This is a genomic window from Flavobacterium sp. Arc2, assembly GCF_041431385.1.
Taxonomy (GTDB): Bacteria; Bacteroidota; Bacteroidia; order Flavobacteriales; family Flavobacteriaceae; genus Flavobacterium.
Map to the genome: position 1 here is coordinate 1 of NZ_JASMRH010000035.1, position 42,117 is coordinate 42,117.

Genomic DNA, 42,117 nt, shown 5'->3' on the forward strand with positions numbered 1-42,117 from the left:
TAGGAATCTTGCATTGAGACATATTTTATAAACACAAATATCGAAATTTAATATTTCCCCACAACATTTAGACTTGATCCGATAATTCACTATCACTCATAAAAAAACTCCATTATTTCTAATGGAGTTTTTTTATACTTTCTTTTCAGGAACCAAAGCCTTGACTCTCTAATGCCCTCCAGCTATTTTGGTGTCAAAATTAATTCCTTGACTTTTAAGAATACCACTAACTTTCCAAGCATAAAAAACCAAATAGCTAAAACATAAAACGCCTACAATATAACTGTTTTGGATACCGATAACTTCTGAAATGGATCCTTGCAACCAACTTACAATTCCACCACCCATAATCATCATGATTAAGAAACTACTCCCTTGACTCGTGTGCTTTCCTAACCCGCTTACCGCCAATGTAAAGATACAAGGCCAAAGCGTACTACAGAATAAACCAACACTAGTGAAAGCATATACACTAACCATTCCGCTTGTACCCATTCCTATTAAAAGCGCCACTATTCCTAAGGACGAAAAAATAAGCAGCATTCTGGCAGGATTTCCCTTACTAGCAATGTCAGCGGCAATTAACACCAAAATAACTAATCCATAAATATAGAACGGAGTCAAATCATGTTTAGCAATAGCATTTACAGCTAAGAACACACCAAAAGCCAAATAAGGAGCCAAGAAACGCAGTACTCTTCGCAGACTCATATCATTAGTAAACGCTTCAACAGCTCCAGTCCAGCGACCAATCATCAAACTCGCCCAATACAAAGAAATATAAGGAGCTACATCTTGAGTCAAAAACCCTAAATGTTTTTCCATATAGGCCGGTAAATTACTGGCAGTAGATACCTCAACACCAACATATACAAAAATGGCTACCATCCCTAAAACCAATTGAGGGTATTGCAAGGCTGATTTTTTTGAAACAGCCGCTTCATCTATCACTTCTAATATTGCTCTTGGTTTTTCTGGAAGTGACGAAAATTTCAATAAGATTGCTACAATTAGAAAAGCCAATCCCAATACTAAATAGGGGATTTTCACACTTTCAATACTCATCTCAGTGCTGCCCGCTACATTTGTTCCAAAAATAGCAAAACTCACAATCAGAGGACCAATGGTAGTTCCAAGATTATTAATCCCTCCTGCCATTGTTAAACGTTGCGATCCCGTGGCTAATGGACCTAAAGCGATTGCCAGTGGATTTGCAACAGTTTGTTGTAAAGAGAAACCCAAGGCAACAATGAACAAGCCAGATAACATTAATGGAAAAGAACCCATGTTAGCCGCAGGATAAAACAGCAATGTTCCCAGTGCAGAAATAGCCAATCCTAAGGACAATCCATTTTTATACCCAATCTTATTGACGATATCTTGTTTTATTAAAAGAGAAATTCCCATATAGATTAGAGAGCCTACTGTATAAGCAATGTAAAATGCCAAAGAAACCAACTGGCTCTCCCCTTGTGACAAATCAAATGCTTTTTTAAATACGGGTATTAAAATATCATTACTGGCAGCTACAAATCCCCAAAAGAAGAATACTATGGCTAAAGGGATAAATTGTCCCCATTTTGTTTGTGAATTTTCCGAATTCATAATTAATAGTTGGTTTAAGTTTTAGTGTGTTATTTTAATAATTCAAAACTATCTCTCAAACGGATATCTTCAGAAGAGGCACCAATCATCAAATCAAAATCACCAGGTTCAGTTCCCCATTCTAATTCATTATTATAGAATGACAACTTTTCTTTGCCAATCCTAAACTTCAATTCTTTTGTTTCTCCTGCATTCAATTTTATTTTCTGAAAATCTTTTAGCTCAATTATCGGTCTCACCACTGAACCCACTTTGTCTCTTAGGTACAACTGAACCACTTCTTCTCCAGCAACTTTTCCTGAGTTTTTTAAGTTTAAAGTAACTTCAATTGTTTCACTGTCTTTTATTTTATTTTTCGAAAGTTTTAAATTAGAATATTCGAAAGTTGTATAACTCAATCCGTAACCAAAAGGAAACTTAGAACTATTTTTTAAATCAATGTACGCAGATACATAATTAGTCGCCGTTTCAATTGGCGCAGGTCTTCCTGTATTAAAATGATTATAGTAAATAGGAATTTGACCCTCTTCTCTTGGAAAACTCATAGGCAACTTCCCCGAAGGATTGTAATCTCCAAATAGCACATCAGCAATAGCGTTACCTGCTTCAGTACCTAACCACCACGTATAAACTACAGCCGGAACATTATCAGCAGTCCAGTTAAAAATAAGTGGTCTCCCTGCATTAATTAACACCACTACTGGCTTACCTGTTGCTTGAACAGCTTTAACAAGTTCTTCTTGCACTCCTGGCAAGTGGATATTGCTGCGACTTTTAGCCTCTCCACTCAAATTCCAGCTTTCGCCAATACTTAGTACAACCACATCTGCTTGTTTTGCTACAGCAACTGCCTCAGCAAAACCATCCTTATTATCTCCTTCTATTTCACAACCTTTAGCGTAGAGTAATTTGGTGTTTTTACTTACTTTATTTTTCATGCCTTCCCATTGAGAAACTACCTCTTTGTCATAATCTAAACTGGGTAATTCGACTGCCCAAAAGCCCATGTTTTGCTTATGTTCTTTTACCAATGGTCCAATAAAAGCAATTGTTTTAGTTGTTTTAGATAAGGGTAAAATACTATTTTCGTTTTTTAATAAAACGATACTTTTTGCCGCAATATCCCTTGCCGCTTTTCTATGCTCTGGGTTATTTAGCTCTTTTTCTTCACGAGCTACATTTGAAAATTTATAAGGATCCTCAAACAATCCTAATTCGAATTTTTTACGCAAAATTCTTTTTACGGCGTCATCAATCAGCGCAATTGGCACCTTATTTTCCTTCACTAATTCGGCTAAATGATAACGATAGGCATTCCCTTCCATATCCATATCGCTTCCGGCAAGTATAGCAGCTAAGGCGGCTTCTTTCTTATTTTTCACATAACCATGGCTTTCCATTTCACTTATAGAACCCCAATCAGAAACTACAAAACCTTGAAAATTCCATTTCCCTTTTAAAATATCTCTTTGCAAGTATTTATTCCCCGTTGCCGGAATCCCATTTAAATCATTAAATGAATTCATAAATGTAGCCGCTCCAGCATCTAAGGCCGCTTTAAAAGGAGGTAAATAGGTTTCCCAAAGCATTCTCGGACTCATATCAACTGAATTATAATCTCGCCCGCCAACAGCAGCGCCATAAGCAGCAAAATGTTTAACACAAGCCATAACCGAATTGACGTCTCCTAATTTCCCTTGAATACCTTTTACTCGAACAGCGGCAATTTGAGAACCTAAATAAGTATCCTCACCAGCCCCCTCCATTACACGACCCCAACGAGGATCACGACCAATATCGACCATAGGTGCAAAAGTCCAATGAATTCCGCTAGCAGCCGCTTCAGTTGCAGCAATCCTAGCAGAAAGTTCCATAGCATCTAAATCCCAACTTGCCGCTTCACCCAAAGGAATAGGGAAAGTAGTTTTAAAGCCATGAATCACATCTTGACCAAACAGCAAAGGAATTTTTAACCTAGACTGCATTGCTAATTCCTGATATTGTCTCGTGTATTTTGTCCCAATGACATTCAACATCGAACCTACGTGACCGTCCTTAATGTCTTTCTCTTTATTTGCATTTATAGTAATAGGACCTGTAGCTTGATTGTCTCCAGTATATTGATTGAGCTGTCCTATTTTTTCCTCAATTGTCATTTGCTTTAGTAAAGCATTTACCTTTTGATCAATTGTTTTTTGCTGAGCAATACCTAATGCCGTTACTGCTAAAAACAATAGTGTTGTTATTTTTTTCATTTCTTCAATTATTAATATTGTCTTACACCCTTTATCCTTTTTGAGCTCTCCGCTTTTAACTTTCTGCAAAAAAATTAAAAGAAAGTCGGCACAAATTTAGTTCTGGTAACTAATTTTTTTCTTCTCAATTTGACATCCCCACGCTTCAGGACTTGGCTAAAAATTACTTTTTAAAAGCGAATGCCTGACCAATTGATTAATTAGCTTACTTTGTTTTTATAAATTCTAAATAATTAAAATTAAAATCTCCCTTTATAAAGTGTACTCTCACTTTATTAATCCCTTGCTTCAAAGTAACGCTCTTTAGTACAACTGTATCCCATTTAGCTACTGCTCCAGATCCAGGAATTGAGATCGTTTGTGACAATTTGTTTCCTTTTTCATCTTCTAAGAACAATTTACCACCCGCTTTTTTACTGGAGAATCGAATCGCAATGTCAAAAGTTTGAGCTTTGTCCAGATCAATTGTGTATTGTAACCATTCTCCATCTTCAATAAAAGTCACATCAAAACCATTAGTGATTTCATCGTTACAAACTTCAATGTCGACGCCATCATTTCTCATAACACCCCCCTTATTCCATTTGGTAAATTTAGTTCCGTCATAATTGATCACATCAGTATCAAAATAGGCATACCCATTTTGACCTAAATCATAATCGGTGGCAAATATTTTTCCAGGTACAATGTGCGTCGAATATTTCTTAGTATCTGTAGTGTGTACTTGTCTGAACATCGCATCAATAACATCATACTTAATCACAGTGTTTTCTAACTTATAATTATTCGCTAATTCCATTAAGGTCGCTTTGGCGGAAGCCACAGTAGGTTTCTCCCCACCCTTTTCCCAATATTCCAAAAGCGCATCATAAGTCGCTGGCTTATTTACTGAGGTAACTCCTGCAGTATTTTCTACTTTTTTCATTGGCCAAAAGGCCCAACCTATATTGTTTGATTCTAATAAAGAAATAGCTTCCTGGAACCAAACATTAGAGTTCTCTCCTCCTTCTCCCATCCAAATTGGGACATTAAATTGTGCTCTATAGTTCAACATCGTTTGAATCGAACCTACATCATTTTTATTCCAATACTTATGGAAACTCAATGCCATATTATCATCCCACAACGGAAAAATTCCATTGTAATTATTTCCCCAGCAATTCCCTTCAATAATAACTAAATGGTTCGTATCGATAGCCCTGATTGCTTTTGTAATTCTTAATTGCAAGGCTCTCAAAGGGGCATTTAGCTTTTCATCACAGCCGTTTTGATTCGTTCCAGAAAAATTCCAATTGGGTTCATTAATAATATCATATCCTCCTATCCACGGATTGTCTTTGTAACGAGCTGCTAATTTTTCCCACAACGCAACCATTTTATCCTGATTAATTGTACTTTCCCAAAGCGATGGTTTAGATGGATCGTAATCTGATATATTAGCATCTTTTCCTTGACCTCCAGGAGTCGCATGTAAATCTAGAATCAAGTATATTTTGTTTGCAGCACACCAGCTTAGCAATTCGTCAGTTCTTTTAAAACCTTCTTCCAGCCAGGTTTGTTTTCCCAAAACAGTCTCTTGCTCAATAGGCAAAGTGTAAAGATTATAATGCATGGGCAATCGAATAGAATTAAATCCCCAGGCAGCAAGTGAATCTATATCTCGCTTTGTCAATCCATTTTCTTTGTAAGCATTGTAGAATTCAGTTGTATTTTCAGTTCCAATTAAATCAGTAATTTTTTGCTTAATTTCACGCTGTGGACCTGCAAAAGCCGATGTCTTTAACATATATCCTTCCTGCACCATCAAACCGCCAATACCTAAACCTCTAAGCACAATATTTTGCCCCTTACCATCTTCTATATTTTGTCCGTTTCGATGCAAAAATCCTTGAGAAAAGACAGAGATCGAAAGAAATACAAAAAGTATTACTAGTATTTTTTTCATGTAATAATTATTTCATGGTTATAACTGTTGAGCATAGTTAACTCTCGATACATCTTCACTAATGAAAAATTGTATCGAGAAATAATCCAGACTCAAGAAAATTAATTTAGAAAACTAATGTTTGAATTGCATGAGGAAGAATAGTAACCTCAGTTGCTTTTGTACCAATGCACAAATTATATGTTAAGTTTTTATCCGTTTTATTCATAACAATCGTTACTACTTTACCGTCTTGGTTTAAGAAAGCAGTTGTTTGTAATGCACTTCTACTAGAAACACTACTAATTCTTTTGGCGTCTTTCCCAATGAATTTAGAAAAATGACCAATCATATAATAAGAAGGTGTGTAGATCAATTTACCCGTTTTTGTGTCTCCGTGTATAGGCGAAAAGCAAAAATTACCCACATGATTTGGACCTCCATTTTCATCCAATAGTACATTCCAATCTGTCCATCCTACGGTACCGTTATTAAAATCATGAATCATAGATTCTCCATAACGTTCTCCATTTGCCCAAAGTTGTAAATTTTTGCTATCAAAACTTTCAACACAACCTTCAGTAAAAAGTAAATTTTTATCTGGGTACATCTCGTGGACTTTTCCAACGGTTTCAAACATCGATTCTCCACCACTCCATTTTTCATACCAATGAAATCCAACACCCCATACATATTTTGCAGCTTCGGGGTCATCAAGCACAGCACTTGCTCTTTGGGATAATAAATCTCTGTTGTGATCCCAAACAGTCAATTTTACATCTCCAAGTCCTGCTTTTTGCAATGTTGGCCCTAAAAAGTTCTTAACAAAATCACGTTCTTCCTCACCGGTATAAATACAAGACTCCCAAGTTTGTTTAGCCATAGGTTCGTTTTGAACCGTTAGCCCCCATACTGGAATTCCTTCTTTTGCATAACTATCGATAAACTTCACGTAATAATTTGCCCATGATTGATAAAATTCCGGCAATAACTTACCTCCTTGTAGCATATCCTTCGTGTCTTTCATGAAAGCGGGTGGACTCCATGGACTTGCGTAAACAGTTGCTTTCCCTCCTGCGGTTGCAATTGCTTTTTTAATTAATGGAATTCTAAATTCTTTATCGTGCGCAACGCTAAAGCTTTTTAGAGCAGCATCTCCCTCATCTACATAAGTATAACTCTCTGAACTAAAATCACAACTGTGTATATTAGTTCTAATAATAGAATACCCTATTCCTTTTTCCTTATCATAATAAGCTTGTAAAAATTCTGCCTGACTTTCCTTAGATAATTTTGCAAAAACCTCAGCACTTGCATCAGTGATTGCTCCTCCAATACCTAAATAGGTTTGAAAGGTCTTGCTTGGATTTACAAAAACGCAAAGTTGTGTTTCAAGCGGTTGTTTTAAATCTTTGAATTTTAAGTTTATATCTGTTTTTGTTAGTCTCAAGTCTGTGCTATCTGCAGAAGTATAAACTGTAACGGTTCTATTATTTATAGAAAAAGGTATCGTCTTAACTTGCTTCTTTTGTTGCGAAAAAGCAAAAAGTGTAACCGTTAAAAGTGCCGCTGTTGTAATTTTTTTCATCATCTTTTTTATGTTATTTTACCAAATGTAAGTTGCTACTGCTCCTGCGTCCAGAGATGTAGTAATCCACTTTCCATTATACTTAATATTAAAAATCTCATTTGTAGTTCCATCATTTTCTAGTACTAGAACTTTCTTACCTGCAGTAGTTTTAAACGCCACATTATTTAAATTACCTACAGTATTACTAGCTATTCTTATTGATCCATCAGGAACAAACTTTGAAGCGTGCGCTATAATATAGTAGGCCACATTTCTAGAAAAACTCTCACTACTATTTATTGTTAAAGCTCCTTTACAAGAATCACAACCTCCTTGAGTATGTGGACCAAAAGAACTATTATTTGCTAAATTCCACTCTAAGGCTGTTTTACTCCAGTTCCGCATTGATCCAATAATAACATTCTTAACATGCCACTTTAAATCTCCATCAAAGCTCCCTGATGAGGAAGTATACTGCTCCGTGAAATAAACATTCTTATTTGGAAAAGCATTATGAACAGTCGACAGCGCGCTAATATCCCCAGCATATAAATGAAATGCTGAACCATCAACATACGAGTTTGCACCACTATCATTCAAAATAGCAATAGGATATTCAGGCTTATCACAGTTATGGTCATATACTACGATTTTTACTTTACTGTTTACCGCTTTAAAAGCAGGCCCTAAATGATTTTTAATGAAATCAGCTTGTTGTGCCGCTAACATCAATAAGCTAGGATTATTTCCAGGATGTAACGGTTCGTTTTGAGGAGTAATAGCGTCAATAGTTATTCCCTCTTCTTTCATTTTCTCAATATATTTTACAAAATACTTTGCATATACACTATAATACTGTGGCTGCAAACTACCGCCTATAAAACTACCATTATCCTTCATCCAAACTGGCGGAGACCATGGCACTGCCATAATTTTAATAGCAGGATTGATTGCAATGATTTCTTTAAGCATAGGGATTAAATCCGTCTTATCAGGAGCTAAACTAAAATTAGTCAGATTTAGATCTGTTTGTCCAACGGGCATATCGTCATAAGTAAATGCCGTTGCATTTAAGTCAGATGCTCCTATACTTAATCTTAAATAGCTAATTGAAATAGAAGTGCTACTTGTACCAAATAATTCCTCTAATAACTCTTTTCTTTTGCTCGCATTTAATTGATTAATTGCCTGAGCACTTCCTCCTGTCAAGGTATATCCAAATCCATCTACTGTTTGGAAAGTTTGCGCTTCATCAACTGTTATATTAGGATAGGTGTTATAAGTCGTATTGAAAGCTAAAACTCCTGTTTGTTTTTGGAGCATACTGCTTTGATTCCCTTTGGTCAACCAAAAATCAACCTCGTTAGTAACCGTTACAGGCGTGGGATTAGTTGGTGTAGGACTAACGGTATCACTAGACGGTGAGCATTTTGAAATCATCACCGAAACGATTAATAAAAAGAAAGCTTTCATAGTATTTTTTATAGTTTTCATGTTTTTATTTAAAAGTCTATTTCTACATAAACAGGCAGATGGTCTGATGGATATTTTAAATCTTTTGAATCACTTAAAACCGCGTACTTTTTTACTTTAAAAATACTGTTCTTAGAAAGAAAAATATAATCAATCCTTTTGTTGACTGCTTCGTTGTGCTTAAAATTATTGAATGTTCCTAAAGGTCCAAAAGGCTTTTCTTTAGTTATTTCTCTGGAGTCATCCATTGTATTTTTTAATCCTATAATTCTATTTTCGGTAGGTTCAGAATTCAAATCTCCCATGAAAATTACTGGATACTTTTTAGTATTGAGTTGAGCAATTCGAGTCATGATAAGACTTAGCCCTTTGTTCCTAGCTACTTCCCCAATGTGGTCTAAATGTGTATTGAAAACCCAAAACAATTGTTTTGTTTTTACATCTTTAAATAAAGCGTAGGTACAAACTCTATTATAAGCTGCATCCCAACCCTTTGAAACTTTTTCTGGAGTATCAGAAAGCCAGAAAGTGCTACTCTTTTTAATCTCTAATCTATTTTTATTATAAAAAATGTTTGAAGACTCTCCTAGCCCATTTTCTTCCCTACCTAACCCAATGTGATTGTAGGAAGGCAGTGCATTAGAAATATCCAAAACTTGATTAGGCAATGCTTCTTGAATTCCAAAAATGTCAGGAACATAAAATTGTATTTGAGATGTAAAAAAAGCTGCCCTCAGATTCCAATTATTCTCTCCATCGGTAGCTACATTCAAACGGATATTGTACGTCATTACTTTTAATGATTGCGCATTAGAAACAACACTCACTAACATGAAAATTATTGGAATAATTACTTTTTTGATACAATTCATTTTCTATACTATTAATTAATTCTTCATTAGAGTTCCTTTCCAAATTTGAATAGAAACTCTTGATGAAGAATCTACTAACCAAAAACAATAAACTAATTATAAACTCTTATGTAATCAATTTCAAATGTAGAAGATGTGAAATTTGGATCAACATCCCCTCCCCAAACGCCTCCCATGGCTAAATTTACTATTAGATAGAAGTTCTTATTGAATGGGAATTTATCCGAATTCTGAAAAGTATAATACAAGACATCATCAACATAAAACTTAATATCAGTAGCAGTCCAATTTGCTTTATAAATATGAAATTCTGTATTACTATTAGGGACTTTTATAATTCCTGTATCAGGTGTATTTCCTGATCTTCCTGGCGAATGCAACGAAGAGTGATTTTGATTTAAATTTTTTCCCACAGATTCTAAAATATCTATCTCTCCACAAGCTGGCCATCCTACACTACCAATATTACCGCCTAACATCCAGACAGCTGGCCATGTCCCAACTCCAGTAGGCACTTTTGCTCTTACCACAATTGTACCATAAGTAAATTCAAATTTTCCATTGCTTTCTATTCTTCCAGAAGTAAACTTCCCTTTACCATAATCTTCTCTAAATGCTGTGATTTTCAAAACGCCACCTTCAACTTTTATATTCTTTGCACGGCTGGTATAAGATTGAAGTTCGTCATTAACATAACCTGGATCCCAGGTTTGAAAATTCCATTTAGTGCCATCAGGAGCTCCATCCACATTAAATTCATCTGACCAAACCAATGATGTGCCTACTAAAACTTTTATTGTAATTGAAGTAGAAACAAATTTTCCAGAATTGTATGCAGACACATATATCACATAGGTATTTGTACCAGCTGTTGAATAAGTATAAGCAAGGTTCCCATCTGTTAGTTCTTTAGTCACTCCATTACCTAGTAAAATTTTATACGATGTCGCATTGGTTGCCGTAATTGTAAAATTTACAGTTCCACTGCCATCACCGTTAGGATTTTGAGCATCAGCACCTACAACCGTTGCAGAAACTGACAGGTTCGATGGTGTTACGACTATCACTTCAGGATCTGTGTTACTACTACTGCACGAAAAAAGACTGATTAGGCTTAAAAACAATATAAATTTTCTCATTGTGATATAATTTTAATTTATTAAAACCACGAATTAAAACTCTTTATAGGTACCTATATTACTACCTCTAATTCAAATAGTTTTTACTCCTTTTTTTATAAAAAGAGACTATTTCAACACGAAATAGCCTCTTTTTTAAAGTTCTATTAAACCCCTCTCAACTCTACTTTTGCAATCGTAATTCCACTGCTAGTAAAGACATTTCCGCCACTTCTAATTACTAGATATATCTTTCCTGTTTGACTAAATTTAACTACGTTTGAAATAGACCCAGAGTCATTTTTCACACAACCTACCACGGATAATTTTCCGGAAAAAGCAGCTTTAGCACATCCGTCCCAAGTACTTAACCCCATAACTTTATTGTCTTTATATTCAACCCCTAGCACAGGTACTGTCGTTCCTGCATATACTTCAAACCAAGTTTCATCAGAACCATTTTGTGAAGAAACTAGCATATCAATTTTATACTCTTTATCTTTCACTACGTCTATAGCTTGATAAATCGCCTCTTGACTCCAGCCGCCATTAGAATTTATAGTAGCACTACCAGTCTTAAAAGTCCATTTTGCCGCACCTGACGGGCTTAAATTCATGACAGTCCATTTAGCATGGTCAGTTGCATCTGCAAAAGTACCGCCTTGTACTAAATTCCCTTTTAAAGGGTCGGAAGTAGCAACCACAATTTCTTGCGTAGTTGTGTTTTCTGCACCACCTCTTCCTATTGCAACGTGCTTTATTTGGTAAGTTCCTGCATCTGGTAATGAAATTTCTTCATCCATTTTCCCTATATACAAGCCGTCACCTATATCCCATTTTGAGGAAATTACACTTTGCGTTTGAGCACTTAATTGATAAGTATTTGTTTTTCCTGCAACTGGAGTAATTGTAAATGTTGCATCTACATTAGTATCCGTTAATCCGTTTCCTTCTCCTATAGTGTCGGGCTGGCAACTAGTCAGCGACCCTAATGTTGCCATAGCAAACATTAGGTAAATACTTCTTTTTAAAACGATATTTAATTTCATAATTATATGTTTTAGCGCTTAGTTATAATTAGGGTTTTGTACAATTTTTGTGTTTTCCAATTCTTTCAAAGGAATAGGCCAGATTTCATTTTTACCAACTGTAAAACCTTTACTCGCCAATGCTGAAGCTGCTTTTCCTGTACGTACTAAGTCAAACCAACGGTGTCCTTCTCCAGCTAATTCCATTCTTCTCTCTAGTAATATTGCATCGATAGAAACTGGTACTGAACCTAGACCTACTCTTGCTCTTACAGCATCTAATAATGCTTGTGCTCTTGCACCAGTAGCGCCAAGTGCCTCTGCTTCCATTAAATAAGTATCCGCTAGTCGAATCGCATATACATCTTGTTTATAATTCAAAACAGTTGCACCTCCTCCTGTAGACACATCCGTTGTTAATGGCATAAATTTTTTCAAAAAGTAGCCTGTATCTCTATATCCAGGAGAATAATCTGCTTGTCCTGCAGCTTTTAATGCTTTCATATCTACAATCGTAGCATCAAAACGTGGATCAGATTTTAAAACATCGTACAAACTTTGAGTCACTGTATTAAAACTCCAGCCCGAAGCATAATCTGGAGCAGTAGAACCAGTTGGTCTAGAAAAATTTCTTGGTCCAACCATAACATTAACACTATTTCCCTCATCTGAACCTGAACCCCAATTACCCCAATCTGCATTGCTTTTGTCAGTACTCGTAATTTCTATAATTGACTCCGTATTAAACTTATTGCTGATAGTCCATAAGTCTGAAAATTTACTTAGTAATTTATAACCATAAATGCTTGTCCCTCCGGGAGTTCCATTAACTAAAGCCAATGCCGCAGCGGCTTGAGTCTTTTTCCCTTCATATAAATACACTTTCCCTAACAATGCCTGCACTGATCCTTGTGAAAAGCGACCACCTTCATTAGCTATATCAGTGATTGAAGTAGGTAGATTAGGTAATGCTTCCGTTAAATCTTTCTCTATTTGAGCATAAACAACATCTGAAGTTGATTGCGTAATGTTATAAATCTCACTAGTTGAAATTGGCTCAGTGATCAATGGAATATTTTTGAATGTTCTAACTAGCTCAAAGTAATAATAAGCACGTAATGCTTTAGTCTCCGCAGTAAATCTTGCTTTAGCAGCATCTGCCATCGGAACAGTAGGTAGTTTTTGAAGTAAAATATTTGCTCTAAAAATCCCTTGGTAAAAATCATTCCAATAACTAGAAGGTATGGTCACTGCACTTATTGAATAATCTGAAAAAGATTGCATTCCTGTGCCATCTGTAGCTCCACCACCACCAGCATAAAAATCGTCTGACCCAGCATTTAGCATACAAATCATATTTTCAAATCCTCTGGATTGCTTCCCTAAAACGTCATAAACTGCAACAAGCCCTGAATAAGCTTCTGCTTCGTTAGTATAATAGTTACCTTCTAATGCCGTCCCTTTTGGTTCCACATTTAAAAATTCCTCACTGCATGATGTCGCTGAAAAAATCACAACAGAAGCAATAAGTGAAAATTTTATATTTTTAAGTTTCATAATAATATCTTTTATTAAAATTGTAAATTAACACCTAGCATGAATGTTCTCGCTTGTGGATAAAATCCTCTATCAATTCCCATTACTCCTCCACCAATTTCAGGATCATATCCAGAATATTTAGTGAAAGTGAATAAGTTCTCAGCTGTTAAATAAATTCTTGTTTTTTGTAAACCAGCTTTATTAATGACATCACTTGGCAATGTGTAACCAAACTGAACCGTTTTAAATCTTAAATAATCACCGTCTTCTAAATAAAAATCAGATGGGTTATTAAAGTTTTTGTTCGTGTCATCTGTAGTCAACCTTGGAAAAGTATTTGAAGTTCCTTCTCCTGTCCAACGACCTAATGCAGTAGTTTGAAAATTAGCATTTCCAATGTCTAACCTACGTAAACCTTGAAAGATCTTATTACCACTAGCACCTTGTGCAAAAACTAATAGATCGAAATTTTTATAATCTAAATTGATAGTAAAACCAAAAGTATATTTAGGTATTGGACTTCCTAAAAACTCTCTATCATCTGATGTGATTTGCCCATCTCCATTTACATCTTTCCAACGGAAATCTCCTGGAACTGCATTAGGTTGAATCAATCCTCCACTAGCATTTGTGTATGCGTTTACTTCAGTTTGATTTTGGAATATACCTGCTGTTTTAAATCCGTAAAAGGCATTGTATGGTTGTCCTACTTGCACTCTTGTAATAGGATAAGTACTAGACTGAATGGTTTGGCCTCCTGATAAGAAATCAACCCCGTTACCTAAATTCGTAACTTTATTATCTAAATAAGATACATTAGCGTTAATAGACATATTTACCTGACCCACCGTTTTGCGGTACCCCAATTCAAAATCGATACCTTTATTCTGCATATCAGCAACGTTACCGACAGGATTCCCCGTTGAACCCACATATCCGGGTATGATAACATCTTGCAAAATACCTGTTGTTTTTTTATCGTATAAATCTACCGCAAGGTTAAAGTCATTAAAAATTGTGGCATCAAAACCTATATTAGTCTGACTAGTCTCTTCCCATTTTAAATCTGGATTTGAAGGAGCATTAGGACTATTACCTATAGTTACAGAACCTGAATTCCCAATAGTGTAGTTTCTTCCTCCGCCAATTGTAGCTAAATATCTAAAATCTCCAATAGCATCATTACCTGTTACTCCGTAACCTCCTCTAAATTTCAGCTGACTGATTACGTTGTTTTCTTTCCAAAAATCTTCTTTTGAAGCTACCCAACCTAAAGAGAACGATGGAAAAGTTCCGTACTTATTGTTTGATCCAAATCTTGAAGAACCGTCTCTACGGATAATACCTGTCACTAAGTATTTTTCCTTATAATCATAATTTAATCTTGAAAATAAAGAGGTTACAATATGTTCTGATCCCGTGTACGCAAAAGCGGTAACTTGATCAGTAGCTACACTATAATTAAATGAAGCGTCTTTATAATTAGTTACAGGAATGTCATAATAGGTCACTCCACTACCGCTTGTAATATTATCAACATAAGTACCTTGACCTATTAAAACACTAAAATTATGACTATTAATAAGTCTAGAATAGGACGCAATATTTTCAATATTCCAACCAAATCCAGTATTAGTACTTCTATATATATTATTTCTAGCAACAATACTTGAAGCATTTAAGTATGATTCAGGAGTAAAACTTTCGCTACCCCAATACGCTAATTTCCCACCAAGAGTCGTACGTATTTTTAAACCACTTATAGGTTCCACTTCTAAATAAGCATTTCCCACAAAATTATCAGACCAACCGTAATTGCCTAATTTCGTTTGAATATATGCCAATGGATTAGACATTTCTTGACCTACATTAGATGAAATACCGTAAGGATTCCCATTAGCATCTCTAATAGCACCGCTATTTGTATAAGGAGATTGATTAGCAAGAATAGGATCTGTTTCAACGATTGGTGTTAGAGGATCTAAATTAATTGCAGAACTTAAGACTCCGCCGAACTCACTATTGGTATTTCCAACTCCAACACTTTTCTCTCTAGAATAACCTAATGTTTGACCAAAAGTAATTTTCTTAGTTATTTTATGTGTAGAATTTAACCTAATGTTTTTTCTAATATAATTAGAAATATCAGTAGCAACAATTCCTTCTTGATCCAAAAGACCAAATGAAAGATAGAACGTTGAAACCTCATTTCCACCGCTTAAGCTTAATTCATGACCAACACGTTTAGCACTATTGTTAAAAATAGCCGATTGCCAATCTGTACCAGTACCATATGAAGCTGGGTCTGCAAACTTAATTGCACCACCACCCGCTACAGAAGCTTCGTTCATTAACGTTGCATATTGCGTTGCATTTAACAAATCTAATTTCCTGGCTGGAGCAGATATACCGGTGTAACCGTTATAATTCACACTAACCTTTCCAGATTTACCTTTTTTAGTAGTTACTAAAATCACACCTGTTGCAGCCCTCGCACCATAAATTGCTTGAGAAGCGGCATCTTTTAAAACTTCTATAGAAGCAATATCCGATTGATTTAAATAACCTATTCCTCCAGAATCTACCACAACTCCGTCAACAACCCAAAGTGGCTCGTTATTCCCGAAAGTAGTAATCCCCCTAACACGTATTGTTGCAGAGGAACCAGGTTGTCCAGAGTTTGCTGCAATAGTTAAACCTGAAACTCTACCTTGCAAGGATTGTTCAACTCTTGTAATAGGCAAATCTTCTAGGTCTGACGCCTTGATACTAGAAATAGCTCCAGTAACAACACTTTTCTTTTGAGTACCATACCCTACAACAACCACTTCGTTTAAATCTTGTGATTGTGAAACCAGTTTAATAGTAATGGAAGATCGACCTTTAATAGGTTCTGCAATCGTAGCATATCCAATATAGCTAATCATTAAGATTCCATTAGTAGGAGCTTTAAATTGGAACTTTCCATCAAAATCCGAAGAGGTAGATTGAGTACTCCCCTTCAGCAAAATTGATGCTCCTGGAATTGGCATTCCTGTTTCATCATTGACTATTCCGTTCACTACAATATCTTGCGCTTGTGCATAAACTGAGAATAGTATTGATGAAAAACAAAAAATAAGTAATTTCGTTAATTTCATTTTTCTATAATTTTTGGTTAATTATTTAGTTATTTACTGCAATAATACCTGTTTTTTTTTGGTATTATCATTTATAGTTCATTACAAAAACACATCAACGCTCAAAATTTAGCTTTACAAAAACACATCAAAAATATCATAAAAACCTACAAGACAGTTGTTTAAATAAAATAATAACATATTACAAAATATAATAAACTAAAATAAACACTACATTAAATGAAAATCGATTATTTTAGCATTTATTCGATATTTAAGAGATAAAAAATGATTTGTGAAAATTGGTTTTAACTTATAAAACTACCCAGTATCTATTATGTTATTATGAAATACAAAATATTAAAACTACTACTTCTAGGAATTCTATTGACTTCAACAAGACTGACAAGTCAAGTAAAAAACATTGGACTTCCTGACATTCGCAACTACAAGAGATCCGATTATAAAGGAGGAACGCAAAATTGGGCTATTGACCAAGATAAAAATGGCAACTTATATTTCGCAAACAATAACGGCCTACTTCAATTTGATGGTTCATCTTGGAAAAAATATTCATTACCAAATTCCTTTGCAGTCAGATCGATAAAAATTGATGATTCCGGTAAAATATTTGTTGGTGGCTATAGTGAATTTGGTTATTTTGACTCCAATAAAAAAGGAGCGCTTGAATATTTTTCCTTATCAAAAATGATTACTAAGGACGCTAAAAAACTAATAGACTTCATCTGGAAAATACATATCCGTGGCAAAGAAGTAATTTTCCAATCCTTTGAAAAAATTTACATCTACAAAGACAACAAACTCAAAATACGCAATGCACCTAATCGATTTCAATTTTCCTTTTTAATAAACAATAAGCTTTATCTACAAGACATTTCGCTAGGACTACTAGAGTATAAAAACGATTCATTCATCCCTTTAAAAGGTTCAAAAATAATTAACAATAACGAGGCATGGGGTATGTTTCCGATGCCCGATAATAAAATACTGGTCGCCACATTAAGCAAAGGACTTTTTATTTACGATGGAAAAGGAATGCTACCTTGGGATACAGAAGCCAATGAGTTTATTAAAAAAAATAACTCGCTAGGGGGAGTCAAGATAACGAATCGTTTTATCGCTATAAATTCAGTATTAGACGGAATAATAATTTGCGACCTTAATGGTAAAATTATTCAACACATCAACCATAAAAAAGGATTACAAAACAATACCGTACTTACTTCCTTTATTGACAACAAAAACAACCTTTGGCTGGGCCTTGATAACGGGATTGCATTTATTAATGAAAGCTCTCCTTTTTCCTACTTTGGCTTTAGTTATGATTTAAGCACTGTTTACGCTTCCGTTATTTTTAATGACAAATTGTACGTAGCAACTAATCAAGGAGTCTTTTACCACACTTGGAATAAGACAATCAAGGAAGATGCTTTTTCACTCGTAAAAGGCACAACAGGTCAAGCATGGAATTTACAAATAATCGATAATCAGTTATTCTGCGCTCACAATAGAGGAGCATTACTTATTGAAGGACCAAATACCGTTAAAATACTTGACAATAGAGGTTACTTTGGCTTTAAAAAAATGCCTAATCATCCTAATAACATGATAGCCGCTACCTATAATGGTTTTACTGTATTTGAAAAAACAAAAAACGGTTGGGAATTCAAAAATAAGATAGCTGGTTTTGATAAACCAGCAAACACCTTCGAAATAGACAAAGATAATCTTTGGTTAAAAAAAGATGACCTTTTATATCAGATGCAACTATCAGAAGACTTAAGTAAAATAAAAAAAACAAAATCATTCCAAGAATTAGCAAAAGGCTTTAAAGGAATAGGAAGCATACAACAATTTAACAATCACATTTATTTTCAAAACAAAAATCATTTTTACAAATATTCTAAAGAACAGGATGTATTCTATGAAGACAAAGCTATTACTGCTTTATTTAAAGAAATCCCATTAATTAGATCTCTTACCGAAGACCGCTTAGGCAATTTGTGGTATACATCCAACGAATCGCTAGGAGTATTACTAAAAAACAAAAACAACACCTACAAAAACTCCATAGCACCCTTTTCAAATTTAACCGGTAACTTAGTCGATAACTATGTATCAATCAACACCGTCGATTCTACAAATATATTTATAGGACTAACGGATGGATTAGCTCATTACAACGCTAATCTATCAAAGAGTTTCATAACGAAGCCCAAGGCATTTATCCAGAGCTTTACCTCTCCTACCGACACGCTATTATTAGGTAATGGGAAAAAAGAACTAGACGACTATACAATCCCGTACAAATCAAACTCAGTGCGCTTTACCTTCTCCTCACCTACCTATGAAAATGTTGAAAACGTCGAATTTTCATATCTATTATCTGGTTTTACAGACAAATGGAGTCCTTGGTCACCATTTTCATTTAAAGAATACACTAACTTAAGAGAAGGCAATTACAAGATGATGGTAAGGGCACGCAATAGCTACGGAATAGAATCAGACAACACTATATTCAATTTCACTATTACTCCACCATGGTATAGACATTTTTTAGCTTACTTATTTTACATAGCTGCAATAGCAACCACAATCATTTATATTAGAAAGAGAGTAAAAGATAAAATCAGAAAGAATAAATATTACGAAACAATAGAACAAAGAAGAATATATTTAGAAAAAGAATCCAAAATTAGACTAGAGCAGTACGAACTTGAAAAAGAAATTGAAAAGCTAAAAAACGATAAACTGCAAATAAAAATATTAACAAAAGACAAAGAACTCGTAAACAACTCACTACAAGTTGTCAAGAAAAACAAAATCTTAAATGGTATTATACATAAACTAAAAGACATTAATATAGACTCATTTGACGATTCAACGAAGTTCCAGCTTAACAAATTAAACAAGAGCATTACTAAGGAAGTAAATGCAGATAAAAGTTGGAAAGATTTAGAAAAACACATTAAAAATGTGCATTTTGATTTCTTAAAAAGATTAAAAGAAAAATACCCCACAATCTCTCCTAGAGAGCTTGATCTTTCTACTTATCTATTATTGAATATGTCCACAAAGGAGATAGCAGAGATAATGAACATTTCAAACGGAGGCGTAGAGCTTGCTCGCTATCGATTAAGAAAAAAACTGGAACTCAACAAGAAAGAAAATCTCATTGGTTTCCTAATGAGTATTTAAAACAAAACAGCCATCTCAAAATGAGATGGCTGTTTTGTTTTGCTAAAACTTATAAATAGATTATGACAAATAATCCAATGTTCGCTCCAATGCCATGCCACGCGAACCCTTTACCAAAATCGTGCTGTTTTCTATATTCATATCCTTTAAACTGGCGGAAAAAGAATCAAATGATTCATAAAATTGAAATTGAGGATTACCAACCTTACATAAGTAAAATGCAGCACCAATAAAGAAACATTGGACTGCTTCCTCGTTCAAAAGCGAACCAACCAGTTCCTGATGTTCTTTTTTACTTTCAGCTCCTAATTCAAACATATCTCCTAAAATCATTATTTTATTTGTACTGTCCAATTGAAGGAAATTCTCAATTGCTACCGCCATACTACTTGGATTTGCGTTGTAAGCATCCAGAATAATCTTATTCGTTCCAATTGTTAACAATTGCGATCGATTATTTTCAGGAATATAACCCTCCAAAGCCTCTTTAGCACAGAGATTATCTACTTTAAAGAACTTTCCTATAGCAAGTGCTGCATTTAAATTATTAGCGTTATAAAGTCCAATTAAATGAGATGAAATTACAATATTTGAATACCCTATTTCAACAAACGGATTTGCTTTAACAGATGTAATACACACATCAGCATTTTCTTTATTTACACCAAAGGAAAAAGACTTTATTTTTTTTGTTTTTTCAACTTGAATAGGATCTTCAAGGTTAACAAAAGCTAACTTATCATTTTGAGATAGATATTGATACATCTCACTTTTACCTTCAATAACACCACCAATGCCTCCAAAACCTTCCAAATGTGCTTTACCAAAATTAGTTATATAACCATAATCGGGGTTTGCTATATTACAAAGAAATTCAATTTCCTTTTTATGATTGGCTCCCATTTCCACAATACCTATTTCGGTATCTGAATTAAACGACAATAATGTCAATGGAACTCCGATATGATTGTTAAGATTACCAACGGTTGCTTTAGTTTTGTATTTTTTAGAAAGAACCACCTGAATCAACTCTTTAGTAGTTGTTTTACCGTTACTTCCAGTAAGGGCGATAATAGGCAAATTGAGATATTTTCTATGCAATTTTGCCAATTCCTGCAAAGTAGACAAACTGTCGTCTACCAAGATCGTTCTTTTATCAAGATAATAATTTTCATTGTCTATGATTACATAAGACGCTCCCTTTTCTAAAGCTTCTATTGCAAATGTATTTGCATCAAAGCGGTCCCCTTTAATGGCAACAAATAATGAATTTGACTCTATCTTACGAGTGTCAATTGAAACTGATTTACATTCCAAAAATAAACTATGAATTCTAGCTATATCCATTTAAAAACGATTAAAAAAAAAGCCCTAATGAAAGGACTTTAATTACTATTTTATATAAAATTTAATTTCTTGCTGTTTTTCTTTTATCCGATTTTGGACCAACTCTAGACATTGCACATCTAAATCCAATATAGTCAGTAGCCATATCTTGAGGGAAGTATCTTCTCTGAGCAGGATCTAACCAGTAAGCTCTATCTCTCCAAGAACCGCCTTTGTAAACTCTCACATCGTCATTAATCAATGTTGTTCTCTTGTTTGATCTATCGTATTTCCTAACCATCAATCCTAAACTGTCTGTTGTTACGTTATGCTTAGGCGAGTTATACATGGCTTTATCACCTTTATCTGTATCAGACTCAGAACGTCCAAAATCATAATTTTTAGAAGACTGCTTATCACCATCTCTATAATTAATATTATTACTCTTATCAAAATTTTGTCTCAAGTACGTTTCATTTTCATCAACAGGAACTTGTGCGATTTCTCCAGGGAAACTTCTTACAATAATTTTCCCATTACTTAAAGTATCTTTTTTCATTGTCTCTAAAGTGACAATTTCTACTTTACCATCTGCACCAATTTTATTTTTAGTATAACGGTTTCCTCTAAAATAATTGAAATCATTTGCTTCGTTATCTATAATAGGTCTGTAAACATCAGCAACCCATTCGGCCACATTTCCAGCCATATCGTACAATCCAAAATCATTTGCCGGATATTTTTTAACCGCATTAGTGATATCAGCTCCGTCATCAGACCAACCTGCAATCCCACCGTAATCTCCATTACCTTGCTTAAAGTTAGCCAATTGATCTCCTTTGTTTTGTCTTTTTCCAGAACGGGTATAACTACCTGACCAAGGATATTTTTTCTGTCCTTTGTAAATATTATACTCTCTCTGTCCAACATCGGCTGCAGCTGCATATTCCCACTCTGCTTCAGTAGGCAGTCTGTATTCTGGTAAAATAATACCAGATGAACGTTGTGCATATACATTTTTCGGTTCAACAACGTTTCCGTTTTTTCCAACTTTAGAGCCTTTCTTAGCTCCTTTTGCTAACACAATTTCTTCATTTCCTCCATAAGTCATTGTAGGCGCTGCTAAATAAGTGTCTGTACTAAATGTACTCTCAGCTGTAACATCTTGTGTTTTAGCATTCTTTTTCAAGTAACCATTTTTTTCCAAAAGGGCCTCATTAACACGATCTGTTCTCCATTTGCTAAATTCTACAGCTTGAATCCAGTTTACACCAACTACAGGGTACTCTGCATAAGAAGGATGTCTCAAATAGTTATTAGTCATCGTTTCATTATAACCCAACCTATTTCTCCAAACTAAAGTATCAGGTGAAGCACCTTCATATATATGTCTATAATTATCATCACTAGGTGGGAATACACTTTTCAACCAATCTAAATATTCCAAATACATAAAGTTCGTAACTTCAGTTTCATCCATATAAAAAGACTGAACATGTTGTTGTGTTGGAGTATTATTCCAATCATGCATAACATCATCTTGTACTTTACCCATCGTAAAAGTTCCTCCCTCTACAAAAACTAATCCAGGTCCGGCAACTTGTTTTGTATTACCCGAAGCTTTTTTACCATCGACATTCCAGCCAGTAGCTCTTGAAGCATTTTTTGAACTTGATTTTTTACTGCAACTGGCAAAACCAATAATCATTGTTATCGATAACATCAATCGCAAGGCTGTAATTTTATTTACTTTCATACTCTTTTAAAGGTAATAATTTAAGTGTTGCAATATAATAATTAACAATTAACCCGCAACACCGTTTTAAAAAATTTTATTCTGTTGATTTATATTAAACGCATCATAGAAATCAAACGCAAATTTATACTATTTATTATTTGTTTTTATACTAAAAGATATATTTTTACTTTATCTAACAATTAACTATTCATGCAATTTAAGCAAAAAATGCAAAAACTACTACTTTATAGTTTATTACTACTTTCTTATATATCATTTGCGCAGAATACAGCTGACGTAACGATTGCTTGGACAGAAAAAACCGAAGTTTCTTTTGGGAATTATAAAATCAATATTCCTCAATTCACAGGAAACAGTTACCAATATAAAGCATCTGAAAAAAAACTTTTATTCAGCTTAGAATTAGTAAACCCTGTCCTTTTTGAAGCCAGCAATGTCCAAATCACCAATGTTGTTTACGAAACGATAACGACCGCTCAACTTGGGGACTTAGCCCTTGAAAACATACCACAGCAAATAGTGACTTCTCTAAGAAACACGCAGTCAAGAGGCATTACACAATCCTTTCTACTCTTGTCCCCCATAGTAAAAGACGAATACGGCTATAAAAGAATCAACTCTTTTTCTTATAGCATCACTAGTTCAACCGCAAAGATCGCACAATCAAACAAATCAACAAATACAATCTCTAACTCTGTTTTAGCCACTGGAGACTGGTACCGTTTTTATATTGAAAAATCAGGTGTTTATAAAATTCCTAAAAACTTCTTGCAAGACATAGGCATTAACGTAAATAGCATCAATCCAAAAAAACTGAAAATTTTCGGGAATGGAGGAAAAATGCTACCGCTGTCTAATAATATCTACTACCCATCAGATTTAACCGAAAATGCAATCCAAATTATTGGAGAAAACGATGGGACTTTTGATAACGAAGATTACATATTATTCTATGCTGAAGGTCTTGACACCTATAATGAAGAAAGTCAAACATACAACAATCTATATGATAGCAAATCTTATTATTACATTACCACTTCAGGAGATGAGGGAAAAAGAATTAAGGAGGCAAATCAACCCACCGGCAGCACTACGCTAAGCCTTACTACTTTTGACGATCATCAATTCCACGAATTAGATTTAATAAATATTGCAAAGCTTGGCAGACAATGGTTTGGCGAATCTTTTGACATTAACCAAGAACAGGAATTTGAATTTAATTTTCCAAACATAGATCTCACAACAGCAGTAAAAATCAAAGCTACGGTAGCTTCTGCAGCATATACCCCTACTTCTTTTAAGATCACCTCGAGCGGACAAAACATAGGTGCAATATCATTTTCAGCAATCAATACCAATTCAGAAACGGAATTTATTGTTGGCTCTTTACCGAGTGACGCCTCCCTTAACGCGTCCGAAAGTTTAAAAATAAAACTTACCTATAATAACAATGGCGTTCCAGGCTCAAAAGGTTTTTTAGATAACATCCAGCTAATAGCAAAAAGAAAACTTCAAGGATACGGAAAACAATTTAACTTTCAATATGATGCTTCAGTTGCTAGTTTTGGAGTGGTGAATTACACCCTATCTAATGCAGCAGCAATAAGCCAGGTCTGGGACGTTACGGACCTATTTAATGTCAGTAAATTCGAAACCACTAATCAACCCCTTTTTTCTTTCAAAGCAAATCTAGGAGAGCTTAGGGAATATGTAGCTATTGATCCTTCTGACTATTTTACCCCTTTAAAAGACAGCAAACCTAAAGTATCCAATCAAAACATAAAAGGCTCCATTTTTAAAAATAACCAAGGTCAATTTGAAGATATTGATTACGTAATTATTACTCCAAATTCCTTAATAACCCAAGCCGAAAAGTTAGCCAGCTTCCATAGATCCTATTCAAAACTGAATGTAAAAGTGATCACAACAGAATCTATATACCCAGAATTCTCTTCGGGAAAGCAAGACATAGCAGCAATTAGAAATTGTATAAAATATATTTATGAAAATGCTTCCACCACGGCTAAAAGAATAAAATACGTGAACCTTTTTGGTGATGCTTCCTATGACTATAAAAACCGAACTATCAATAACACGAATATCGTACCTATATATCATGCCCTTAATAGTCGTACAACAGGCGAAGCTTCTTTTGCATCTGATGATTTTTATGGACTGATGGATAGCAGCGAGGGCAATATTATTTCTTATTTTGGAGGGATTGATATTGCAGTTGGAAGAATGATTGTAAATGACCCACAACAAGCAGAAGAAATGGTAAATAAGGTAATTGAATACCATGATATAAAATCATACGGAAGCTGGAGAAATAATTTCGTGATGATTAGCGATGATTCAGATCAAACCTCCGATGCAAATTTACAAAGCAGACAAAACAAATTAGCTGATATAATCACAACTCAAAAGCCATTTTTTAATATTAATAAAATTATTTTGGACTCCTATGTTCAAGAAGCATCTGCAGGAGGTTTCCGATATCCAAAAGCAAGAACAGACTTATTTAATGCATTCGAAAAAGGTGCTTTAGTCTTTAATTATTTAGGACACGGAGGTGAGGACGGATTATCAGCAGAACGAATTTGGGAAAAATCAGATGGCCAAAATTTAAGCAATCAATACAAGTACCCTTTATTCATAACAATCACCTGTGAGTTCTCCCGTTTTGACAATCCTTCCAGACCTACAGCTGGCGAATATACGTATTGGAACCCAAAAGGCGGAGCCATTGCGATGATTACTACAATTCGTTCCATTGGGCAATTTAGCGCAGAAAATTTTAATGATGTCCTATCTGAAAAACTATTCTCCTTTGACTCAAGCCAATACACCTCTATTGCCGAAGCTTTGCGATTATCAAAAAACAGTAACCCAAACAGCGCTACAAATGTGGTGTTCTTTTTAGGCGATCCCGCACTATTTCTAGCAATACCTAAGCCCAAAATAAAACTCACAAAAGTAAACGACATTCCAATATCACAAACAACGGACGACTTCAAATCATTGGCTCGTATGAAAGTGAGTGGTGAAATCACTGATGAAAATGATACGCGATTAACAAATTACAATGGCGAAGTTTCCACTACGATATTCGACAAAACCATCCCAAGGACAACTTTAAATAACGACAACAATAGCCCAGCAATAAACTTTAACACTCTTGGCGAAACCATATTCAGAGGAAATGCTTCTATTACCAATGGTTTGTTTGAATTTAACTTGGTAGTCCCAAGAGACATTCGAATTCCACTAGCAAACGGGAAAATAAGTTTTTATGCTAAAAAGAACCAAACACTAGAAAACGAAACCGGTTTTGACACTAGTATTCTGATAGGCGGAATTAATGAAAATGCCACCGCAGACAATATTAGCCCAAAAGTGAAGTTATATATGAATGACGAGACGTTTGTTTCAGGCGGTATAACAAATACATCCCCATTTCTACTAGCTTTCCTTGAAGATGAAAACGGAATAAATACGGCTAGTGGAATAGGACATGATATTGTGGCAATTTTAGACGGAGACGTAACTAATCCCTATCTATTAAATGATTACTATCAAACAAATCTGGATGATTACACTAAAGGAAGTCTACGATTTCCTCTACGTAATATAGCGGTAGGTTTACATACTATTACATTTAAGGCGTGGGACGTATACAACAATCCCACAACTACTGAAATCCAGTTTGTAGTAATAGGTGATGAATCTATCACTTTGACCCATGTATTAAATTATCCTAATCCATTTGTCAACTATACAGAGTTTTGGTTCACCCACAATAGGCCTTACGAACCTTTAATGGTACAAATACAAGTTATGACAATAACTGGCAAAGTGGTCTGGACCAAAAACCAAATTATTTCAACAGAAGGATTTTTATCAAAAGAGATTACTTGGGACGGAAAAGATGATTTTGGTAATCGAATAGGAAAAGGAGTATACATCTATAAACTAACTGTCAAGTCAACTTTAACGAATAAAAGAGCAGAAAAATTTGAAAAACTTGTCTTACTTTAATTAAATACTATATTTGTTCAATGAATTTTTACAAAAAAATGAAGAAATTAATACTTTTCACAAACTGCTTACTCGCTTTTTCTTTTGCAAACGCTCAAGACAGAGTTATTACCACTGCAGTACCCTTTTTATTGGTATCTGCTGACGCTAGAGCCGCAGGTATGGCAGATATAGGTGTTGCTACATCTGCAGATGCTTTTTCACAACAATGGAATCCCGCAAAATATGCCTTTGCAATAGACAAGCAAGGGTTTTCCATAAGCTATACTCCTTATCTTACAGATTTAGCAAATGATATTTCTTTAGGACAATTAACATACTACAACAAAATAAGTGAACGAAGTGCTTTTGCAGGTAGTCTTCGTTATTTTGGTTTTGGCGAAATAGAATTACGTGAAACTGGAGACCCTAATGAGGTACCTAGAAGAGTTTCTCCTAATGAGTTTGCAATCGACGGTTCCTATTCCTTAAAATTAAGCGAAAAATTCTCAATGGCAGTTGCCGGAAGATACATTCGTTCAAATTTAAAAGTGGTTAGTGATAATGGAGATGCTTCTGCCGCTAGTTCATTCACAATCGATGTTGCAGGGTTCTACCAGTCAGAAGAAATGGCTTATAATGAATTTAATGGAAGATGGAGAGCTGGATTTAATATTCAAAATTTAGGTCCAAAAATCAGCTATGACAACGACGATATAAGCACAAACTTTTTACCTGCAAATTTAAAAGTGGGAACAGGATTTGATTTTATTTTAGACGATTATAATAAAGTCGCACTAAATGTTGAATTCAACAAATTACTTGTACCAACACCTCAAGATCCTGATTTAAACGGCGACGGAACAATTACTGCTGAAGAAAGAGCGCAAAATTTAGACAATTATCGATCTATCGGTTGGGTTTCTGGTGTCTTTAAATCATTTGGCGATGCGCCTGACGGTTTTAGCGAAGAAACTAAAGAAGTAACTTATGCGGTAGGAGCTGAATACTCCTACCAAGACTCTTTTGCTATGCGTGTGGGTTATTTTAATGAAAGCCCATTAAAAGGTGCTAGAAAATTCTTTTCTTTAGGAGCGGGTTTTAAATACAATGTTGTCAAAGTAGACGTCTCCTACTTATTTTCAGCTTCAAAAGTTAAAAACCCATTAGAAAATACATTACGTTTCTCTCTTACTTTTAATTTTGGAGATAAATATGATGTATATTAGCAATCTCTAAAATCAAATTAACAAATTAACAATCCAAATTTCAACACCATGAAATTTGGATTTTTTTTCCCTAAAAAACAATGAGAAACATTACTATTACTAGCCAATTTTCGGCTTATAGCTCACTCCAAGAATTACCTACTGACATTCAAAACTTGATGGAACAGGCTGTGAGCGTAAGAAAAAACGCCTATGCTCCCTACTCAAAATTCCGCGTAGGAGCCGCTATTCTATTAGATAACGGACAAATTGTTTTAGGCTCAAACCAAGAAAATGCAGCATATCCTTCAGGCCTATGCGCTGAACGTGTTGCAATTTTTCATGCAGGAGCTATTTATCCAGAAGCAAAAATTATAAAAATGGCAATTACCGCCGCTTCAGATACCAATACTACAATTAGTCCTATCCCTCCATGCGGCGCCTGCAGGCAATCAATAGCCGAATATGAAACTCGACAAGAGACTCCAATAGAGATTTATTTCATGGGAGAAACAGGTGACATTTACATGTCAGAATCCTTAAAAAACTTGTTACCATTTATGTTCGACAAAAAATTCTTGTAAAATAACCAAAAAGAAGCCTTTTAATTTTACTTCTTAGTTGGAATGTCCTATTTTTGCGATTCGCAAATTTGTGTGAGGAGACTATTTTGCGGTATAGGTACTAGTTGATAACACAATAAAAACTTTAGCAAAAGAACAATTGAGATGAAAGAAGTTACAAAAGAGGTTTATTTAAAGTGGTATGAAGATATGCTCCTTTGGAGAAAGTTTGAAGACAAACTTGCAGCATTATACATACAACAGAAAGTCAGAGGATTTTTGCATTTATACAATGGTCAAGAAGCTGTACTTGCTGGTGCATTGCATGCAATGGATTTGACAAAAGATAAAATGATTACTGCATACAGAAATCACGTTCAACCAATCGGAATGGGTGTAGATCCAAGACGTGTAATGGCTGAGCTTTTAGGAAAAGTTACTGGAACCTCTAAAGGAATGGGGGGTTCTATGCATATTTTCTCAAAAGAACACCGTTTTTATGGTGGTCACGGAATTGTAGGTGGACAGATTCCTGTAGGAGCTGGACTAGCCTTTGCAGATAAATATTTTGAAACTGGCGGAGTTACAATGACCTATTTTGGTGATGGAGCTGCTCGTCAAGGATCACTTCACGAAGCTTTTAACATGGCTATGTTATGGAAATTACCAGTAGTTTTTATCGTTGAAAACAATGGTTATGCAATGGGAACTTCTGTAGAAAGAACAGCAAACCATACTGACATCTGGAAATTAGGTTTAGGGTACGAAATGCCTTGTGGACCAGTTGACGGAATGAATCCTGTAAAAGTAGCTGAAGCAATGACTGAAGCTATTGACAGAGCAAGACGTGGTGACGGACCTACTTTCTTAGAAATGAAAACGTATCGTTATAGAGGACACTCAATGTCTGATGCGCAACTATACCGTTCTAAAGACGAAGTAGAAGAATACAAAAAAATTGATCCAATTACTCAAGTTTTAGACTTAATAAAAGATCAAAAATATGCTACCGAAGAAGAAATCGCTGCCATTGATCAAAGAGTAAAAGATTTAGTCCAAGAATGTGTAACATTCGCAGAAGAATCTGATTACCCTCCAGTGCAACAACTTTACGACGTAGTATACGACCAAGAAAACTATCCATTTATACCTCATAAACTATAAATCAATTATGGCAACAATTATAACAATGCCTCGTTTGAGCGATACTATGACGGAAGGAACGGTAGCGACTTGGCTTAAAAAAGTAGGAGATAAAATTAGCGAAGGAGATATTCTAGCTGAAATTGAAACCGACAAAGCAACAATGGAGTTTGAATCTTTCAATGAAGGAACTCTATTATATATTGGAATTCCAGAAGGAGAAACAGCACCAGTAGATTCTTTACTAGCAATCATTGGTGAAGAAGGTGAAGATGTTTCCGCTTTAATAGCAGGAAAATCAGCACCTAAGACAGAAGAAGCTAAACCTGAAGCCGACAAAGCTCCAGCTGCAGCTGAAACTACAAAAGAAGAAAAAGCCGCACCTGCAGCGGCAGCCTCTTTACCAGAAGGTGTCGTTGTAGTAACCATGCCTCGCTTAAGCGATACCATGACAGAAGGTACTGTAGCTACATGGTTGAAAAAAGTTGGTGACAAAGTTAGCGAAGGTGATATCCTTGCTGAAATTGAAACTGATAAAGCAACGATGGAATTTGAATCTTTCAATGAAGGAACCTTATTATACATCGGTATCGAAGAAGGAAATGCTGCTCCAATAGATAGTTTACTAGCAATAATTGGACCTGCAGGAACTGATGTTTCCGCTATAGCATCAAACTTCAAATCAGGTGCAAAAGCAGAAACTGCTACAACTACTGATACTGCTGAGGAAAAATCAGCTCCAGCCGAAGAAACAAAGGTAGTAGTTCAAGAAGAAGCTACAGATGGAAAAAGAATTTTAGCTTCGCCACTAGCAAAGAAAATTGCAAGTGACAAAGGAATTCAATTGACACAAGTAACAGGTTCTGGTGAAAATGGACGTATCGTGAAAAGTGATATTGAAAATTTCACTCCAACAGCGCCAACTAGTACAGTACCAGCTGCTGCACCTGCAAAAACAACAACTGCGGCTGCCGCTGCACCAAAAGTGTTTGTTCCTGCGGGAGAAGTATTTACAGAAGAGATTAAGAATTCGCAAATGCGAAAAATTATAGCTAAGCGATTAGCAGAGTCTTTATTTACTGCGCCTCATTACAACTTAACTATCGAAGTTACGATGGATGATGCAATGAAATCTAGAACTATAATCAATAGTATTCCTGATACAAAAGTTTCTTTTAATGACATGGTGATCAAATCATGTGCTATGGCATTAAAAAAACATCCAAAGGTTAACTCTCAATGGAAAGAAGATGCAATTACAATCAACCATCATGTTAATATTGGTGTTGCTGTAGCTGTAGAAGATGGATTAGTTGTTCCTGTATTGAAATTTACAGATGCAATGAGTCTCTCTCAAATTGGAGGAAGCGTAAGAGATTTAGCAGGAAGAGCTAAAAACAAAAAATTATTACCTACCGAAATGGAAGGAAGTACTTTTACTGTTTCTAACTTAGGAATGTTTGGTATCGTAGAATTTAATTCTATCATCAACCAACCTAACTCTGCAATCCTATCAGTAGGAGCGATTGTAGAGAAACCAGTGGTTAAAAACGGTCAAATCGTAGTAGGAAACACTATGATGTTGTCTCTTGCTTGTGACCACCGTACTATCGATGGAGCAACTGGAGCACAGTTCTTACAAACATTAAAACAATACATAGAAAACCCAGTTACGATGCTTGCATAATTACTGATTCTTTATAAATCTAAAACCCGTCTTGTACAAAACTTGACGGGTTTTTTATTTGAGCATAACCTCGCTTCCAATATTATTACAGCGCAGTCGCGTTGTACGTTAGCCTTCTTACTCTATTACATTCCGCAAAATGATAGCGCTACCATCCCTAATCTAAAAATTAAAACGTGTAATAAACAATCTAAACCTTATTCTTCTCCTCAATCCATTTTGACATATACATAGTACTTTTCAAGGTATGATGCTGAAGCAAAGACCCCATGAAATTATTCAAACGATGCTGCTGTAAATTAGCTTGTAGGTTTTTTATATGCTCTATAAAATCGTCTTCATATAATTCTCTTAAATAACGCAGATTAATTATATCAACTCCGTTTTTTTGCGCCTGAAGCCAAGTGCTTCTATCATCATACAAACGCACTGAATCCTTTGCAAAAACTAACGGATCGTCCGTTACAAATCCATTCCATGGTAACCCGCCGTGCATCGATTCCGCCCCAATAGTCGTCGTAACACTTGGCGTCCCACATTGCATAGCTTCTAATAGTTTCCCTTTAATACCTGCTCCAAAACGTAAAGGTGCTAAAACTACACGCGCTTGTCGAACTACTTCATATGCATTAGCAGCACGACCTTTTATTATAAAGCGTTCCTTACTATTGTTCAGTTGTAATACTTTTTGCGAAGGATAAGCACCATAGACATGTAAAATTGCATCGGGTAACTGCTTTTTTATAAGAGGCCAAATACTTTCTTTTAAATATTGCACTGCATTCCAATTGGGCTCATGTAAAAAATTACCAATAAAAATAAAATTTTTTCTTTCTTCAAATGAGGGCAATTTATCTACATTAGACATTCCTTCCGATAAAAAAGGCAAATAAAACAATAATGAACTTTCAATTTTAAATATTCCTCTAAGCAGTTCCATTTCATATTCTGAAATCATCAGAGACAAATCGCAACGCAAAATGCTAGCTATTTCTCTTTTCGCTACTTCTTCCACCAGTAAATCAATTTCCACAAAAGGCCTTTTCTCTTTAAAAGCTTTCTGACGCGCTACTCGCAAGCAATGCAAATCTTCAGTATCTAACAATCGTAAGGCATCTGGACAATTTTCGCTTACGCGCCAACCAAATTGCTCTTCCATCATAAACCGATCAAACAATACTATTGACGGATTTAGTTCTTTTACGAAATCATCAAAACTGGAACTATTTAAAGTAATAGTTTGTTTTACTACTCCTTCTAATTCAAGGTCTACCATAAAATCACTATTCATCGCAGGACTTGCAAATGTCACAATAAATCCTTCCTCTTTAAAAAGAGAAATCAACTGTAACATTCTGGTCCCAGCAGCCGAAGAATTAGGTTCTGGCCACACACTACCAATTATTAAAAGCTTTTTTACTTGACTCATTTTAGTATTTAAATTCGATTACAAAATAATACAATTTAAACCTCTAAACCATCATTAAAACAAGAAATCAGAAAGAAAACACTAATTTTGCTATAATTAAATAAAATCATATGTTAGGATTAAAATTAGTCACAGACCCAAGATGGGTAAATATAGTTGAATCAAATATCGAAGAAATTTTGACAGACCATGCCTGGTGTGAACAAAAGGCAGCTTCGAATGCGATAAGCCTTATCACGCAAAATCCGGAAAAAGAAGAATTGGTCACCGAATTGATGATTATTGCTAGAGAAGAACTAGAACACTTACAGATGGTGCACGATTTAATAAAAAGCAAAGGACTAAGTTTGGGGCGTGAACATAAGGATCATTATGTAAATGAATTATTCAAATTCATGAAAAAAGATGGAAGTCGCAATGATGCATTATGTGAGCGTCTATTATTTTCAGCTATGATTGAAGCACGAAGCTGCGAACGATTCAAAGTATTATCAGAAAACATAAAAGATCAAGTATTAGCTAAATTTTACAGAGACCTAATGATTTCCGAAGCTGGGCATTATACTATATTTCTAGGGTTTGCACGAAAATATGCTGACAACGTTGATGTTGACAAACGTTGGCAAGAATGGATTGACTTTGAAACTTCCATCATTGTAAACTACGGCAAAAACGAAACTGTCCACGGATAGCAAATAATGAAGTTAAGAATATAAAACAAGGGATGTCTTTCGATCATTCCTTGTTATACACTGTTTATATTATTTTACGATCATAAATTCTGATCGTCTGTTTGCAGCATGATCTTCTTCGCTACACTTACTACACTCTACTTTCAATTCAGATTCCCCAAATCCCTTTCCAGCTATCTTCTCAGCATTGACTCCTTTAGAAACTAGATAGTCAACAGTTGACTTTGCTCTTCTTTCTGAAAGATCCATATTATAATCATCTTTACCTCTGATATCAGTATGTGATTTTACAAAAATTGATAAATCACGATTTTGAGTCATTATATAAACTAGTTTATCCAATACTTTAACGGCTTGAGTTGTAATATCACTTCTGCTATTTTCAAAGTAAATAGGATTCAGAATGATTTCATTTTCTGTAACAACAACCTCTTCCATTGGAACTAAAAAGATAGTGACTTTTGAAGTTCCGCTCACAGTCTTTACAGCAGCGCTTCTTTGAAAAATAAAACCATCTTTATATATTTCAACAAAGTAGTCTTTGTTACAATCTACATTAAACACTACTTCACCCTTATCATTAGTTAATAATTTATCTAAGACTATATTACTTTTATCTAAAAGTGTAACTCGAGCGTTAGATAAAAAATTAGCGGTTTTAGTGTTTTCAACAACGGACACTATCTGCGATTTACAAATAGGACTTGCACTATATATATTATCAACACCCGAACGGTTACTTGATAAAAAACCCATATTTTTATCTTTATTCAAGGTGAAAGCAAAATCATCTTTTTCTGAATTTATAGGTTGACCAATATTGTTAGGAACACTCCCACTATTTAAATCTACCGAAAAAACATCATATCCACCAAAACCTATTAACCCTTTTGAGGAAAAATAGAGCATATTATCATCTGTAACAAAAGGAAAACTTTCATCACCAGGCGAATTTATCTTATTTCCTAGATTTACGGGTGTTCCAAAACCACCATCATCATTCACTTCTACCTTCCATATATCAATCCCTCCTATTGACCCAGGCATATTAGATGAGAAATAAAGCGTCTTTCCATCCTTATCAATTGACGGATTACTCGTTGAATAACTTTTACTATTAAAAGGCAATGGAGTTATAGCAGTCCATTTTCCATTTTTCTTTATTGCTTTATACAGATTAACTTGGCTTATTTTTAATTTATTGACCTTGTCTTTTTGAAATAAATCATCGTTAAAACTTTCACTGGAAAAATAAATAGTATTACCATCTTTTGATAATGAAACTGGGCCTTCGTGAAATCTTGTATTCAATTCTGTAACAGAAATAGGATCTGAATAACTACCATCTGCACTATAAGTACTTTGGTATATATCTAAAAATGGTTCGTCATTCACCCCATATGTTTTACCTCCCACATTTCTTCCACTCGAAAAATACAAGGTATTGTCGTACATTACAGCTCCAAAATCAGATTTATCAGAATTCACTTCTAATTTATTAAGCACGAACAATTTTTCCTTTTTTAGAAGTTTAGACAGGTAATCCTTATTAGTTATAAAATCAATAGACCTTTGATCATTTGGCTGTATAATTGCAAATTGTGTCATCTGAAGATCAGCATCACCATACTTGCTATTTGATTTAAGTACCTGCGCATAATTATAATATACATCCGCATTTTGCTTAACCGTGATGCTTTTTGCATACCACTTTTCAGCCTCCGCACTATTACCCATGTTAAAATTACAAGTACCAAGTTGTTTGTATACATAATTATCTGTATTTCCATTTTCAACTAGCGCTAGATATTCTTTAGCGGCATGAACATATTCATACTGCTCAAACAATTTATCGGCGTTCTTAGTCTTTTTATTTTGTGCCATTAGTGATACAGTCGTATAAACTAAAAACAATAGTATGGTAATTTTTTTCATTAATCGTAAAATTTAATATTAGAAAAATCTTGGAGAACGTGAAACTTTCTTTGGAACAAACAAATCATATAACAGAATAAATTCATGTGAGGACGGACTAGTTACCTTCAAATCCGAAATAACATGATCGTACGCATAACCGATTCTTAATTCCGGTGTTACAGCAAAATTCACCATGCCTCCAAAACTATCTTCCAATCTATATGTAGCCCCTATTTCAAATTTTTCAGTATATAAAAAGTTTGCAGATAAGTCTAAAGAAGGATTGACATTAGAAGCAGATTTTAACATAAATGACGGCTTGAACTTCAAATCATAATTAACATCAAATACATAGCCTGCAGTCAAAAAATAGTGAGATACATCCGAACCATATTCACGTCCATTATAATCTAAATGTGCCGACTTTGCTAAATTTGGAATAGAAAAGGCAACATAATAATTTTCTGAATAATAAAAAGCTCCAGCTCCTAAATTTAATGAAGCATCATTTATATCTTCCCCGAAAATACCTTCTGAAGGGTCTGGCAAGGATGATTGGATATCTCTTAAACCAACTTCATGAAATGACACACCCGCTTTTATTCCTAAAGCCAGCCGACTAGTCTCATTCAATTGTAATGTATATGAAAAATCCCCATACACATTCTGCTCAGTTACCGGTCCTATCTTATCTGAGATAAAAGACAAACCTACTCCAACATTATTACCTACTGGTGCATGTCCGGAAAAAGTAAAAGAAGTGGGAGCACCTTCAATATTAACCCATTGTTTTCTGTATAAAGCTCCAAAAGAAATACTTTCTTTTGAACCTGCATATGCAGGATTAACGACATTCATATTATACATATACTGCGTATAGTGAGGGTTCTGTTGCGAATATGAATTCATATAGGCAATAAGAACTAAAAGAGAGCTCAAAAATATTTTATTCATATCTATTTGTGTTTCGTTTTTTTCATCCAGAAACTAGTCATGGATTCTAAAAATAAATTAATTTACTATTTTTCTCTGATTAGATAGATCCAACCTGTTTTTGTTTCTCCTTTGTTAAATTCTATTACATAATAATAAGTTGCACTTGGAAGATTATCTCCTTCATTTGATTGGCCTTTCCATTGATCTGTATAATTAGATTGCTCGTAAACTTTAATTCCATATCTATTAAATATTTCTAGTTTTCTAACACCCATTAATCTTAAGTCAAAAGATTCATTCATACCGTTTCCATCAGGAGAAATTCCTTTTTGAATATTGCAATGTATAGATTCTACCGTAACGTTATTTGTAGTCTCGCACCCTGTTGATGCAGAACTAACCTTTAAACTATAAGTCAACGGAAAAATAGTGCTAGTTACAATTGAACCTAATAAATTGGAAACGTTTAACATATTAGAATTACTTCCTACTGTTACTCCAAAATTATCTTTCCATTCATACACCACATTGTTACTATCATAAGAGTTTTGTAATGCGTTTGCTCTTAATACATAATCCTTACCCTCACAATTACCCGATATTTGAAATTGAATCTGTGCAGGAACTAGATTAATGGTTTGTGCTACTCCTTTTAATTCGCATGAAACATTATTTTTAAAACGTACAGTTGGCGTATAATTCCCCGGAACTAAAAGTGTAAAAATAGGACTATCTTGAAAACCGTTTCCTATGCTATACTCAACGCCTGTTTGTGCAGAAATTGCGATTGTTCCTGTTGGAGTTAAACAAGTTGGCTGAGAGAAGCTAATAACAGTTGGTTTTAATGGCACTGCCGCAATAGTCAATGTTACTTTTGTTTTCGAACCGCTTGAGCAGCTTCCTACTGAAGATTCTGCATAGAAGGTTTTGGTCCCAACACCAACCTGAATTGGATTAACAACAACACTACCTCCTATTGCACTAGTATACCAAGTGATTGTAGCTCCTGCTGCTGTCGCGGTTGCCGTCAATGTTTGCGTTGTGGTTCCGTCAGAACAAACAGTTTGATCAGCTCCTACGGGATTTGGAACAACACCCACAATTGACAAACTAACAGCAGTACGTGTCAAACTTGGACAAGTTCCATTAGATGACTCTGCATAGTAAGTAACGTTTCCTACCGCACTCAATATTGGATTAGAAACAACAGTTCCACTAGTTGCTGCAGTGTACCAAATTAATGTTTCACCAGTGCCAACAGTTGCTGTTGCAGTTAATGTTTGTATTGGATTTTGAATACATTCTGTTTTATTTCCTCCACTTACCGCTAGTGCAGGAGATGGATTTATAGTTATAGAAACTGCTGTTCGTGATGCACTAACACAAGAAGTTGCATTATTTACAGTTTCCGCATAATAAATAATTGTCCCCAATGTATTTAATGTAGGATTTGATACTATGTTACCTCCAGTGGAAGCATCATACCATACTACTGACTCTCCTGCTTGAGCTGTCGCCGTCGCAGTTAAAGTTTGAATTGGTGATAAACCACATTCTATTTTATCTCCACCACTTATCGGTTTAATAGGTTTTGGATTGATAGTTAAAGTCACAGCGGCACGTGAATCACTTACACAAAAGGCAATGTTCTTAATAGATTCCGCGTAATATGTCACCGTCCCTAATGAACTTAAAGAAGGATCTGAAACTACATTCCCCCCCGTAATGGCATCATACCATATTACCGTCACTCCATCTTGGGCTGTCGCGGTAGCAGTTAAGGTCTGAATTGGCGATGATGCGCAAACCGTTTGATTCCCTCCACTTACTGGTACTAATGGCTTTGGATTTAAAGTTAAAGTAACTGCTCTACGCGAATCACTTACACAAGCTGTAGCATCATTTACAGATTCCGCATAATAAATAATTGTCCCCAAGGTACTTAGTGAAGGATTTGATACTACATTACCTCCAGTGGAAGCATCATACCATACTACTGATTCTCCTGCTTGAGCTGTCGCTGTAGCAGTCAAAGTTTGAATTGGCGATAAAGCACATTCTATTTTATCTCCACCACTTATCGGTTGCACTGGGTTTGGATTGATTGTTAAGGTCACAGCAGTACGTGAATCACTTAAGCAGGCACTAACATTATTATATGCTTCTGCATAATAAGTTATAGTTCCTATGGAATTCAAAGTTGGACTTGCTACCACTGAACCGCCTGTTGCAGCATCATACCAAACTACCGACTCTCCAGATTGAGCAGTAGCTTTTGCTGTCAAAGTTTGTATTGGTGATAAAGCACATTCTCTCCTACTATCTCCACTTATTGGACTAATAGGCTTTTGATTAATCGTTAAACTTACAGCAGTACGAGTATTACTGATACATCCGTTTTCGTTCTTTACAGTTTCTGCATAATAAGTAACAGTACCTATAGAATTCAATATTGGACTTGCCACCACTGAACCGCCTGATACAGCATCATACCAAACAATAGATTCGCCAGAACCTACTGTTGCTTTCGCTGTTAAAGTTTGAAGCGGTGATTGAGAACATTCTACTTGACTACCTCCAGTTACAGGTTTCGTTGGATTGCGGCTTATAGTTAGAGTAACAGCAGTACGCAACTCATTTACACATGAGTTAATACTAGTAGATGCTTGGGCATAATAGGTGATGGTGCCTATTGAACTTAAGGTCGGATTTACTACAATACTACCTCCAGTTGCTCTATTATACCATACTAATGATTCTCCCGAAGCCACACTTGCTGTCGCCCTTAGCGTTTGTATTGGCGACATCACACATTCTGATATATCACCACCGCTTACTGGTTCAGCAGCTTTTGGGTTAATCGTTAATGTCACAGCAGTACGAGTAGCACTTTTACATACAGTTACATTATTTTCTGCTTGTGCATAATATGTAATTGTTCCAACCGTATCAAGAATAGGATTTGCAACTATATTATCAGCTGCAGCAGAATCATACCAAACAACTAACTCTCCACTTCCTACAGAAGCACTTGCAATCAAAGTCTGTATTGGCGTTAACTCGCATACCACTTGATCACCTCCACTTACAGGACTAGCAGGCTGAATTGGAATATTATTTATAGTTACAACAGACGTAGAATTAGACCTACATGTTGCGTCTCCTATATTTCTAACATAAAGTATATAATTATCAGGAGCTAATTCAGTAAAAACGCTAGATGCTTGATAATTAATACCATCTAAACTGTATTCAACATTTATTTGTGCAGCAATCAGAATTGTTCCGGAGTGCACATTACAAGTTGGTTGACTAACACTTTCCGCACTAGGCTCTGAAGGAGGAGTAGTCACCTCATTAATTATGACAAACGCCTCTGAAGCGTTAACACAAGTATAATCACTCGCTTTTCTAATATATAAAGTATAACTGTTAGGAATAAGATTTGTAAAAACATTTGAGCTTTGGTAATTAATTCCATCAATACTATACTCTGCTCCATTTTGTTCCAAAATTTCAATTCTTCCAAGATAAACAGAACAAGTAGGCTGAATAACTGTTGAAGCTACTGGTTTTTCATAAAAGTAAACAGGAAAGTAAGCATTCGTATAACAAGGAGTTAGCGCAGACGAAGAAAAAACAACTGGATTAGGATCTTTTACATTATAGTCAACTGCTGAGCTTCCAAAATCCGCACTACTAATAGTCTCTGGACTTAGGAAAGAGTTTGTTACATTGTAATTACTCTCATCGGTATCTTGCATTGTAAAGGCAAAGAACTTAATATCCCCTGTGGTATACCCGATCAGAGACTTTAATATTTCGACTTCAAAACCTAAATTGTAATCTGTGGTACCTGCGTTATTTTTATTTACTCCAAAAACACCAGAAGGAGAACCAGACATCGCACTACCTATAGGAGTTCTAACAGACTCCCCACTTTTTAATTCAATAACATCAGCAAAAAAAATATCTTGAGAGGCAGCTTTTGAGATTACTAAACAATAATCCGCCTGAAAATACGAATCGAAAGTACTCGGATTGTTGTTAAAATAATTAAATCCTTTAATTGTAGACGATCCTACAACATCACCGTAATTTGACACATTAAAACCTCCAGTTTTAGAATCTAAAAAAACCAAAAGACTTATGTCTTTACTTACCTTCCCAGCAATTCCAAAAACTAATTTATCCTCCTCAGGGCTAACTTTTAGAGCATTAATATAACCGACAGAAGCGTTAGGAGATAACGATGCTGAAAGACTATTTTCCTCAAGCGGACCAGTTCCCCAAGCAGATTCAGTCATAGAACCATCAATAGTTTTATTAAATCTTGTACGAACACTTACTGTTTGTCCATTAGTTAACGTACTTGTTGTAAACGTCCTACTTAACGACATAGCTTGTTGTACTGCTCCCTCTACAGAAAATTCAAATAAATCCCCACCACCAACAGCACTAAATAGTACTGACGTACCTGGACACAATACATTAATTGCACTATTACCTGGTGACACAGTCAAAAAAACAGAAGGAGGCGATAGATATACAGAAGCAACTACAGGAACTCGAATACTTATTTCAGCTGTCGTTTTTGATCTGCTTCTAACATAATAGGTCTTTGTTGTTTTTATACTCGGACTATAGACAAATCCAGTATACAAAGGTGATGTAGAATTCTGACTAGAAAACCACTCTATTATTTCATCTCCATTTACACCATTAGCATAAACATTAACTTGAACAAAATTCACACCATCTCCACAAGAACTCCCTGCTATTGTAGAAGGAGGAGGCAGGACAGCCTCAACCATAATTATCTTTGCTGTTTTTTTTAATTTTTGAACAGGATCAATTACATTAGAAATTATTGAATCCTTTAAATACAACTCACGGATATTTACATTTTTAACAATAACGCCAGCTATCATTGCATTATTTACAACCGAAAAAAACAATAAAAATAAAAGTAATTTATTTTTCATAGAATAAGTTTTGTTATTAATATGTGTAGATAGAACAAGAGAAATATTTTAACTGACTAAAAGTATATTATTATTTTTACCAGACAAATGAAATATTAATATAAAATTAACAATAAAGGGCAATAAGTTAAATAATACCCAATAAAATTGAATGTTTAACAACATACTAAATATATTTCAAACAAAAATTATTTTCGAAATAAAAAAATAAATAGTACCTAAACAAACTGTCTTTCTCTTACAAACCAACTTAAAACAAAAATGGACCAAAAGCCAAGAACAAAGAGCGAAGCTACTATTTGAATTGTATCCACATATTAAAAAAGAATATGCTTTATCACAGCAATTATGAACTATCTGCAACAGTACTAATGATAAAAATGTTGCTATATTAAAATTAGCGCATTGGTATAGAAAAATGGAGGAATCAAGTTTTAAAAACTTTAATATCGTTCTCAATACCATAACCGTCAATTATAATTCAATATTAAACTACTTTGATAATCGAAGTATAAATGCTTCTGCAGAATCTTTTAATGCAAAAAAAATTAAAGGGTTCAGAAGTCAGTTTATAGGAGTTCGGAAAATCGACTTTTTCTTGTTCAGATTATCTAACCTTTTTGGATAATCCCCAACTTTTGCGCTTGATCCACTTTTTCGGATCAGGAACAAAACCTGGGGAGAAGTTTTGCAAAAATGAATATTTTTGCATAATTAACTTTGAGATATGACT

24 protein-coding genes are annotated in these 42,117 nt (G+C 34.9%); 8 read left to right on the forward strand and 16 right to left on the reverse strand.

All coding sequences use genetic code 11. The features are described from left to right. Nucleotides 1-168: 168 nt before the first annotated feature. From QO182_RS17790 to QO182_RS17835, 10 genes are all read right to left on the reverse strand, one after another. Entirely contained in the window at nt 169-1,605 is a 1,437-nt protein-coding gene (locus QO182_RS17790) for an MFS transporter (protein ID WP_371563169.1), read from the reverse strand. A gap of 29 nt (nt 1,606-1,634) precedes the next feature. After that, on the reverse strand, nt 1,635-3,860 hold the full coding sequence (gene bglX / locus QO182_RS17795) for a beta-glucosidase BglX (RefSeq protein WP_371563172.1): 2,226 nt from the start codon (nt 3,858-3,860) through the stop codon (nt 1,635-1,637). Between the two features lie 205 nt (nt 3,861-4,065). Next, on the reverse strand, nt 4,066-5,805 hold the full coding sequence (locus QO182_RS17800) for a cellulase family glycosylhydrolase (protein ID WP_371563174.1): 1,740 nt from the start codon (nt 5,803-5,805) through the stop codon (nt 4,066-4,068). Between the two features lie 106 nt (nt 5,806-5,911). Next, nucleotides 5,912-7,372 (reverse strand): glycoside hydrolase family 30 beta sandwich domain-containing protein, encoded by a 1,461-nt coding sequence (locus QO182_RS17805; RefSeq protein WP_371563209.1) that lies wholly within the window; start codon nt 7,370-7,372, stop codon nt 5,912-5,914. Nucleotides 7,373-7,390: 18 nt separating this feature from the next. Beyond that, on the reverse strand, nt 7,391-8,848 hold the full coding sequence (locus tag QO182_RS17810) for a glycoside hydrolase family 30 beta sandwich domain-containing protein (protein ID WP_371563175.1): 1,458 nt from the start codon (nt 8,846-8,848) through the stop codon (nt 7,391-7,393). Between the two features lie 8 nt (nt 8,849-8,856). Continuing rightward, nucleotides 8,857-9,699 carry an endonuclease/exonuclease/phosphatase family protein gene (locus QO182_RS17815; RefSeq protein ID WP_371563177.1) on the reverse strand — a complete coding sequence of 281 codons (843 nt, stop codon included), beginning with the start codon at nt 9,697-9,699 and terminating at the stop codon, nt 8,857-8,859. Nucleotides 9,700-9,791: 92 nt separating this feature from the next. Then, entirely contained in the window at nt 9,792-10,838 is a 1,047-nt protein-coding gene (locus QO182_RS17820) for a glycoside hydrolase family 16 protein (RefSeq protein ID WP_371563179.1), read from the reverse strand. Nucleotides 10,839-10,984: 146 nt separating this feature from the next. Next, entirely contained in the window at nt 10,985-11,866 is an 882-nt protein-coding gene (locus QO182_RS17825; RefSeq protein WP_371563181.1) for a hypothetical protein, read from the reverse strand. An 18-nt stretch (nt 11,867-11,884) separates the two neighbouring features. Further along, entirely contained in the window at nt 11,885-13,402 is a 1,518-nt protein-coding gene (locus QO182_RS17830; RefSeq protein ID WP_371542814.1) for a RagB/SusD family nutrient uptake outer membrane protein, read from the reverse strand. Between the two features lie 14 nt (nt 13,403-13,416). Next, nucleotides 13,417-16,524 carry a SusC/RagA family TonB-linked outer membrane protein gene (locus tag QO182_RS17835; protein WP_371542816.1) on the reverse strand — a complete coding sequence of 1,036 codons (3,108 nt, stop codon included), beginning with the start codon at nt 16,522-16,524 and terminating at the stop codon, nt 13,417-13,419. Between the two features lie 324 nt (nt 16,525-16,848). On the opposite strand from QO182_RS17835, the gene QO182_RS17840 reads away from it, so the two are divergent. Continuing rightward, nucleotides 16,849-19,722, forward strand: coding sequence for a triple tyrosine motif-containing protein (locus QO182_RS17840; RefSeq protein ID WP_371563182.1), 2,874 nt, complete (start codon nt 16,849-16,851; stop codon nt 19,720-19,722). Between the two features lie 60 nt (nt 19,723-19,782). Here QO182_RS17840 and murF read toward each other — a convergent pair whose 3' ends face one another. Continuing rightward, nucleotides 19,783-21,069 carry a UDP-N-acetylmuramoyl-tripeptide--D-alanyl-D-alanine ligase gene (gene murF / locus QO182_RS17845; protein WP_371563186.1) on the reverse strand — a complete coding sequence of 429 codons (1,287 nt, stop codon included), beginning with the start codon at nt 21,067-21,069 and terminating at the stop codon, nt 19,783-19,785. A gap of 61 nt (nt 21,070-21,130) precedes the next feature. Beyond that, complete coding sequence (gldJ, locus tag QO182_RS17850; RefSeq protein WP_371542823.1) at nt 21,131-22,804, reverse strand: gliding motility lipoprotein GldJ; 1,674 nt, start codon at nt 22,802-22,804, stop codon at nt 21,131-21,133. A gap of 210 nt (nt 22,805-23,014) precedes the next feature. On the opposite strand from gldJ, the gene porU reads away from it, so the two are divergent. The 5 genes from porU to QO182_RS17875 all read left to right on the forward strand — a co-directional run bounded on the left by porU (nt 23,015) and on the right by QO182_RS17875 (nt 31,425). After that, a complete protein-coding gene (porU, locus tag QO182_RS17855; protein ID WP_371563188.1) occupies nt 23,015-26,845 on the forward strand; it encodes a type IX secretion system sortase PorU in 3,831 nt (1,276 codons plus the stop codon). Nucleotides 26,846-26,883: 38 nt separating this feature from the next. Beyond that, entirely contained in the window at nt 26,884-28,053 is a 1,170-nt protein-coding gene (gene porV, locus QO182_RS17860) for a type IX secretion system outer membrane channel protein PorV (protein WP_371563191.1), read from the forward strand. Nucleotides 28,054-28,133: 80 nt separating this feature from the next. Next, entirely contained in the window at nt 28,134-28,616 is a 483-nt protein-coding gene (gene cdd / locus QO182_RS17865; RefSeq protein WP_371542829.1) for a cytidine deaminase, read from the forward strand. A gap of 144 nt (nt 28,617-28,760) precedes the next feature. Next, entirely contained in the window at nt 28,761-29,759 is a 999-nt protein-coding gene (pdhA, locus tag QO182_RS17870) for a pyruvate dehydrogenase (acetyl-transferring) E1 component subunit alpha (protein ID WP_091091392.1), read from the forward strand. Between the two features lie 7 nt (nt 29,760-29,766). Further along, on the forward strand, nt 29,767-31,425 hold the full coding sequence (locus QO182_RS17875; RefSeq protein ID WP_371563193.1) for a 2-oxo acid dehydrogenase subunit E2: 1,659 nt from the start codon (nt 29,767-29,769) through the stop codon (nt 31,423-31,425). Between the two features lie 190 nt (nt 31,426-31,615). Here QO182_RS17875 and QO182_RS17880 read toward each other — a convergent pair whose 3' ends face one another. Beyond that, nucleotides 31,616-32,854 carry a glycosyltransferase gene (locus QO182_RS17880; protein ID WP_371563195.1) on the reverse strand — a complete coding sequence of 413 codons (1,239 nt, stop codon included), beginning with the start codon at nt 32,852-32,854 and terminating at the stop codon, nt 31,616-31,618. Between the two features lie 110 nt (nt 32,855-32,964). On the opposite strand from QO182_RS17880, the gene QO182_RS17885 reads away from it, so the two are divergent. Further along, the gene (locus QO182_RS17885; RefSeq protein WP_371563198.1) at nt 32,965-33,546 is read left to right on the forward strand and encodes a tRNA-(ms[2]io[6]A)-hydroxylase; all 582 of its coding nucleotides are present in this window, start codon (nt 32,965-32,967) and stop codon (nt 33,544-33,546) included. Between the two features lie 69 nt (nt 33,547-33,615). Here the strand turns inward: QO182_RS17885 and QO182_RS17890 are convergent, their stop codons facing one another. From QO182_RS17890 to QO182_RS17900, 3 genes are all read right to left on the reverse strand, one after another. Next, nucleotides 33,616-35,481, reverse strand: a complete 1,866-nt coding sequence (locus tag QO182_RS17890) for an OmpA family protein (protein ID WP_371563201.1) — start codon at nt 35,479-35,481, stop codon at nt 33,616-33,618. 18 nt (nt 35,482-35,499) lie between these two features. Next, entirely contained in the window at nt 35,500-36,417 is a 918-nt protein-coding gene (locus QO182_RS17895) for a type IX secretion system membrane protein PorP/SprF (protein WP_371563204.1), read from the reverse strand. Nucleotides 36,418-36,482: 65 nt separating this feature from the next. Then, entirely contained in the window at nt 36,483-41,384 is a 4,902-nt protein-coding gene (locus tag QO182_RS17900) for a gliding motility-associated C-terminal domain-containing protein (protein WP_371563206.1), read from the reverse strand. A 355-nt stretch (nt 41,385-41,739) separates the two neighbouring features. Here QO182_RS17900 and QO182_RS17905 point away from each other — a divergent pair, with 355 nt between their 5' ends. Then, nucleotides 41,740-42,012 carry a transposase gene (locus QO182_RS17905; RefSeq protein WP_371542846.1) on the forward strand — a complete coding sequence of 91 codons (273 nt, stop codon included), beginning with the start codon at nt 41,740-41,742 and terminating at the stop codon, nt 42,010-42,012. The last annotated feature ends 105 nt before the right edge of the window (nt 42,013-42,117 follow it).

Coding starts and splice junctions, on each gene's coding strand:
- QO182_RS17890 (WP_371563201.1), bottom strand. CDS start 35,481: ATGAAAAAAATTACCATACTATTGTTTTTAGTTTATACGACTGTATCA.
- QO182_RS17840 (WP_371563182.1), top strand. CDS start 16,849: ATGAAATACAAAATATTAAAACTACTACTTCTAGGAATTCTATTGACT.
- QO182_RS17790 (WP_371563169.1), bottom strand. CDS start 1,605: ATGAATTCGGAAAATTCACAAACAAAATGGGGACAATTTATCCCTTTA.
- QO182_RS17820 (WP_371563179.1), bottom strand. CDS start 10,838: ATGAGAAAATTTATATTGTTTTTAAGCCTAATCAGTCTTTTTTCGTGC.
- gldJ (WP_371542823.1), bottom strand. CDS start 22,804: ATGAAAGTAAATAAAATTACAGCCTTGCGATTGATGTTATCGATAACA.
- porV (WP_371563191.1), top strand. CDS start 26,884: ATGAAGAAATTAATACTTTTCACAAACTGCTTACTCGCTTTTTCTTTT.
- QO182_RS17800 (WP_371563174.1), bottom strand. CDS start 5,805: ATGAAAAAAATACTAGTAATACTTTTTGTATTTCTTTCGATCTCTGTC.
- pdhA (WP_091091392.1), top strand. CDS start 28,761: ATGAAAGAAGTTACAAAAGAGGTTTATTTAAAGTGGTATGAAGATATG.
- QO182_RS17875 (WP_371563193.1), top strand. CDS start 29,767: ATGGCAACAATTATAACAATGCCTCGTTTGAGCGATACTATGACGGAA.
- QO182_RS17825 (WP_371563181.1), bottom strand. CDS start 11,866: ATGAAATTAAATATCGTTTTAAAAAGAAGTATTTACCTAATGTTTGCT.
- QO182_RS17880 (WP_371563195.1), bottom strand. CDS start 32,854: ATGAGTCAAGTAAAAAAGCTTTTAATAATTGGTAGTGTGTGGCCAGAA.
- QO182_RS17810 (WP_371563175.1), bottom strand. CDS start 8,848: ATGAAAACTATAAAAAATACTATGAAAGCTTTCTTTTTATTAATCGTT.
- porU (WP_371563188.1), top strand. CDS start 23,015: ATGCAAAAACTACTACTTTATAGTTTATTACTACTTTCTTATATATCA.
- QO182_RS17805 (WP_371563209.1), bottom strand. CDS start 7,372: ATGAAAAAAATTACAACAGCGGCACTTTTAACGGTTACACTTTTTGCT.
- murF (WP_371563186.1), bottom strand. CDS start 21,069: ATGGATATAGCTAGAATTCATAGTTTATTTTTGGAATGTAAATCAGTT.
- cdd (WP_371542829.1), top strand. CDS start 28,134: ATGAGAAACATTACTATTACTAGCCAATTTTCGGCTTATAGCTCACTC.
- QO182_RS17815 (WP_371563177.1), bottom strand. CDS start 9,699: ATGAATTGTATCAAAAAAGTAATTATTCCAATAATTTTCATGTTAGTG.
- QO182_RS17835 (WP_371542816.1), bottom strand. CDS start 16,524: ATGAAATTAACGAAATTACTTATTTTTTGTTTTTCATCAATACTATTC.
- bglX (WP_371563172.1), bottom strand. CDS start 3,860: ATGAAAAAAATAACAACACTATTGTTTTTAGCAGTAACGGCATTAGGT.
- QO182_RS17830 (WP_371542814.1), bottom strand. CDS start 13,402: ATGAAACTTAAAAATATAAAATTTTCACTTATTGCTTCTGTTGTGATT.
- QO182_RS17900 (WP_371563206.1), bottom strand. CDS start 41,384: ATGAAAAATAAATTACTTTTATTTTTATTGTTTTTTTCGGTTGTAAAT.
- QO182_RS17895 (WP_371563204.1), bottom strand. CDS start 36,417: ATGAATAAAATATTTTTGAGCTCTCTTTTAGTTCTTATTGCCTATATG.
- QO182_RS17885 (WP_371563198.1), top strand. CDS start 32,965: ATGTTAGGATTAAAATTAGTCACAGACCCAAGATGGGTAAATATAGTT.